The sequence below is a fragment of the Weizmannia sp. FSL W8-0676 genome, assembly GCF_038593015.1.
Lineage (GTDB): Bacteria > Bacillota > Bacilli > Bacillales > Bacillaceae_C > Weizmannia > Weizmannia coagulans.
Genome location: NZ_CP151954.1, coordinates 576,713 through 634,383 on the forward strand (window position 1 = coordinate 576,713; position 57,671 = coordinate 634,383).

Annotated in this window: 54 protein-coding genes and 1 riboswitch (1 of these 55 cut by a window edge); of the genes, 35 read left to right on the plus strand and 19 right to left on the minus strand. The window is 47.5% G+C overall.

Annotation, left to right across the window (positions count from 1 at the left end):
* Positions 1-68: 68 nt before the first annotated feature.
* The 3 genes from NST20_RS02745 to NST20_RS02755 all read right to left on the minus strand — a co-directional run bounded on the left by NST20_RS02745 (position 69) and on the right by NST20_RS02755 (position 3,553).
* A complete protein-coding gene (locus tag NST20_RS02745; protein WP_013858456.1) occupies positions 69-896 on the minus strand; it encodes a carbohydrate ABC transporter permease in 828 nt (275 codons plus the stop codon).
* Positions 897-908: 12 nt separating this feature from the next.
* Positions 909-2,123: a sugar ABC transporter permease gene (locus tag NST20_RS02750; RefSeq protein WP_026685029.1), complete on the minus strand. Its 1,215-nt coding sequence runs from the start codon at positions 2,121-2,123 to the stop codon at positions 909-911.
* Between the two features lie 185 nt (positions 2,124-2,308).
* Entirely contained in the window at positions 2,309-3,553 is a 1,245-nt protein-coding gene (locus NST20_RS02755; protein ID WP_342400015.1) for an extracellular solute-binding protein, read from the minus strand.
* A gap of 115 nt (positions 3,554-3,668) precedes the next feature.
* Between NST20_RS02755 and NST20_RS02760 the strand changes: the two genes are divergently transcribed.
* From NST20_RS02760 to NST20_RS02790, 7 genes are all read left to right on the plus strand, one after another.
* Entirely contained in the window at positions 3,669-4,415 is a 747-nt protein-coding gene (locus NST20_RS02760) for an AraC family transcriptional regulator (RefSeq protein ID WP_342400016.1), read from the plus strand.
* A 387-nt stretch (positions 4,416-4,802) separates the two neighbouring features.
* Positions 4,803-5,153, plus strand: a complete 351-nt coding sequence (locus NST20_RS02765) for a hypothetical protein (protein ID WP_342400017.1) — start codon at positions 4,803-4,805, stop codon at positions 5,151-5,153.
* Positions 5,154-5,196: 43 nt separating this feature from the next.
* Entirely contained in the window at positions 5,197-5,532 is a 336-nt protein-coding gene (locus NST20_RS02770) for a hypothetical protein (RefSeq protein ID WP_342400018.1), read from the plus strand.
* A 25-nt stretch (positions 5,533-5,557) separates the two neighbouring features.
* Positions 5,558-5,821 carry a hypothetical protein gene (locus tag NST20_RS02775; protein ID WP_152598494.1) on the plus strand — a complete coding sequence of 88 codons (264 nt, stop codon included), beginning with the start codon at positions 5,558-5,560 and terminating at the stop codon, positions 5,819-5,821.
* Between the two features lie 514 nt (positions 5,822-6,335).
* On the plus strand, positions 6,336-7,061 hold the full coding sequence (locus NST20_RS02780; RefSeq protein ID WP_328194247.1) for a WecB/TagA/CpsF family glycosyltransferase: 726 nt from the start codon (positions 6,336-6,338) through the stop codon (positions 7,059-7,061).
* A 179-nt stretch (positions 7,062-7,240) separates the two neighbouring features.
* Positions 7,241-7,555 carry an iron-sulfur cluster biosynthesis family protein gene (locus NST20_RS02785; protein ID WP_342400019.1) on the plus strand — a complete coding sequence of 105 codons (315 nt, stop codon included), beginning with the start codon at positions 7,241-7,243 and terminating at the stop codon, positions 7,553-7,555.
* Between the two features lie 16 nt (positions 7,556-7,571).
* On the plus strand, positions 7,572-8,558 hold the full coding sequence (locus tag NST20_RS02790; protein WP_342400020.1) for an acryloyl-CoA reductase: 987 nt from the start codon (positions 7,572-7,574) through the stop codon (positions 8,556-8,558).
* A 162-nt stretch (positions 8,559-8,720) separates the two neighbouring features.
* Here the strand turns inward: NST20_RS02790 and NST20_RS02795 are convergent, their stop codons facing one another.
* A complete protein-coding gene (locus NST20_RS02795; protein ID WP_342400021.1) occupies positions 8,721-9,611 on the minus strand; it encodes a cation diffusion facilitator family transporter in 891 nt (296 codons plus the stop codon).
* 173 nt (positions 9,612-9,784) lie between these two features.
* Here NST20_RS02795 and NST20_RS02800 point away from each other — a divergent pair, with 173 nt between their 5' ends.
* The 5 genes from NST20_RS02800 (at position 9,785) to NST20_RS02820 (ending at position 14,459) form a co-directional block, all read left to right on the plus strand.
* Positions 9,785-11,527: a phospho-sugar mutase gene (locus NST20_RS02800; protein WP_061566517.1), complete on the plus strand. Its 1,743-nt coding sequence runs from the start codon at positions 9,785-9,787 to the stop codon at positions 11,525-11,527.
* A 345-nt stretch (positions 11,528-11,872) separates the two neighbouring features.
* Positions 11,873-12,367 (plus strand): Ig-like domain-containing protein, encoded by a 495-nt coding sequence (locus NST20_RS02805; protein WP_029141969.1) that lies wholly within the window; start codon positions 11,873-11,875, stop codon positions 12,365-12,367.
* Between the two features lie 256 nt (positions 12,368-12,623).
* Positions 12,624-13,109 (plus strand): VanZ family protein, encoded by a 486-nt coding sequence (locus NST20_RS02810; RefSeq protein ID WP_029713783.1) that lies wholly within the window; start codon positions 12,624-12,626, stop codon positions 13,107-13,109.
* Between the two features lie 67 nt (positions 13,110-13,176).
* Positions 13,177-13,989, plus strand: a complete 813-nt coding sequence (tagH, locus tag NST20_RS02815) for a teichoic acids export ABC transporter ATP-binding subunit TagH (protein ID WP_014096036.1) — start codon at positions 13,177-13,179, stop codon at positions 13,987-13,989.
* A 209-nt stretch (positions 13,990-14,198) separates the two neighbouring features.
* Positions 14,199-14,459, plus strand: coding sequence for an SDR family NAD(P)-dependent oxidoreductase (locus NST20_RS02820; protein ID WP_342400022.1), 261 nt, complete (start codon positions 14,199-14,201; stop codon positions 14,457-14,459).
* 221 nt (positions 14,460-14,680) lie between these two features.
* Here the strand turns inward: NST20_RS02820 and qoxD are convergent, their stop codons facing one another.
* From qoxD to qoxA, 4 genes are read right to left on the minus strand one after another with little or no spacing between them, the layout of a single operon-like run.
* A complete protein-coding gene (qoxD, locus tag NST20_RS02825) occupies positions 14,681-14,965 on the minus strand; it encodes a cytochrome aa3 quinol oxidase subunit IV (protein WP_029141973.1) in 285 nt (94 codons plus the stop codon).
* Positions 14,965-15,573: a cytochrome aa3 quinol oxidase subunit III gene (qoxC, locus tag NST20_RS02830; protein ID WP_017553873.1), complete on the minus strand. Its 609-nt coding sequence runs from the start codon at positions 15,571-15,573 to the stop codon at positions 14,965-14,967. Before qoxC ends, qoxD begins: the two co-directional genes overlap by 1 nt.
* Positions 15,570-17,519: a cytochrome aa3 quinol oxidase subunit I gene (gene qoxB / locus NST20_RS02835; RefSeq protein ID WP_342400023.1), complete on the minus strand. Its 1,950-nt coding sequence runs from the start codon at positions 17,517-17,519 to the stop codon at positions 15,570-15,572. The genes qoxC and qoxB overlap by 4 nt, the downstream gene beginning before the upstream one ends.
* Positions 17,520-17,543: 24 nt before the next feature.
* Positions 17,544-18,470: a cytochrome aa3 quinol oxidase subunit II gene (gene qoxA / locus NST20_RS02840; protein ID WP_342400024.1), complete on the minus strand. Its 927-nt coding sequence runs from the start codon at positions 18,468-18,470 to the stop codon at positions 17,544-17,546.
* 345 nt (positions 18,471-18,815) lie between these two features.
* On the opposite strand from qoxA, the gene NST20_RS02845 reads away from it, so the two are divergent.
* Complete coding sequence (locus NST20_RS02845) at positions 18,816-19,475, plus strand: HAD family hydrolase (RefSeq protein ID WP_061566512.1); 660 nt, start codon at positions 18,816-18,818, stop codon at positions 19,473-19,475.
* Positions 19,476-19,529: 54 nt separating this feature from the next.
* Here the strand turns inward: NST20_RS02845 and NST20_RS02850 are convergent, their stop codons facing one another.
* The 3 genes from NST20_RS02850 to ppc form a co-directional block, all read right to left on the minus strand.
* A complete protein-coding gene (locus NST20_RS02850; protein ID WP_342400025.1) occupies positions 19,530-20,441 on the minus strand; it encodes an LCP family protein in 912 nt (303 codons plus the stop codon).
* Between the two features lie 454 nt (positions 20,442-20,895).
* Positions 20,896-21,138: a hypothetical protein gene (locus NST20_RS02855; protein WP_035189433.1), complete on the minus strand. Its 243-nt coding sequence runs from the start codon at positions 21,136-21,138 to the stop codon at positions 20,896-20,898.
* 201 nt (positions 21,139-21,339) lie between these two features.
* Complete coding sequence (gene ppc, locus NST20_RS02860; RefSeq protein WP_342400026.1) at positions 21,340-24,099, minus strand: phosphoenolpyruvate carboxylase; 2,760 nt, start codon at positions 24,097-24,099, stop codon at positions 21,340-21,342.
* Positions 24,100-24,553: 454 nt separating this feature from the next.
* Between ppc and NST20_RS02865 the strand changes: the two genes are divergently transcribed.
* Together NST20_RS02865 and NST20_RS02870 are read left to right on the plus strand one after the other, a co-directional pair.
* Positions 24,554-24,925: a hypothetical protein gene (locus tag NST20_RS02865; RefSeq protein WP_019722187.1), complete on the plus strand. Its 372-nt coding sequence runs from the start codon at positions 24,554-24,556 to the stop codon at positions 24,923-24,925.
* A gap of 424 nt (positions 24,926-25,349) precedes the next feature.
* Positions 25,350-26,288, plus strand: coding sequence for an L-lactate dehydrogenase (locus NST20_RS02870; protein WP_342400027.1), 939 nt, complete (start codon positions 25,350-25,352; stop codon positions 26,286-26,288).
* A 210-nt stretch (positions 26,289-26,498) separates the two neighbouring features.
* Here the strand turns inward: NST20_RS02870 and NST20_RS02875 are convergent, their stop codons facing one another.
* Positions 26,499-27,713, minus strand: a complete 1,215-nt coding sequence (locus NST20_RS02875; RefSeq protein WP_342400028.1) for a 3D domain-containing protein — start codon at positions 27,711-27,713, stop codon at positions 26,499-26,501.
* A 230-nt stretch (positions 27,714-27,943) separates the two neighbouring features.
* On the opposite strand from NST20_RS02875, the gene NST20_RS02880 reads away from it, so the two are divergent.
* The 4 genes from NST20_RS02880 (at position 27,944) to NST20_RS02895 (ending at position 31,118) form a co-directional block, all read left to right on the plus strand.
* Positions 27,944-28,132 (plus strand): hypothetical protein, encoded by a 189-nt coding sequence (locus NST20_RS02880; RefSeq protein ID WP_026685048.1) that lies wholly within the window; start codon positions 27,944-27,946, stop codon positions 28,130-28,132.
* Positions 28,133-28,179: 47 nt separating this feature from the next.
* Positions 28,180-28,392: a hypothetical protein gene (locus NST20_RS02885; RefSeq protein WP_342400029.1), complete on the plus strand. Its 213-nt coding sequence runs from the start codon at positions 28,180-28,182 to the stop codon at positions 28,390-28,392.
* 195 nt (positions 28,393-28,587) lie between these two features.
* On the plus strand, positions 28,588-30,717 hold the full coding sequence (locus NST20_RS02890) for a YhgE/Pip domain-containing protein (RefSeq protein WP_328004787.1): 2,130 nt from the start codon (positions 28,588-28,590) through the stop codon (positions 30,715-30,717).
* A 92-nt stretch (positions 30,718-30,809) separates the two neighbouring features.
* Entirely contained in the window at positions 30,810-31,118 is a 309-nt protein-coding gene (locus NST20_RS02895; protein ID WP_013858492.1) for an MTH1187 family thiamine-binding protein, read from the plus strand.
* 211 nt (positions 31,119-31,329) lie between these two features.
* On the opposite strand, the gene NST20_RS02900 is transcribed toward NST20_RS02895, so the two are convergent.
* Entirely contained in the window at positions 31,330-32,382 is a 1,053-nt protein-coding gene (locus tag NST20_RS02900; RefSeq protein ID WP_342400030.1) for a lactonase family protein, read from the minus strand.
* Between the two features lie 309 nt (positions 32,383-32,691).
* On the opposite strand from NST20_RS02900, the gene NST20_RS02905 reads away from it, so the two are divergent.
* The 10 genes from NST20_RS02905 to prpB all read left to right on the plus strand — a co-directional run bounded on the left by NST20_RS02905 (position 32,692) and on the right by prpB (position 46,973).
* Positions 32,692-35,415 carry a GTP-binding protein gene (locus NST20_RS02905; protein WP_342400031.1) on the plus strand — a complete coding sequence of 908 codons (2,724 nt, stop codon included), beginning with the start codon at positions 32,692-32,694 and terminating at the stop codon, positions 35,413-35,415.
* Between the two features lie 454 nt (positions 35,416-35,869).
* The gene (locus tag NST20_RS02910) at positions 35,870-38,731 is read left to right on the plus strand and encodes a sigma 54-interacting transcriptional regulator (RefSeq protein ID WP_342400032.1); all 2,862 of its coding nucleotides are present in this window, start codon (positions 35,870-35,872) and stop codon (positions 38,729-38,731) included.
* 337 nt (positions 38,732-39,068) lie between these two features.
* Positions 39,069-39,572, plus strand: coding sequence for a PTS sugar transporter subunit IIB (locus NST20_RS02915; protein WP_019722201.1), 504 nt, complete (start codon positions 39,069-39,071; stop codon positions 39,570-39,572).
* A 73-nt stretch (positions 39,573-39,645) separates the two neighbouring features.
* Positions 39,646-40,614 (plus strand): mannose/fructose/sorbose PTS transporter subunit IIA, encoded by a 969-nt coding sequence (locus NST20_RS02920; RefSeq protein ID WP_342400033.1) that lies wholly within the window; start codon positions 39,646-39,648, stop codon positions 40,612-40,614.
* 36 nt (positions 40,615-40,650) lie between these two features.
* Positions 40,651-41,460, plus strand: a complete 810-nt coding sequence (locus NST20_RS02925) for a PTS mannose/fructose/sorbose transporter subunit IIC (protein WP_046721214.1) — start codon at positions 40,651-40,653, stop codon at positions 41,458-41,460.
* Positions 41,461-41,479: 19 nt separating this feature from the next.
* Positions 41,480-42,391, plus strand: coding sequence for a PTS system mannose/fructose/sorbose family transporter subunit IID (locus NST20_RS02930; RefSeq protein ID WP_342400034.1), 912 nt, complete (start codon positions 41,480-41,482; stop codon positions 42,389-42,391).
* A 312-nt stretch (positions 42,392-42,703) separates the two neighbouring features.
* Positions 42,704-43,078, plus strand: coding sequence for a DUF956 family protein (locus tag NST20_RS02935; RefSeq protein ID WP_258921914.1), 375 nt, complete (start codon positions 42,704-42,706; stop codon positions 43,076-43,078).
* 264 nt (positions 43,079-43,342) lie between these two features.
* A complete protein-coding gene (gene mmgD / locus NST20_RS02940; RefSeq protein ID WP_342400035.1) occupies positions 43,343-44,464 on the plus strand; it encodes a citrate synthase in 1,122 nt (373 codons plus the stop codon).
* A 109-nt stretch (positions 44,465-44,573) separates the two neighbouring features.
* The gene (gene prpD, locus NST20_RS02945; protein WP_328004790.1) at positions 44,574-46,031 is read left to right on the plus strand and encodes a 2-methylcitrate dehydratase; all 1,458 of its coding nucleotides are present in this window, start codon (positions 44,574-44,576) and stop codon (positions 46,029-46,031) included.
* A gap of 15 nt (positions 46,032-46,046) precedes the next feature.
* Positions 46,047-46,973: a methylisocitrate lyase gene (prpB, locus tag NST20_RS02950; protein ID WP_061574969.1), complete on the plus strand. Its 927-nt coding sequence runs from the start codon at positions 46,047-46,049 to the stop codon at positions 46,971-46,973.
* A gap of 48 nt (positions 46,974-47,021) precedes the next feature.
* On the opposite strand, the gene NST20_RS02955 is transcribed toward prpB, so the two are convergent.
* On the minus strand, positions 47,022-47,513 hold the full coding sequence (locus tag NST20_RS02955) for a general stress protein (RefSeq protein WP_061574970.1): 492 nt from the start codon (positions 47,511-47,513) through the stop codon (positions 47,022-47,024).
* Between the two features lie 123 nt (positions 47,514-47,636).
* Here NST20_RS02955 and NST20_RS02960 point away from each other — a divergent pair, with 123 nt between their 5' ends.
* The 5 genes from NST20_RS02960 to NST20_RS02980 all read left to right on the plus strand — a co-directional run bounded on the left by NST20_RS02960 (position 47,637) and on the right by NST20_RS02980 (position 52,226).
* The gene (locus NST20_RS02960) at positions 47,637-49,124 is read left to right on the plus strand and encodes an amidase (protein WP_342400036.1); all 1,488 of its coding nucleotides are present in this window, start codon (positions 47,637-47,639) and stop codon (positions 49,122-49,124) included.
* A 104-nt stretch (positions 49,125-49,228) separates the two neighbouring features.
* Positions 49,229-49,332, plus strand: a riboswitch (TPP riboswitch).
* 81 nt (positions 49,333-49,413) lie between these two features.
* Positions 49,414-49,737: an MTH1187 family thiamine-binding protein gene (locus NST20_RS02965; protein WP_029141401.1), complete on the plus strand. Its 324-nt coding sequence runs from the start codon at positions 49,414-49,416 to the stop codon at positions 49,735-49,737.
* Entirely contained in the window at positions 49,688-50,485 is a 798-nt protein-coding gene (locus NST20_RS02970) for an ABC transporter permease (protein ID WP_342400037.1), read from the plus strand. Before NST20_RS02965 ends, NST20_RS02970 begins: the two co-directional genes overlap by 50 nt.
* Positions 50,482-51,480, plus strand: coding sequence for an ABC transporter substrate-binding protein (locus NST20_RS02975; RefSeq protein WP_342400038.1), 999 nt, complete (start codon positions 50,482-50,484; stop codon positions 51,478-51,480). Before NST20_RS02970 ends, NST20_RS02975 begins: the two co-directional genes overlap by 4 nt.
* Positions 51,477-52,226 (plus strand): ABC transporter ATP-binding protein, encoded by a 750-nt coding sequence (locus NST20_RS02980; RefSeq protein ID WP_342400039.1) that lies wholly within the window; start codon positions 51,477-51,479, stop codon positions 52,224-52,226. Before NST20_RS02975 ends, NST20_RS02980 begins: the two co-directional genes overlap by 4 nt.
* A 29-nt stretch (positions 52,227-52,255) precedes the next feature.
* Here NST20_RS02980 and thrB read toward each other — a convergent pair whose 3' ends face one another.
* The 5 genes from thrB to NST20_RS03005 form a co-directional block, all read right to left on the minus strand.
* On the minus strand, positions 52,256-53,176 hold the full coding sequence (gene thrB, locus NST20_RS02985; protein WP_342400040.1) for a homoserine kinase: 921 nt from the start codon (positions 53,174-53,176) through the stop codon (positions 52,256-52,258).
* Positions 53,173-54,237 (minus strand): threonine synthase, encoded by a 1,065-nt coding sequence (thrC, locus tag NST20_RS02990; RefSeq protein ID WP_013858514.1) that lies wholly within the window; start codon positions 54,235-54,237, stop codon positions 53,173-53,175. Before thrC ends, thrB begins: the two co-directional genes overlap by 4 nt.
* A gap of 4 nt (positions 54,238-54,241) precedes the next feature.
* Complete coding sequence (locus NST20_RS02995) at positions 54,242-55,537, minus strand: homoserine dehydrogenase (RefSeq protein ID WP_342400041.1); 1,296 nt, start codon at positions 55,535-55,537, stop codon at positions 54,242-54,244.
* 116 nt (positions 55,538-55,653) lie between these two features.
* The gene (locus NST20_RS03000) at positions 55,654-56,433 is read right to left on the minus strand and encodes an arginase family protein (protein WP_207368517.1); all 780 of its coding nucleotides are present in this window, start codon (positions 56,431-56,433) and stop codon (positions 55,654-55,656) included.
* Between the two features lie 327 nt (positions 56,434-56,760).
* Positions 56,761-57,177, minus strand: a complete 417-nt coding sequence (locus NST20_RS03005) for a DUF4064 domain-containing protein (protein ID WP_342400042.1) — start codon at positions 57,175-57,177, stop codon at positions 56,761-56,763.
* A 149-nt stretch (positions 57,178-57,326) separates the two neighbouring features.
* Between NST20_RS03005 and NST20_RS03010 the strand changes: the two genes are divergently transcribed.
* Positions 57,327-57,671, plus strand: partial view of an NAD(P)H-hydrate dehydratase gene (locus tag NST20_RS03010; protein WP_342400043.1) — the start only. The gene runs 1,140 nt beyond the window's last position; only the first 345 of its 1,485 coding nucleotides appear in the window; its start codon is at positions 57,327-57,329; the stop codon falls past the right edge of the window.

Consider the following 57,671-nt stretch of genomic DNA (forward strand, 5'->3'; position numbering starts at 1 on the left):
TTGACAGGGATCCGGAAAATGCCGCGCGGTTGCGATACCGGGGAAAACGCCTCCGCTGCCGGGCACTTTTATTCTTTCACCCCGCCCGTTGTAAGGCCGGAGACGATTTGCTTCTGGAACAGAAGGACGATGATCAGGGTCGGGACCGTGACGACTGTGGTAGCGGCAGCGACCTGTCCCCAAAGTATTTCGAACTGGGTGCGGAGGAAAGAAATCGCGACCGGCACAGTATGATAATTAGCGTCCGAATTTAAGGTAATCGTCAGCAAAAATTCGTTCCACGCGGCAATGAATGTAATAATCGCAGTTGTAAAAACACCTGGCGCGGCAAGCGGGAAGACAATCCGGAACAGCGTCTGGACCGGCGTCGCACCGTCAATTTTTGCCGATTCTTCAAGTGCGAGCGGAATCTGGTTGAAATGCGTCACCAGGATCCATACCGCAGTCGGCAGGGTGATCGTCGAATACGGCAGGACAATCGCATACGAGTTCGTTAAATGCAAATGCAGGAACAAATTATAAATCGGCCCGGTGACAATCATTTGCGGGAACATCGAAACCGCCAGAATCAGCCCGAGCAACAGGTTTTTCCCTTTGAAATCAAAGCGTGAAATCGCGTAAGCCGTAAACGTGGCAATTAAAATAATGTAAACCGTTGTCGTTGTCGCAACGATAAAACTGTTTTTCACCGATGTCAGGATCCCTTTTTGGAAAATCTGCGTGTAATTTTCCCATGTCGGATGATGGGCAAAGACCCGAAAAGCCCCGTCGCCAAAAATTTCCCCGGAAGGTTTAAAGGAGGTGATAAAAATCCAGAAAAACGGAAATATCATCCCAAATAAAAATACGGCAATCAGGGCGATGATGAGCACATTCCATTTGCGGTTCGTTTTCATGGCCATCCCTCCTTAGTTTTTATCCATCAGATTGGCGCCGAGCACTTTAATGTAAATGGTTGCGATGATGGCGACGCAAATAAACATGATGATGACAATGACGGAGCCGTAGCCGAAGTTGGTTTGCCCGAACATCGTTTTGTAACCGTAGACAGACATGGTTTCTGTTGCCCCGCCCGGACCGCCGCCTGTCAGAACGTAAATCAGGTCGAAAACGCGAAAAGCGTCAAGTGTCCTGAACAGCAGTGCGACTAAAATAGAAGGCTTCAGCATTGGTAGCGTAATTTTGAAAAATTGCTGGATTTTTGTTGCGCCGTCAATGGATGCGGCTTCATACAACCCTTTGGAAATGTTTTGCAGGCCGGCAAGCAGCAAAAGGGCCATATAAGGTGTTGTTTTCCAAACGTCGGCTAAGATCGTGGATACCATCGCGCCGGATCCCGTTAATAGCAGAATGCGCGAATCGCTGATTAGCCCTATGGATTGGAAAAAATGCGCGACAACACCGCTTGTGCCGTCATACAAATAACTCCACATGAGCGCGGCAACCGCGGTCGGAATTGCCCACGGGATCAGCGAAGTTGTCCTTACAATGCCTTGCCCTCTGAACGCTTTGTTCATAATCATGGCGAGGCCGAGGCCGAGGACGAACTCAAGGAAAACCGAAACGACGGTAAAGAGCACGGTATTCCATAAGGCATGCCCGAGTCGTTTGTCATGCAATGCTTCTTTATAAGACTTGAAGCCGATGAAGTTGGAGGGTACAAAGCTGCTTTTAAAATCTTTTACAATTTTTGATAAATTTTTTCCGTTTTGCGTATTGTATTTGGCGTTGATTTCCTTTACCAGTTTGGATGAGTCGGTATAAAGGCCCATCAGCTTTTTCTGGTCGGCCTGGCTGATTTTTTGGACGCCTTTTCTGCCTTTATACTGCTTGGCAACATCGGCAACGCGATGGACCAGCTTGTCGACTTTTTGCCGGTCGGCCGGGTCGGTGATTTTTTCCCGGTCTTCTGTTAGAAACAGCCTGACATACGTTTGCGTTTCGTCAAATAAATCGAAATTATAGCGCGGGCTCATGTACAGCCCCGATTTTTGCTGGTTATTCAGCTGATAATCAAAAAAGGTATAGCGGAGTGACTGAAAAATCGGCCACAGCGAGAATACGCCGATAAACAGCAGGGCTGGAAGGATAAATAAAAAAGCCTGCAAGCGGTTCTTCTTCATGATGCTGGCACCTCTTTTCACTGTAATGTTTCTTCCCGTACGGAGGATGCACAGTTTATGCAGCGCCCCCTCATTTCTTTTTAAAAAAGGCTCTATGGAATAGAGCCTTTCGCCGATATCAAACCATTATGAAAAGCAGGCGCCCGGGGACGGAAAGGGAGTAAAACGCGTTCCCGGACGGTTGCTTATTCGCCTGTTGCGTCCTGGATCGTTTTGACTGCATCATCCAGATTTTGGCCTGTGCTTAAATATTTGTGGGCCGCAATTTGGATCGTGTCGGATACTTTGCTGTACTTCGCGGATACCGGGCGGGCAATCGTCGTTTTTAACGCTTTTTGGAAGCCCGGCATGGTCAGCATTTTGTTTTGTTTTTGGACATCAGGATCATTCAGCAAATCATTATATCCCGGCAGGTAACCGCCTTTTGTGGACATAATCTTCTGCCCTTTTTTGCCGGCTACGAATTTTACAAACTCCCATGCGCCTTCTACATGTTTTGAGTTTTTGTTGATGCCGAGAAGCCAGCCGCCGACAGCGCCGCCGTTTGGAAGCGGGGCAATGCCAACATTTTTGATGTCTACTTTTACGCCTTCTCCGCCTGTTTTAATGGTGCCATACTGGTACGGCCAGTTCCGCGCGAAGACAGATTTTCCTTGTGCAAAGCTGTCCAGCGTTTGTTGTTCCATATAGTTCAGCAAATCTTTTGGCGCCCATGATGCTTTTGTAAATTGATACATCGCCTCAAGGCCGCCTTTGATATCTTTGTAATGATTCGTGAATTCTGTCACATTGACGGTTAAGCCTTCATATTGTTTGGACTGATAAACAAAGCCGTTTGTCGTTCCGTTTTTGCCGGCATATTTTGCAGCCATATCCCCGAGTTCTTTATAGGTGTAGTCCCCGCTTTCGAGTTTCGCTGCATCTTCCTTGCTGACAATATCGGAACGGTAATACAGAATGCCGAGGTCCGGGAAGAATGGAAGTGTGTATTGTTTCCCTTCATAGTTTCCGGAAGCCATTGAGCCGGCATTGAACTGGTCTTTCGTCAAATTGGCATCCATCATTTTCTTGTCAATCGGGACAAGGTATCCGGCACCGGCAAATTCGCCGCCCCACACAACGTCCATGGACATGATGTCATATTCACTTGATCCACTGGAGAGCGATGTCAGCAATTGGTCGTGCATTTGTGCCGAGTCATTCGTCATTTGTACCCACTTCACCTGGTACTTTTTCGATTGTTTGTTAAAAGCCGCAATGACTGCTTTTGTCGCAGGTGTACTGTCATTTTGTGCCGCGAATTTTAACACAATCTTTTTCGAGGAACTGCCGCTTTTGCTTGATTTCGAGTTTGAATTGCTGCCGCATCCGGCCAGCACGCCGATAACAAGCGTAAGCGCTACCAAAATAACGCCCGCTTTTTTCCACATATGAAAGCCCCCTTTAGTTTTGATGATTACACTTGAATATTACCCTGTATGCGCATACAATGATATTAGAATCTTTAGATCTATAATAAAATTTTTAGGTATTGGGGCGGCTCCGATGAAACAGTCTGCCATCAGCAAATCCATTATAGAACGCTACCTTTCATACCGCGTTGAACACCAACGTGAATATTTTCTCCATCCGCCTTATATGATGGAAAAGCAGTTGTTGAATGCTGTAAAAGAAGGTAGAGTGGAAGCAGCCGAATCCGTTTTGAAAACTATCAATACGCTGGAGCGGGCTAAACTTGCGGAAGAACCGATCCGCTCGCTCCGTAATTCACTCATCTGTATTTGCACGCTGTTTACAAGGGCGGCGATCGAAGCGGGCGTGCCGCCGGAAACCGCTTTTAACATCAGCGATGCGCATATTCTGGAGATTGAAAGGTTAAAGACGCAGGAAAAGCTGTTTGAACTCGAGTACAGCATGCTGCGCAATTTTACGGAAGCCGTGCAACAGGCAAGGAAACAAGAACATCGCTACAGCCATGCGATTCATATGGCTGTGGCATATATTCATGAAAATATTTTACAGGTGATCACGCTTGAATCGCTGGCGAAACATGTTTACCTGAATCCGAGCTACTTGTCCCACTTGTTTAAAAAAGAGACCGGCGTATCGGTGACGGATTATATTAATAAAAAGCGGATTGAAGAATCGATTTATTTTTTGTTCCATACAAATATTACCATTTCTGAAATTGCGCTTCTGTTCCATTTTTGCAACCAAAGCTACTATACTTCGCTTTTTAAAAAATATATGGGGCTCACCCCAAAAGAATTCAGGGAGCAGAACCAGCACTAGCTTTGCCGGCATGTATCCGTTTTTTAACGGCCGGCCGGCGCATCCTTGTGATTTTCCAATGTTTAACAAAACAACAGCACCTTTCACGTCCGGATTTCCATCAAGTTCCTTTCCTTGGCCCGTCTACCGCACTCGAACAAAACCGTATCTCGCCCTTGCTGCAAAGGACACTATAAAGGGCAGCCGGTGTAAACTTTCTGGTTACCTGCCTACTTCACATTTTAATCAAAACTTTGGCTTGCTTCGAAACATAACATCAATCTCTGGGCTTGATGTAAAAATTTAATTTCATTTTACAATGGGAAAAAAGAAAAAACTCTAAGATCTTATTTTGTGTTAAAATATTTTTATATAGAAATAAATGATGGGCACTGGGGAGATCGGTAAATGTTACCTTTCGGGGAAATGTGGGTAAAGATTAAAGAAATCTTTGAACAAAGCCCCTTGTTTTCAGGGAATATAAGGGTATATGGGTTTAATGAGGAAGTCTATCAGCAGTTAGTCAAAGACAGTGATGATTTTAAAATGAGCACCCTTCCTATGTCTCAGGAAATCATCAATATGTTTTCTGAGATACCAGGTGTGGACCTCACGTATAGATATAAAGAAGCCTCATCAATAAAAATAAAATTAGAACGACTCACTTTAAAAAAGAAACTTTTTAAAGTGGCCAATGATATTTTAGGCTTCCGCTTTATTTTTAAAACTGACACAGAAAGACTGAAAAAAAATTGTTGAGGAGTTCGTTTCTTGCAGTTCTTTTCGAGATCATTGCAATGTTGTGGACCAAACTGAAGGAAAACGGATCGATGATGGGTACAGGGGGATACACGTCAATATTTATATAAGCAAGGCTTACCCTATTGAAATCCAATTCTGGACAAGAACTCACGCATTGTTAAATGAATATCTACATGCTAATATATACAAAATAGACAATATGGTATTGAATCAGTATGCCGTTGATTTGAGCAATTGGTTTAAAGAAGTGCCACTGTTTCCTGAAAGTGACGGTTTAGAAGTTCAGTCATATATTGATTTCATATACGAAAAAGTATTTTATAGCGATGATGATGAAACAGTTAATGGCCAATTGGATGAAGAATGTGATTTTTAACGATGGGAAAAGTTGAGTGAGGTGAATGATGATGGAACAGAGCAAGGTTTACATTTCTTTAAAAGCAGGTACTGCCTCGTTGATTTTAGAAACCCCAACAGCAACGGATGGGCAGGAAGCATATCAACAAATCAAATCTAAAATTCCTTCTGCAAATCTTGGCATATATGGGGCCCGTGATATTCAAACGCTTCTTCGTTCACACAGAGAGTTCAAGGCCCCGCGAGTCTTCACTGATATAGAGAAATTCATTTCGTCAGCAACTGTAATAAAGAAAGTGCTGGTTTAAGATGTGCTTGCTGAACAAATTTGTTCAGCAAGTCAGGCCCAATCATAACGTTAATACTGGAGCTAAAAAATATTCTGCTTTTCTGTATAGTAAAGCAGATTTAAAGCGCAAAGTTTTCCCGCGTTTTCTATTAATTTTTCCCTTTAAATCCTACAAAATCTTTGCCAAGTGTGTATCCCTTCCCCGTTAACGAAGGTCTAAACTTTTTTCCTATTCCTGCCAGAGCACCGTTCCTATTATTACTCCTTATTCACCCATTTTTTAACACCGGCCGGCGCTTCCTTGTGATTTTCCAATGTTTAACAAAACAACAGCACCGTTTCACGTCCGGATTTCCATCACGTTCCTTTCCTTGGCCCGTCTACCATGCTTGAACAAAACCGTATATCGCCCATGCTGCGGTTCTTCCCTTTTTGCCCAGGCATTGGCGGACCGGGATTTTACATTGCCGGCGGTGCACAGAACGTATATACTAAACATGGAAACATTTCAACATGCTAAGGAGAAAACTGTTTTGAAAAAGGCATTTGGCAATATTGATTTGACCGTGATTACAGAAGAACAATTTTTGGGCGAATTTGAGAGCCGGGTACACGAAGGAATTAAAACCAATGTGTTTTTTTTAAATGCGCACTGTTACAATATCGCCCAAACCGACCGCGACTACTACCGGATTATCAATGAAGCCGACTACCTGCTCAACGACGGGGTCGGGATTGAAATCGGCGCAAAACTGTTTGATATTCCGCTTGCCGGCAATTTAAACGGTACCGACTTGACGCCGAAAATATTAAAGCGCTGTGAAAAAAACGGCTTTTCCGTATTTGTGCTCGGCGCTACCGAAACGAATTTGAAAAGTGCAATCCAACATTTCCGCAGGGACTATCCCGGTTTGAAAATTGCCGGCGCCCATCACGGTTATTTTCAATCAAACCATGAGATTGTAGAGGAGATTAACCGCTCGCATGCCGATGTGCTGATCGTCGGAATGGGCGTGCCGCTCCAGGAAAAATTCATTGCCGGCTTCGATCGGGAACTTTTCTGCACGGCACGGCTCGGTGTCGGCGCTTTTATTGATTTTGCATCCGGAAACGTACCGCGTGCCCCGTATCTGTTCCGGAAATTGCGGATCGAGTGGCTGTTCCGGCTGTTGCGCGAACCGAAACGGCTGTGGAAGCGGAATGTCGGCAGCCTCATCTTTTTATGCCGGATTTTGCTATATAAATGGAAACATTCTTAGCTTCCTTTTTCCGGCGCGGAAAGGAACGGGGCGTGCAGGGCGGGAATTCAGACACGTGCCCAAAAAAAGAAGGGAATGCCCGGCACTTGCCGAACGATAAAAGATGTTCCAATTTTTGTTTTACAAAAGGGAAAAGCGGGTACGATAATGTAATCATTTGTAAAAGAAAGGTGAGAAATATGGAAATTGATATCAAACCCGCTGCACTCTCCCAATTTAAACAAATTGAATTTCAAGAAGGCGAAGGCATCCGGATTGAGGCGGTCTTTGTCGGGAGCTGTACAATTGCCGCTGAACATTCTTTGAAAATTGACCATAAACGGGAAGATGACGATTTGTTTAATGTTTATGGCATTCCGCTCCTTGTATCGAGGGCAAGCCAAAAACAGCTCGGTGAGAAAGTCATCATCGATTACAATCCGAATAAAGGGTACAAACTTTCTTCAGATCAGGAAGTTTACCAATACAATCTTGACTTGACAAGAGCCGAGTAAAAAGAGGTGCTTTGCATTGAAAGAAACTTTTCGTGCGTTGGTCATGGAAAATGCATCACAGCCGGCACGCTCCGTACAGGAATGGGATACGGGCCGGCTGCCGGCAGCGGAAGTCACCGTAAAAGTCGCCTATTCAAGTGTCAATTACAAAGATGCGCTTGTTGGCGTGAAAGGGGACTTTGTCAAATCGTATCCATTTATACCGGGAATTGATTTGGCTGGGACGGTGCTTGCGTCCGCTGACAGCCGCTTTAAAGAAGGCGATGAAGTGATCGTCACAAGTTACAAGCTGGGCACCGGGCATTTCGGCGGATTCAGTGAAATGGCGCGCGTGCCGGCTGCCTGGGTGGTACCGCTTCCGAAAGGGCTGACATTAAGAGAATCCATGATTTTAGGGACAGCCGGCTTTACGGCAGCGCTGTCCGTGCAAAAACTGGAAGACCACGGGCTCAAACCGGGACAAGGGCCGGTGCTTGTTGCCGGAGCAAGCGGCGGTGTCGGCAGTGTTGCTGTCGATATTTTGGCAAAAAGGGGTTATGAGGTCACTGCTTCAACCGGGAAAAAAGAGGCACACGCTTATTTGAAACGGCTCGGTGCGGCCCGCATCCTTGACAGGGAAGCCGTTACGGACCATGAAGACCGGCCGATCCGCAAAACGGAATGGGCAGCGGCTGTCGATCCTGTCGGCGGGAAAACGACACAATACATCATCAGCTCCCTGCAGTACGGCGGGGCGGTGGCAACGAGCGGCCTCACCGGCGGAAGGGAAGTCACAACGACCGTAACGCCGTTTCTCGGGCGCGCTATCAGCTGGATCGGGATTGATTCTGTTTTTTGCCCGATGGATCTCCGCGTGAAAGTTTGGGAAAAACTTGCCGGCGAATTCAAACCGGAACATTTGACAAGTGAAATTGTCCGGGAAATCAGCCTTGAGCAAGTCCCGGCCGCACTTTCGGATATTTTGGAAGGCAAGCTCCAGGGCCGGACAATTGTAAAAATGTAACAAAAAAGGATGCGTGGCACTCGCGCATCCTTTTTTACCATCCAGAAAAAGCGCTGGTTAAATGGATAAAGGCACCGGCTGGCGTGCTTTTATCCATTCCGGGTTTTACCTTTCCTTCGAATGCACCTCCATTACCAGCTGGCATGCATGCAGAGTCGGGTTTCAGCTTTCCGCCGGCTCTATATGCACAATGACCTCATATACTTCACAATCGCGAATCAATGAATTCTCCACTTTTGTTGAAATGTCATGGGCATGGCGCAAATCAAGAGACGGTTCAACGCCGATGACAAGATCAATGACTGTATTATTTCCGTACTGCCGCGCTTTAATGTCTTTCACGCTTTGGACGCCGGCTACGCTTAATACTTTCGCTTTATAATTTTCCAGCTCCGACTCATCAAATCCGTCCGTTAAAAGATGGGAAGTATCGCGGAAAATTTCCCAGGCGGTTTTGCAAATCAATAAGCCGACAACAATCGCAGCCGCCGGGTCAAGCCACGGAAGATGGAACTGCGAACCGATGATGCCGATGCTCGCGCCGATACTCACCCAGGCATCGGACAAATTATCCATCGCGCTTGCCCGCACCGCCTGGCTGTTGATGCGTTTTGATAACCGTTTATTGTACAAATAGACAAAAAACATGACAACAGCACAAAGTATCCCGGTCCATGCCGCTGCCATATCCGGGGATTCGGATTTTCCATGCACAATCGAGAGAATGGCATCATAGAGCACCTGGATGCCGACCGCCACCATAATGAGAGAAGCAACCATGGAGGCGACGTTTTCCGCTTTCCAGTGCCCGTAAGGATGATCGCGGTCCGCCGGTTTCCGGGAGAGGCGGAGCCCGATCAGGACGGCGATCGAAGACAGGATGTCCGTAATATTGTTCAGCCCGTCTGCCTTCAGGGCGTTTGAATCCGTATAGAAGGCAATCACTAGTTTCAGCACCGACAGGCTTAAATAGGCCGCCATGCTGATCATAATGCCGTACTCGCCTAATTTTAAATTTTGGTATTTTTCTTCATTCATTGCTTTCACTTCCATTTGGTTTACTTCTCTATCATAACAATGAAGTGCAGGGTGGGTCTACAGCAACGTTTTTTCCGGCCGCTATAAAAGTTAGATGCGGGAAAATCCGCCTTCTCATGCATTAAGGTCTGGGATTTCAACAAATTTATGCTAATATAGAAATAGAAAATTTTTTACAGGAGGCCAACATGAGCACTGATTGGAAAACTTCTTATGAAAAATGGAACCGCTTTGCAGAGCTGGATGCCGCATTAAAAGCAGAACTATCCGGCGTAAGCGGGGATGAAAAAAATCTGGAAGACCGCTTTTATAAAAACCTTGAGTTCGGAACGGGCGGTATGCGCGGGGAACTGGGCGCCGGCACGAACCGCATGAATATTTATACAGTCCGGAAAGCATCAGAAGGGCTGGCAAACTTCATTCTCGACCAGGGGGAAGAAGCTATAAACCGTGGGGTCGCGATCGCCTACGATTCAAGGCGCAAATCGCCGGAGTTTGCCCTTGAAACCGCAAAAACGCTCGGCAAGCACGGGATCAAAGCCTATTTATTTGATTCCCTCCATCCGACGCCGCTTTTGTCATTTGCGGTCCGGTACTTGAACGCTTATGCCGGCGTTGTCATTACAGCGAGCCATAACCCGAAAGAATACAATGGTTACAAAGTTTACGGGCCGGATGGCGGGCAAATGCCGCCAAAAGAAGCGGACGAACTGACAGGCTATGTGAACCGTGTCGAAAATGAGCTGCTTGTCGAAGTCGGCGAAGAAAAGGATCTGATCGAAAAAGGCTTGCTCGTTTATATCGGCGAAAATGTAGACAAAGCTTACCAGGACCAGCTCATCAAACTCCGCCAAAACAAGGAAGTGATCAGCTCGGTTGCAGATTCTTTCAAAATCGTCTACACGCCGCTGCACGGGACAGGCAATCTCCCGGTCCGCCGCGGCCTTGAAAATTTCGGTTTTCAAAACGTCACCGTTGTAAAAGAACAGGAGCTGCCGGATTCCGAGTTCTCAACAGTAAAATCGCCAAATCCGGAAGAACATGCCGCTTTTGAACTTGCCATCCGCTACGGTGAAGAAATCGGCGCGGACATTTTGCTTGGCACGGATCCGGACACTGACCGCCTCGGCGTTGCCGTAAAAAACCATGAAGGAAAATACGAGGTTTTAACCGGCAACCAGACAGGCGCATTACTGCTCCATTATCTTTTAACACAAAAACAAAAGCAAGGGACATTGCCTGAAAACGGTATTGTCATCAAAACGATTGTAACGTCTGAAATCGGCCGCGATATTGCCCGGTCTTTCGGCATCCCGACGATCGACACTTTGACCGGTTTTAAATTCATCGGTGAAAAAATCAAAGAGTTTGAAAAAACCGGTGCCCATACTTTCTTATTTGGGTATGAAGAAAGCTACGGTTATTTAATCGGCGATTTTGTGCGCGATAAAGATGCGGTGCAGTCGGCAGTCCTTGCTGCTGAAGTGGCCGCTTACTATAAGTCGATGGGAAAAACATTGTATGAAGGCCTGCTCGACATTTTCGAACAGTACGGCTACTATAAGGAATCCTTAACATCGCTCACTTTGAAAGGAAAAGAAGGATCGGAAAAAATCGCCGGCATCCTTGCCAACTTCCGTGCCCATCCGTTAACAGAAGTGGCGGGCATCCCGGTATCCGCCCGCGAGGATTATCAATCACAACTGCGGACCAACGCGAAAACGGGAGAAACGTCAAAAATTGAACTGCCAAAGTCCAATGTGCTGAAATTTTTCCTTGAAGACGGTTCATGGTTCTGCATGCGCCCGTCCGGAACAGAACCGAAAGTGAAGTTCTACTTTGGTGTGAAAGCGGACAGTCTCGCGGAGAGCGAACAACGGAACAAACGCCTAAGCGATGAAGTGATGAATCTCGTAAACCGTATGCTTTAATTGTATTCATAGGGTGCCCCGGGCGGATCTGACGTCCGGGGCGTTTTTTCGCCGTGCGGCAGATTGATGCAGAACACCATAATCGGCTCCCTCACAACAAAGGACAAGGCTCATTTTCAGCGCCCCGGCCATCTCTCAGGAACCGCCTGTATTGGTGCCGCCCTGCCATGTACGCCGGATCTTCTTTCCCGCTTCTATGCAGGTTCAGTACGATTTTCCCTTTCTGCAAAAACAGGCATCATTTGCAGAAATTTTGCGAAAAAATGAGCCTGATTTTTCTTTACTTAAAAAATAAGGCATGGTATATTCTGGGCAGATGCACATTTTCGGCCGGGACGTATCTGTTTGATTCAACAGAGTCCGGCCAACCGGTCCGGTTTGCGGACTGTCACCAATTTTTCGAAAAAGGTAACCGGCACAGCAGAGCCATATGCGAAAATCACGGTGAAAGCCGGCAAAACAACGATCGGAACCGGCAAGGCCGGTAAAAACGGGGAATTTGCGGCCAAGATACAACCGCAATGCATCGGCAGAAAACTGTATGTCTATGTAACCGATGCAGCGCGCCATACAGGAAAGGCCGCAGCCACAACCGTAAAACCGCCGGCACCGTCCGCACAGGGCGTTAAAGCAGGCGCAACGAAAGTGACCGGAACTGCACTTAGCGGGTCCAAAGTCTATGTCAAAACCGGAAAAACGGCAATCGGCCATGCTGTTGCCGGAAAAAATGGCAGGTTCACCGTGAAAATCAAAAAGCAAAAGGCAGGCGCAAAATTGTCGTTGTATGCTGTTAAAAACGGCATTTGGAGCGACGCTAAAACGATTACGGTACAAAAATAGGAGAGCGGATCACTCCATTCAAAACGATATCGCTTTTCAAAAGGAGCATAACGTTTCAGGGCCAAAAAGGCCGGGAGCCGTCCCGGTTTTTTTGCTTATGATAAAGGGCAAATGCCATGCTTTTTTCTTCCGTGGAAACGGCTGAAAAGGGCGGCTTCTTTTTTTGTCCGTTGGAAGAAAAACGCCCAAAAAGGATGCAACATTTTTCTTACTCATGTAAAATGGAAAGAGCGAATAGGAGGCTTTGCCATTGCTCATGAAGAAAAAACAAAGCGCGCTGGTGCTTGCAGGTCTCTGTATCCTGTTTATGGCTGCCATGTTTCTTTTCTCCAACCAGCCCTATAAGGAACAGGATATGCGGCCGGAACTGGAAAAGCTGGTACGCCTCGATGCAAACACATTGCCGAAAATCGAATTCTATTACGGGGGTGCGCTTGTAACGTCAACGCTGCCGTATGATTTTATTGAATTCTGGATCCGGAAATTTTGCCATGTGGCGGAATATGCCGTCTGCACTTTGCTGATCCTTCTGACTTTGCGCACGGTTTTGGTTCCTGCCCGTTTTGCAGTTCCGGCCGGCTTTCTGGCAAGTTTTCTCTATGCCAATCTTGACGAATGGCATCAAAGTTTTGTCAGCGGCAGAACAGGGCATTTTATAGATGTCATCACTTTTGACAGCTTCGGAATCATGATTGGCGTCTGTCTGTTTTTATGGTTTACGCGAAGGAAAAAATCCCGATAATGCTTAACGAACGGCATTTGTTTCTTTATAATAATCGTATTGAATATACAACAGGGAGTTCTAATCTATGAGCATATCTGTCAGATTTAAAAACGTTTCGAAAAAGTATAAAATGTACCGGAGCAATTCGGAAAAAATTCTCGATATCATTTTGCCGGGCGGTTATGGCGATGATTTCTACGCCTTGCAGAACATCTCTTTTGAGGCAAGCAACGGGGATGTCATCGGTGTGGTCGGCGTTAATGGCGCCGGCAAATCAACCTTGTCCAATCTGATTACCGGCATTATTCCGCCCACAACCGGAACGATTGAATTAAACGGCGAAACATCGCTAATTGCCATTAACTCCGGCTTAAACAATGAATTGTCAGGCCTTGAAAATATTGAACTGAAATGTCTGATGCTTGGGTTTACCAAAAAGCAGATTAAGGAGCTAACCCCGCAAATTATTGAATTTGCGGATATCGGGCAGTTCATTGATCAGCCTGTTAAAAAATATTCAAGCGGGATGAAGTCACGGCTCGGATTTGCCATCTCGGTCAACGTTGACCCTGATATTCTTGTTATTGACGAGGCGTTATCGGTCGGCGACCAGACATTTGCCGATAAATGTTTTGAGAAGATGAACGAATTCAAGGATGCTGGCAAAACGATCTTTTTCATCAGCCACTCCATGGGCCAGGTAAAGAAATTTTGCGAGAAAGCGATGTGGCTGGAAGCAGGGGAAATTAAGCAATACGGCGCGATTGATGATGTCCTGCCAAATTATGAAAAATTCCTGAAAGAATTCAAATCGTGGCCGAAAGAAAAACAGAAAAACTTCAAACAGATGATTCTCGAAAAACGGAGCAAAGAAAGAAAAGAAAAAGTGGCAGAATAAGGAGGCGGCTGCCCGGAAGGCTTGTTGCGTGCCGGGCAGCCGCTTTTTGCTTACCGGGATTTTCGCTGGAAAACCGGGAGTGAACGGCTGAAGAACGATTCCAGCCAGGCAAACTGTTTTTCGCAAAAAATAGATATAAAAATTGATAGCGCTTACTTTTTAGCGGTATAGTGAAAATGTGTACATACTCACAATGGGAGGGAATTGTAATGGACAGCTTAGAAAATAAAATTGCAATTGTCACAGGCGGCGCTTCCGGAATCGGACTTGCAACCGCAAAAGCTTTTACGGAAAAAGGGGCGAAAGTGGTCATTTCCGATTACAACGAAGAAAGCGGCAAAGCGGTTGAAAAGGAACTTAAAGAAAAAGGAGCGGATGTATGCTTTATTCGCGCCGATGCATCTGATAAACAGTCCGTCGCCGGCCTTGCGACAAGGCCATCGTATTCCTCAGTGAAAATGAATTTGTAACCGGCATTGCCCTGCTCGTGGACAGCGGTTATACAGCGCAATAAGTGCGGCATAACCAGCGCCAAAAGGCATCCATCCGGTCCGGGTTGATACCGGTTGATGCGTTCAAGCCATAAACCGGCCCTCGGGAAGAATCGCCGATTTGGCCGTATTTGCAAATGCGTCTGTCCGGACAAGCCATAAAAAAACCTGCATCCGCTAAAAGGATGCAGGTTTTTTGGTTAAAAGTGCATAACCCAGATGGTTCCGTAAACAACGACGATCGCAATGATGATGCTGTAGATCATATTGCTGACATTGATCTTTCCGTTTTCGCCTTCTTTGACGTGCATGAACATAAATAATTGCACGCCAGCCTGGAGGAAGGCAAACAATCCGATTGTCCAGATGATCGCCGTTTTAGAAAGGTTGGTATACAAAGCAACATACAGTGCCACAAGGGTCAATACGATTGAAAGCAGAAAACCGATGACATGGCCGATCGGATATTTTGAATGATGCTCCATTATTTCATCAACCCTCCTAAATAAACGAAAGTGAAGATAAAGATCCAGACAACATCAAGGAAGTGCCAGTAAATACTTACAACGAAAAATTTGCGTGCCGTCATCGGCGTTAAACCGCGGCGGATCAGTTGTATAATAATCGATATTCCCCATAAAATCCCGAGGGAAACGTGGCATCCGTGCGTTCCGAGCAATACATAGAATGCGGAAAGGAATGCGCTTGTCGGCAGTGTTGCCCCATCATGAACGTACGTGACAAATTCATTGATTTCAAAGCCGACGAAAGTTAAACCGAGAAGAAGGGTAACGATAAACCAGCCGAGCATCGCGCCTTTATTCCGGTTGCGCATATTGAAGACGGCAATTCCGCATGTAAAACTGCTTGTCAAAAGGACAAAGGTTTCAATCAGGACACCTTTGAGCTCAAAGATGTCCTGCTGAACAGGCCCGCCTGCTGTTTGGTGCTGGAGTGTAAAATACGTTGCAAACAGCGTTGCAAACAAAGTGATTTCAGCCGCCAGGAAAACCCAGAAACCGAAAATGGTTAAACGGTCCTGATTGCGCTGGTATTCGAGGGGCAATGATGTATCCAAATGTTCGTCGCTCATCGTTTTACACCTCCTGCTCTTGTATTTTCTGTGCGAATGATTTCTTCTACACTGATATAGTGCCCTTTATCCGGGTCAAACGATCTCCACGCAAGGCAGCCGAGCATCATCAAACCGCCGAGAATGGCGAGCCACCACCAGGACCAGACAAGGCCGAAACCTGCAAGGCCCATCGATACAGCGGAGAAAAATGGCATTGCCGAGTTATTTGGCATATGGATCGGTTTGTACTCTTCATCCCGGTAAATCGGTGTGCCGTTTTCTTTGTATTCTGCGAACGCATCAAGTGTAGAGACAACCGGCTGTTTCGCAAAGTTATATTCCGGAACCGGTGTAGGGGTTGCCCATTCTAATGTGCGGCCATCCCAAGGATCACCGGTCGTGTCGCGAACGCCATGTTTAATGCTGTAAACAATGTTCCAAGCCAGGACGAGGAACCCAATCCCCATGATATAGGCACCTACTGTAGAGGCGAAGTTCCAACCTGTCCAGCCAAGTCCTGCTTCATAAGTGTACATCCGGCGCGCCATTCCGTCGAGGCCGACAAAGAATTGTGGCAGGAAGCAAAGGTTAAAGCCGACCATCCACAACCAGAACGTAATTTTGCCCAGTTTTTCATTCAGCATATAGCCGAACATTTTCGGATACCAGTAGTGGAGCCCTGCGAAACATGCATAGGCGACTGCCGGAATCAATGTATAGTGGAAGTGGGCAATCAGGAAATATGAATTGTGATATTGATAGTCTGCTGCTGCCATGGAAAGCATAACACCCGTAACCCCGCCGATCAAAAATGTCGGGATAAAGGCAAGCGACCAAAGCATAGGCGTTGTTGTTCTAATTTTCCCTTTATGCAATGTAAAGATTTCGTTAAATAATTTGACACCCGTTGGTATCGCGATAATCATCGTTGAGATCGAGAAGAACGAGTTTACGACTGCTGTGTTCCCCATTGTAAAGAAGTGGTGAACCCATGTGAAATAACTGAAGAATGCGATACCAGCCATCGCAACGACCATGGAGGCATATCCAAACAATCGTTTACCCGAGAATGTAGCGATAATTTCCGAGAAAATCCCAAGAGATGGCAGCAACACAATGTACACTTCCGGGTGGCCCCAGATCCAGAACAAGTTTGCCCATAACATCGGGCTGCCGCCTGAACCCATGGTAAAGAAGTGTGCGCCGAAAGTACGGTCAAACGTTACTTCTGCCAAAGCCACTGTCAAAACAGGGAAAGCAAAAAGCACGATGATAAAAGTAATCAAAGTAGACCATACGAACATCGGCATTTTCATTAATGTCATGCCCGGCGCCCTCATTTTCAGAATCGTGACAATGAAGTTCACGGCTGTTGCCAGTGTCCCGATCCCGGAAAGCTGCAGGCCCATTGCATAATAGTTGTTTCCGACACCTTTTGTAAATTCCGGGCCTGCAAGCGGGAAGTAGTTCGTCCAGCCGGCAGTAGGGGAACCCCCGATAATAAATGAAATATTAAAGAGGCACATCCCTGCAACCATTGCCCAGAAGCTGAATGCGTTCAAAAGCGGGAAGGCAACATCGCGCGCCCCGATTTGGAGCGGAACAGCAACGTTAATCAGGCCGAACAAAAACGGCATCGCCATAAATAAGATCATGACAACCCCGTGGGTCGTAAAGATCCCGTCATAATGGTTGGCATCAAGCAGATGCTGGTTCGGCAGTGCAAGCTGTGTTCTCATCATTAAAGCATCGACACCGCCGCGGAATAACATTAATACCGCAACAATAATGTACATAATCCCGATTTTTTTATGGTCAACGGTTGTCAGCCATTCTTTCCATAACCATTTCCATTTCTTGAAATAGGTTAGAGAAAAGATCACAGCGGCCGCGCCAAGTGCCATGCCAACTTCGGCGGCATATATGGCCGGTTCACCGGTGACGAAAAAATCACTAAGTTTCACACTGTTTTCCTCCTATTCCAATGATTATTTTCCGCCCATATCCATACCGGACATATCGTGGTGGTGATGGTGATTTTGTTTCTCACCTTTTTTCGATTCTTCATAATAGCTTTTTTGTTCATCCGGTTTATCCCATTTTAAATGGGTCCCTGTATAGGTATGCCTTCCTACGAGGCCTTCTTTTTTAATCAGGTTTTCATAATCCGATTTTTTCATTTGAGGCGCTCTGCTTTTGACTTCCTTCACCCATGCATTGAAATCTTCCGGCGTTTGGGCTAACACATCAAAGTCCATCTTTGCAAAGCCTTCCCCGTTGAAGTTTGCGTTTCTTCCTGTATATTCGCCAGGGTGGTCTGCAGCCAGAATCAGCCTCATCGTCATGTTCGGCATCGTATATTTCTGTCCGCCAAGTTCAGGGATCCAGAAAGATGCCATCGTACCGGATGATGTCAATTCGAAATTGATTGGCCGCCCAGCCGGGATGTTTACATAGTTAACGGTTTCAATGCCCTGTTCCGGATAACTGAAAATCCATTTCCATTCCGATGACGTGACATAAATCGTTAAAGGTTTTTCGCTTTGCATAGATTTTGGCGTTTCTTCAACCGAATAGTTTGCTTTAACGGTTGGAATGGCAATGGCGATAATAATCAGCACCGGGATGGCGGTCCACACCGTTTCCAGCACTTTATGGCCGTGAATTTGCGGCGGTTTATAATCAGCCGGCAGACGCGACGCCCTGTATTTGATCACCATATAAAGATACAACCCAAGGACAACGACGAATACAAAGGCCATCAAGATGGATGAGTAAACAATCAAATGATATTGTTCCCGCGCCATTGGACCTTGTGGGTCGAGCACTGCAATTTTGGTGTCACATCCGCCGAGCAAAAAGAGCGATGTGAGGGACAAAAGCAGCACCAGTTTCCAAGGTAGTTTCCTCAACACATTTTTTCTCTCCTTCCGGTTTGGTAAAATAGTGTACAAATAAAAGCAAATGAAAAAAAGGTGGTACTTTTATTTTTTCACCTTTATTATGGTGCTAACCTATTTTACAATAAAAAAATATAGATGTATTGTCTTTTACCCTTATTCCGCCGTGTTTCATAAAAATTTCATAAAAAGTTCATATATTTTTCATAGATTTGTCAAATACTGGCATTATCCAGAAATAATTTACAACTTTGTGAAGGAATACGGTATTTAATATTTTGGAAAAGATTTCAAAACCATTCTGGGAGGAAAAGTGTTTTTAACGTATAATGTTAAGGGAAACAGAAAGGGGTTTTACGGATGATAAAAGCTGTGATTTTTGATTTCGACGGGCTGATTATGGATACGGAATCGGAACACTATGAAGCGCTTTGTGAAATTTTTCGCGGCTACAATTGCGAGATGCCGCTTGAACTATGGGGAAAGGGGGTAGGCACGCATTCGGGTTTTAAGCCGTTTAAATATCTTGAAGAGCAGATCAAAAAGCCGCTTGATACAGAAAAACTGGACCACGAGCTGGAGGAAATGTTTTTAAAACGGCTCGAAAAAGGCGCGGCCCGCGAAGGCGTGGAAGATTATTTAAAGTCGGCCAAGAACCTCGGGCTTAAAGTCGGACTGGCTTCAAGCTCTGACAGGAAATGGCTGCACCGCTATTTGCGCCAGCTTGGCCTTCTCGCTTATTTTGACTGCATCAAATCTTCCGATGACGTTGAAAAAGTCAAACCGGACCCAGCTTTGTATTTGAAAGCGGCCGTCTGTCTCGGCGTGGAACCGGAACAATGCCTCGTCTTCGAAGATTCGCCAAACGGGTCGCTTGCGGCAAAACGCGCCGGTATGGCATGCGTAGTCGTCCCGAACCGGGTAACAAAAGACCTCAAGTTCGGCGAGATTGACCACCGCCTCGGGTCAATGGCAGAAACGCCGCTTGAAGAAGTAATCCGGTTTATTGAAAGCCGTTGACAGAACAACCCGCTTCCGGCATGCCGGAAGCGGGTTGTTTGTTTCCACTATTCCTTAGTCACCAGACAGATTTTCTTCCAGCATTTGCGTGACTTTTTCTTTTTCAGCATCTGACACCGCCAAATAATAGATCCCGTCAAAGTTGGCATCGGTGCCTTTTACTTCATACTCGGTAATGTTTTTGGCGGCATTCCGGTAATTTTTCTCAATCGTAAGCAAGTCATTAAACGTCATATTTGTTTTGACATTGTCGCCAAGCGTATCAAGGATACTGCTGTATTTTGCCACAGAAGAAATGCTGGTTGCTTTCCGGATCAGCGCCTCGATCACTTTCCGCTGCCGTTTATTGCGGCCAAAATCGCCTTCCGGATCAAGATGGCGCATTCTGACATAGCCGAGCGCCTGGGCTCCGTTCAGATGAATTTCCCCTTTTTTGTAATGGTACCCTTTTTTATAGTACCCTTCGTCATGCCAGTCAATTGTGTTGTTGACGGTAATGCCGCCAACCGCATTGACCAGTTTTTTCAGGGCCTGCATGTTGATTTTCACATAGTAATCCATTTGGATACCGGTAAAGTCCTCAACGGTCTGCAGTGCCATACTGGTTCCGCCATATGCATACGCAGCATTGATTTTGTCATATGTGCCGCGTCCGGCGATCAGCGTCCTTGTATCCCGCGGGATGCTGACCAGCTGTGTCGTGCCTTTTTTCGGATTAATGGTCATCACAATGATGGCATCGGAACGGCCGCTGTCATTTGCACGTTCATCCACACCAAGCAGCAAAACGGAAATCGGCTGCCCGTTCTGGCTTGAGATGCTTTCATTTGAAGTGCCTGCCAGCGACTCATGCATTTTATTAGCCGCGGCTTTTGCCGAGTGATAAACATAATAGGCGTAGCCGCCACAGGCGATGACCAGGATCCCAATTAGGCTTAAAAAGGACATCAGGATTTTTTTCTTCATCGGTGGCCCTCTCTTTTTTCGTCATATAATTGGTTATTATAGCATGATTCGCTACGCTTGAATATCCTTTTTTGTCGATTCCCATCATATCCCGTCAGTATCGGGCTGACGGTGCGGCCTGTTTTTCAATCATCGCATTTTGCAACGAAAACATTAAGAAAAATTTAAGTTTGCCCCATCATAATGAAGCCAGAAAGTAGAACAGATGGTTCCCGTAAAAATTGGAAAACAGGAAAGGAGAACATAAAGATGAAGAAGTGGATCATTGTAGTGATTTTGATTGTTGTGGTCATCGGGGGAGGGTCGCTTTTCTATGTAAAGAGCAGGGAAAACAGTGCAGACGCAAGCACAAAGACGGTCCAGACGGCCACAGTGGAGAAAGGCGCTTTCCGGCGGCCAGCAGCAGGTGAAAAAGAGCGGCAAATGAGCAGCCGCTCTTTTAGCTGTTTTACATTTACCGGTCCCGGCTTATTACCCACTCATCCTTGGGCCCGTCCAGCTCCATTTTTTGCAATTCCAGCCTCATTTTTTCTGTTTCCAGCAGGAAGTTTTCGTTTTTTAACTTTTCGAGCTCCAGTTCTTTCTCCAAAACTTGTACTCTTATTTTTTCACGCGACTTAAAAAAATTCGTTACAATTGCGACAATCGGCACAGAAAAAATTAAAATGACTGAAATCAATCCGATAAAGTCATCCATTGGCCCACCCCCGGCATATTCTTAAACCCATTATACAATAAGTGCTGCATTCTTTTTACCATTTCCGTCAAAAAAGGGGGCTCCCGCCAGCCTTTTCGGGGCAGCCCTTCAGAAAAACATCCGGAAAATGAGAAAAACCGCCGGGAAAAAATGATTTTCCCAACGGTTTTTTTGTTTTAAAAAGAGCTTTTGGGATTGCTATCAGCCTGTATTCCGGAGCCCTGCGGCGATGCCGTTGATCGTAAGCAGGACCTCCATCAGCAGGTGCCGGGCTTTTTCATCTTTGTTTTCGCGTTCACGCAGTTGCGAAATAAGATAGACCTGGAACAGGTTCAGCGGGTCGACATACGGGTTGCGGAGGCGCACTGATTCTTTAATGTTCGGCGTGTAATCCAGCAACTCTTTTTGGTCCGCAATCTTTAAAACCATTTCCTTCGTCAGTTCATATTCCGCTTTGATCAGGCCGAAAATCCGGCCGGCAACTTCAGGATCTTTCACCAGCCTTGTATATTCTTCAGCCGTGGAAAGCTCCGCCTTGATCAATGCCATTTGCAGGTTATTGATCGTTGCATGGAAGAACGGCCATGATGCATACATTTCCCGAAGCAACTTGAAATTGCCGGTTTCTTCCACATATTTGCTCAGGCCTGTCCCGGCTGCGTACCAGGCGGGAAGGAGCTGGCGGCTTTGCGTCCAGGAAAATACCCACGGAATGGCGCGCAAGTCTTCGAAACGGGCGCTCCCTTTCCGGCTCATCGGGCGGGAGCCGATGTTGAGTTCACCGATCTCATTTAAAGGCGTTGCCTGTTTGAAATAAGACAGGAAGTCAGGGTCGCGGAAGACGAGTTCCTGATATTTTTCAAGCGCATATTCGGAAATTTTATCCATTGCCCTGACAGCTTCTTCGTTTGGCGTTTTGCCATTTTTCTCGTTCTGTTTTTGTTCTGTGATGGCACACATCATCGTGGATGTCGCCTGCTCAAGGCTCCGGTAGGCAATGTCGCGCAGCAAATAGCGCGATGACAGCACTTCACCCTGCTCGGTGATTTTCACGCCGTCGCCAAGTGTAACCGGCGGCTGGGACAAAAGGCTTGAATAAAGCGGGCCGCCGCCGCGTCCGAGTGAACCGCCGCGCCCGTGGAAAAACTTCAGCTTAATGCCGTATTTGGCACCCATTTCGTGGATCTCTTTCTGTGCTTTGTACAGCTGCCAGTTCGCCGTCATCGTGCCGCCGTCTTTGCTGCCGTCGGAATAGCCGAGCATGACTTCCTGCAGATTGCCGCGCACCTTTAAATGGTTGCGGTAAATGGGCATTTGGAAAAGGGTTTCGAGCATTTTCGCGCCGTTCCGCAAGTCTTCGATCGTTTCAAGAAGCGGGGCGATATGGATCTCACTTAAAATTTCGCCGTTCGGGTAGACGCGGTACAGGCCGGCTTCTTTCGCGAGCACGAGCACTTCCAGCACGTCGCTGACCGAATGTGCCATGCTGATCAAATACACCTGGATGGACCGTTCGCCGAATGTTTGGTGGGCGCGTTTGATCATCCGGAATGTGTTGATGACTTCCTGCGTTTCCGGCGTAAACGTATCATAGATTGAAATCATCGGCCGCGGGTCGTTTAAAGCCTTCAGGAGCACCGCGACTTTTTCATTTTCGGGCAGATTTTTATAGTCTTTCGCGATATTGACGTTATAAAGCACCTCGGCAAGTGCCGATTCATGTTCGCCGCTATGGTTGCGGATATCGAGTGATGCTAGGTGGAACCCGAACAATTCGACCTGGCGGATAACTTTGCGGAGCAATTTAATCGGATGCCCGGCCGGATGGTGCTGGTTCACGCTGTCCCGGATCATATACAGATCGGCAAGGAGCTCCTCTGCGGACTGGTAGCCGCCATTGCTTTTTCCCACACATTCCAGTTTATGGATCATAATCGCCAGCTTTCTGCGGTAAATTTCATCTTTTGTCGGCCATAATTTTGCAGCCGGCATTGTATTTTCTTCGCTTTCCACAGACGCAAGCAGGGCATGGCTGGCGCTTACTTTTTTGGCAGAATGGCTGAGCAGCTCCCGGAGTGTGGTAAGCGACTTTTTATATTTTTCCAATACGAGTTCACGCTGCATCTCGAGCGTTTTCCAGGTGATGTCCGCGGTCACGTTCGGGTTCCCGTCCCGGTCGCCGCCGATCCACGATCCGAAATGAAGATAAGAAGGGACTTTAAAACGCTGTCCGTACGATTCGTACAGATAGTCTTCTAGGTCTTCGTGTATGCGCGGCAGCACGTCGAACAGGACATTGTCGAAATAATAAAGCCCGTTTTTCACCTCGTCTAGAACGGACGGTTTCTTCTCGCGGATTTCGGAACTTTGCCATAAAATGGTAATCTCATTCAAAATCGTTTCTTCAATAACTTTTTTCTCATAACGGGTGCTTGCAAATTCGAGCGTTTTTAAAAGGTCTGCAATGCGTTTATGGATTTGCAGAATGGTCCGCCTCGTTGCTTCTGTCGGGTGTGCCGTTATAATCAGCTCAAGCGATAAACTGTTCAGCAGTTCTGCAACCACTTCAGCCGGCACTTTTTCTTTCCGCAGCGTTTCGATGCCATCTTCAAGTGAACGCGGTTGGACCTGGTCTGTATCTTCCGACTGGTACTCCCGCCGGCGCTTAATTCTGAAATTTTGCTCGGTAATATTAAATAATTGCAGATAGGTAGAGAAAGCGCGGATGACTTCCTGCCGTTCTGGCGGATTCAGATCTGTAATTTCTTTTTTTAATTGAAGGTAGAAAGCCTCATCGCCGGTTTCCCTCGCTTTTTGTGCCAGGGAGCGAATATTTTGGATTGTTTTAAGCAATGCTTCGCCGCCTTCAAATAGGATCACTTTATCCAGCAGCCCGGCGAGAAAATCCATGTCTGCCTGCAGGGCCATCCGGGGGGCTTTCTTTTCATCAATTTGATGCAAGGATAATCGCTCCTTTCATTTGGTCAGAAAAATGCACAAAGAAAATGATACTTATTATTATACTTGTAAAATGAAAAAAGTCTAATACTTTATAAAATTAAAAACCAGTAAAGGAACATTTCCCGCATAAAGAGATAAATTAGGGCTTGCTGAATAAGCAAAAGTCCTAGACTTGGTAAGGATACTGACAGCTTTGGCCGAACTTTAAATGCAAGGGTTTTATAAAAAATGCAGGAAAAACTTTGCACTCTAAAGCTGATTCAACATACAGAGAGGACAGAATAAAGCATTTTCGCAGATGCATTCTCCTATGATATTGAGGTAGAGCTTGCTGACAAATCAGATACAAGCCATAATCGGATTCGTTCAGCAAGCCCTAAATTAAGGATAAAACACGAACAATTGAAAGTCAACTGCGAATATCATTCGTGTTTTTACATGGAAAGTACCAGGAATGGAAAGAAAAGAATTGGCATTGAAACCGTTCTCTTCTTCTTTGATAATAAATGAAAGCAGCCGGTATGGAGAGAAAAAAGTGCACTTATATGAAGTTGATTTTATGGTCGGCTTTATTTTGCCCGTCGTACTGGCTGTCCACACGATGTTCATTTTTGGTGCACAATTGAATGGCTGTACAGTTGCGTTTTTGTCGATGTCTGGCGGGCACGCCTCCATGCATGTGAAGCAGATTCTTTTAAGCGGGCAGCACCCGCTTTTTTGGAGGGCAGGCATTCAGGAGCAAAAATGGCAGAGATCAGTTGGGCGGGATCAGCCATTTATTCCTCCATCCGGGGCACTTTGTGAAAATCAGCACAAGAATGAATAACGCTTACATATCTGGCTCTTTCAAATAAAACCATTTGTGAAAAATGTAAACGGATGATTTTGAAAAACCGTCATTTTCCTTTAAAACCGGGCATTTGGGCAGATAAATTTTCAAATTTTCGCCATAAAATATGTGAATCTAATCACAAAAATAGTGGTATACTTACCCATGTGGAATGAAGGAAAATGAACGGAACGATCCATTTCAGCCATAAAAGGGCATGCCGTCCATCTTTTTCACAAACCGCATGGCAGCATTTGCTGCAAAAGTTTAATCGTCCTGCTTTAAAGGAAAAGCAGTATGGAATCCATTAGGAGTTGGCACAATATCCATAGACTGGATAGGGGCCCGCCATGCCGGGCTTGCAAAACTGCTTTCATACAGTGGAAATATTTTTTACTTTTGATGGGGAGGAAGATTATACATGAAAAAAGTCAATCGTATTGCAGTGGTTGGAACGGGTGCAGTTGGTACAAGTTACTGCTACGCCATGATTAATCAGGGTGTTGCAGAAGAGCTTGTTTTAATCGATATTAACGAAGCAAAAGCAGAAGGGGAAGCCATGGACCTGAACCACGGCCTGCCATTTGCGCCTACGCCGACCCGCGTTTGGAAAGGCGATTATTCCGATTGCGGCACTGCCGACCTTGTTGTCATTACGGCAGGTTCCCCGCAAAAACCGGGCGAAACAAGGCTTGATCTTGTTTCCAAAAACGCAAAAATTTTTAAAGGCATGATTAAGAGCATCATGGACAGCGGCTTTAACGGGATTTTTCTTGTTGCCAGCAACCCGGTTGACATTTTGACATATGTAACTTGGAAAGAGTCCGGCCTGCCGAAAGAACATGTTATCGGTTCGGGCACAGTGCTTGACTCCGCGCGTCTCCGCAACTCTTTGAGCGCCCAATTTGGAATTGACCCGCGCAATGTGCATGCTGCGATTATCGGCGAACACGGCGATACGGAACTTCCGGTATGGAGCCATACAAATATCGGTTACGATACGATTGAAAGCTATCTACAAAAAGGAATTATTGACGAAAAGACGTTAGATGACATTTTTGTCAATACGAGAGATGCGGCTTATCATATTATTGAACGAAAAGGGGCCACATTTTACGGCATCGGGATGTCCCTGACCCGGATTACAAGGGCAATCCTGAACAATGAAAACAGCGTATTGACGGTCTCTGCATTTCTTGAAGGCCAATACGGAAACAGCGATGTGTACATTGGCGTTCCGGCCATCATCAATCGCCACGGCATCCGTGAAGTGGTTGAAATCAAACTGAACGAAAAAGAACAGGAACAGTTCAATCATTCTGTAAAAGTGCTAAAAAAAACAATGGCACCGATATTGTAAGCATTTGTGCCGGCCGGGCTTTATGGGAGGCCCGGCTTTTTCTTTGAAAAAAATCCCGGCGCCTGCTTAAGGCGGACTGCCGAAAAAAGTGCCCATGCTTGCCCCGCTTTCCGGGAAAAGCATGGGCCTGTTTTTTGCCGGGGTTAGGAGCGGGCCTGCCATAGGCGGATATAAAAAAGCAGCCTTGAATCGATTCAAGGCTGCTTTTTCTTAATTCAATATGATCACTTTGACCGTACGGCGCCCCCATGCGATGGAAGCTTTTTTGTTCGGCATCAGGACATCGATGATATGGCCCTTAATGGCACCGCCGGTATCGGCTGCGATGGCAACCCCGTATCCTTCAACCCAGACTTTGCTGCCGAGCGGAATGACCGACGGATCGACAGCGATCAATTTCATGTTCGGGTTTTTCTTAATGTTATATCCCAAAGCGGTAATATCCAGCTTCGTATCTTCATGGTTATAAGATGTCGCCGTCACATAAAAGGATTTGCCTTGTGGCGTGCTGTGGCCGGAAGATGCGGTGGATTTGGTTCCGGCCGTTTTCCCGGCACCGGCTTCCGCTGGTTTTTTCGCTTGTGTTTCTGCTGTTTTTTCAGCTTGCGCTTCCGCTGCCTTTTCGGCTTCAGCTTCTCTCGCTTGTTTTGCGAGGGCTTCTTCCCTGGCTTTTGCGGCCGCCTGCTGTGCCTTTATTTCTTTTTGCAGGTTGCTGATTTTCGTATTCAAGTCGGTTTGTTTTTGTTCCGCTTTTGACAGCTCATTTTGAATGCTGTCATACTTCGATTTTAATCCCGACAATGCTTTTTCCTTTTCTTTTAAATTTGTTTGCAGTTTTGCCTGGCTGCTTTTCAAGTTTGCCTGCTCCTGTTCGAGCACTTTTTCCTGGTCTGCAATGGCTTTTTTATCGGCTTCAATTTTCGCAAGGTCCGCTTTTTGCTGATCCAAAAGGCTTGTATCAGCGTTCAGCAGTGTCGCGACTGCACTGACCCGGTTGATCAGGTCGCCAATGCTTTCCGCGTTTAAAATCGTTTCAATCACATAGTCGTATTGGTTGTTTTTTTGCATGGCAACGAGGCGTTTTTTAATCACGCCTTCCCGTGCAGAAACTTGGTCCTCCAGCTTTACGATTTCCTCTTTTTTCTTTTCAATCAAATCTTTTGCTGACTGGATTTTCGCTTCAATTGCTGCGATATTTTCTTTATTTTTCTGAATGGATGATTGCAATGCGTTCCAGTCTTTTTGCAAATTTTCCATTTTGCTTTCGACGGCTTTTTTCTCCGATTCTTTCTTTTGAATGGTTTGCGTATTTTCATCCAATTTTTTCTGTAAGGAACCTTGATCTGTTTCTGCATAGGCATTTAGTTGTGCCGTGCCAACGAATATGGCAAACGCCATAACTGCAATTCGCCTTTTTAAGTGCATAAGACAACTCCCTTCTCCGTACTCTTGTTATAACACAAATAGGCAGAAAGGAAGATTACAATACGATTAAATTCATATTACGAGAATGAAAACGGATTCAATCTATGTGAAAAAGGGAAAAGATAGATTTGGGTGCTTTTTCGGCTAATGATGGGCAGTTATAAGACTTTTGCCTCCAGGCGTATGAAAAGCAGCAAAAAGAAATAAAGCGGGTACAGCGGCAAATCACTGTGCTCAAGCAATGGTCGGATAAAGCATATCGAGAAGTGGGAAAAAGTGATAACATAAAAGAATTCGCGGGGGTAAAGGCAAAGAAAATAGATAAAAAGAAGCAAGGATCAGCTTCTTTTTCAATTCAGACAGGATGGGAAGGAATATTCTGTGCCTTTGTGCCGGTCAAGGATTCTTTTGATGTTTAAGAAGTCCAAAAGTAGTGCTGAGCTTTTCGATAGAAGAGGAAATTTGTATGCTCATATGCGCAGATAAACTCCATAACTTGAAAACGATACACGAAGAATTGCGAAAAAGCGGGGAAAGCGTGTGGAATGCGTTTAGCCGTGGGAAAGAAAAGCAGGAATGGTACTATAGAAAGATTGCAGAAACTATTGCGTTGCACCATTCTTTTCCTTTACTGGAGCAGCTGCAGGCGGAAATAAAGCAGGTTTTTGGACATGAATAAGGTGCAGGGGAAACGGACATTGCCTGTGAAATAACGGACTTGCTGCTTGTAAAACCGCAAAGTGAGGGCACCGGCCTTCATTCATCATATTAACATTACCTGTGCGAAAACGGAGACGCACAGGCTTTTTTGCGTGTGCATGACAGCTCAAGCGGTTGGAAAACATAAAGATACAACAACACTTGGAGGCTGCCAATGAAAAAGGTATGGAGGATTTATGCAACTGATTTGAAAAAAATGACAACAAACTGGGCAGCAAGCCTGATCATTGCCGCCTTGATCATTCTTCCATCATTGTATGCCTGGTTTAACATCAAGGCATCCTGGGACCCATACGGCCACACAAAAGGAATTGCGGTAGCCGTTGTGAATTTGGACCGGGGGACAGCGATCAACGGAAAAAAAGTACACGCCGGGAATGAAGTTATAAAAAAGTTGAAACAAAATAAAGCGCTCGGCTGGAGGTTTGTGCAGGAGAAGGAAGCCGCACGCGGCGTAAAGACCGGAGAATATTATGCGAGCCTGACCATCCCGGAAAATTTTTCGGAAAAACTGGCTTCCATCCTGGGTGATAAGCCGGAGAAACCGGTCATTACTTATACCGTTAATGAAAAAATCAATGCGATTGCGCCTAGAATAACAGGGTCGGGTGCGTCTGCCATTACACAGCAAATTAGTGCGCAATTTGTAAAAACCGTTAGCAAAGCGATTTTTACAATGTTTAATCAAATCGGCATTGAACTTGAAAGGGATTTGCCGGATATTGAAAATTTTAAAGCATGGGTTTTTAGATTGGAGGGAGACATTCCGGAGATTAACCGGATCATCAGGACGGCAGATCGGGATATTACGAAAGCAGACGCAGTAAGAAAACAGGCAGAAAGCGCGATGCCCGATGTCCTGCTGCTTGCAAAACACGGCAAAACCGTCTCAGGGGACATGTCCCGCTTTTTTGGAAACACTGGAAGTTTGCTTGAGCAGACGGATACCGTGATCAAAACCGGACTGGAAGCACTGAATGCCGCCCCTGCAGTCTCGAACCAGGTGAGTATGCTGGCAGACAAAACGAAAATTGCAGAAACAGCGCCAAAAAATACGATAATTTTGCAAAATAGCAAGCAAATCTCTGACGCGTTCAGTGATTTGCTCCGAACCGTTGCTGAAGAAACCGGTTCGGAACATCTTAAGCGTATGGCAGCCCGGTTTATTGCACTCAGCCAATCCTTTCAAAAACAGCAGGACCTAAACGGGAAAATTCTCCAACAGGTCAATAACGGGTTGCTGCCGGAAACATTGCAGGCAGATCTAAAGCAGGAAGCCGGCCGTGCCGGGGCCATCGCCGGCAGCCTGCTTGAAAACGATGGTGCAGCCATCGCCGCGGATTTAAAAACATTTGTGGCACAAGCCGGGCAGGACAGTGCAAAAGCAAACAAGCTGTTTCAAAAATTGGAAGGCAGTCTGCCGGATATCCAGGCGATTCTCCACGATACGAAAACCGGGCTTGCAATCGGGAAAGCAAAATTGAAAACGGCTGAAACGGAACTGCCAGCTGCTGAGAGAAAAATCAGGGAACTGGCTGGTAAAATCCGGGCGTTTGAAAAACAGGGAAATATAGACCGGTGGATTCAACTGCTGAAGAACGATGCACAAGAAGAAAGCGAGTTTTTAAAACAGCCGGTATCGCTGAAGGAAGAAGTTCTATATCCAATCAAAAATTACGGTGCGGGCATGGCTCCGTTTTATACAGTCCTGTCTTTTTGGGTGGGGGCAATGCTATTGGTATCCCTGCTGTCGGTTGAACACCACCATGGCGGCGCATATGCCAGCTGGCAAGTCTATTTCGGCAAGCTGCTCCTGTTTTTAACGATTGCGTTTTTCCAGTCGGCGATAACGGCGGCGGGTGACCTTTTTATTTTACATGTGGATGTGCAGGAAAAAGCCTGGTTTATTTTATTCGGTATCGGGATTGGTGCTGTTTTTACCGTGATGGTCTATACACTCGTTTCTGTTTTTGGCAATGTGGGAAAAGCACTTGGGATTGTCCTGCTTGTCCTGCAAATTTCCGGTTCGGGCGGCACTTTTCCAATCCAGATGGAACCGTCTTTCTTTCAACATATTCATCCGCTCCTGCCATTTACTTACGGAATTGGCTTAATGCGTGAAGCTGTTGGCGGGATGCTGATGGAGGCTGTGATCACAGATATCATTTATCTGGCAGGATTTCTGGCAATTGCGCTTATTTTCGGGACCGCAGCCAAAAAACTGTTCAGCCGTATGACCGAACGTTTTACAAGAAAAGGGAAAGAAAGCGGGCTATTCGAATGAAAAAAGCGGAATAGACAAGAAAAATGAGAAGGAAGACATGAAAAATAAAGTTGGATTATAATAAGAAAGAAGAATATTAGGAGGGGATTGCATTGGCGATTGCCGATATTACCATATTTCCGGTCGGAACGGATTCAACAAGCATCAGCAAATATGTGGCGGAGATTGAGAAGGCGCTGGGAAAAGAACAGGGAAGGGTGAAAATCAAGCTGACCCCGATGAGCACTTTAATAGAAGGGGACATCCATGACCTGTTTGAAATCATTGAAAAACTGCATGAAATCCCTTTTTCAAATGGCGTAAAGCGTGTTGAAACGAATATCCGCATCGACGACCGCAGGGACAAACAGCTCACGATGGAAGGAAAACTGGCCTCCGTCGCCGAAAAACTCGGCCAATAAAAAACCGGCACAAGGCCGGTATGATAAAAGGAGGTTTGGCCAGGCTCTGGGGGAAGCCCGGCCAAATATGGTTTGCTGCAATTCCTTGCCGCTGTCCTAAATGTAAAACATGAAAAAGAAAAACTTGTGAAATGAAAATGATAAAATGATGAGAATTTCCCCGGAAAAAGCAAAAAGCGGACCGGGACCCGCCTTTTGAATCGCTAAAATTTTACCCGTGCAAAAATTTTACACAAACCGCTTCCGGAACCGGGACGTCTTTTTGCAGCAAAGTGAGGATCCCGGTTTCCGGATCGCGGGCGTATAAAACGAGCGTGCCCGATTCTTGGTTTGCGGCAACGACAAATTTTTCGGTCGGGTCAAGCACAAAGTCGCGCGGCCAGCTTCCTTCGGTTGAAGTGTATTCAACAAGGGACAGTTTGCCGTCCGGGCCGGCTGCAAACACGGCAATGCTGTCATGGCCGCGGTTTCCGGCATAAACAAAACGGCCGTCGGAAGAGAGATGGATTGCGCTTCCCTGGCTGTTTTCCGTAAAATCTTCCGGAATCGTTTTGATATACTGGACATCTTTAAACGTGCCGGAAGCTTCGTCAAATTCGAGCACAATCACTTCATTGCTCAATTCTGTCATGCAGTAGGCCAATTTCCGGCCCGGATGAAAGGCAAGATGGCGCGGGCCGCTTCCCGGGCGGACGGAAAGGACGGCTTTTTCCGTTAATATGCCGCCATCATGCGCGTACGTTGTAATCGTATCATTGCCGAGGTCCACCGCGACGACATATTTTTTATCCGGGGTAAAGTCTGCGAAATGGACGTGCGGTTTTTCCTGGCGTTCAGGGTTCGGGCCGGAGCCGGTATGTTCGATAACACTTACTGCCGGCTGCAGGCTGCCGTCTTTGTTTGTCAGATAGGCGCTGACCGTCCCGTTATGGTAGTTGGCGGAGACGACCGTTTTCTTGGCTGAATCCACGCTGACATGGCACGGGGAGGCGCCGCCGGATAACTGGCGGTTCAACTCTGTTAGAGCACCGGTTTCCGCATCAATTGAAAAAGCCGCAACCCCGCCCTGGCTGCCTTCTTTGACAACGGCATACAGATTGCGGTTGTCTGCCGTGATATTAAGATAAGTTGGATTGCCCAGTCTGGCGGCAACTTTCACATCTTCAATTTGCTTTTTTTCTGTATCAAGGGTAAAGGTGTAAATCCCTTCGCTGGCGCCTTTTGTATAGGTGCCGGCATACCCTGTCCATTTTGTCTTTCCCATGGCTGATGCTCCTTCCAATCTGTAATGTGAATATTATAACATAGAAAACGTTTCCCGTTCATTCCGGCGCTTTTCCGTGTATGATGCCATGAGCGGAAACGGCGTGATAAACGGGAAGCATGTTCAAAATTGCCGGCATGCAAGCGAAAATATGGCAAATGTTTCATTTTTGTATCAAAATTGAAAGCGAACTGAAACTTTTTGCCGGAGATGTTTTGATAAAATAAAGTAATCGACAAAATTCTACACATCGCTGCATCCCGGATGCCATATGATAGAGATATAAAAGGCCGTGTGAGGAGGAAAATCATGAAGCCGGAAGACCAGTTTGTCCAAAAATCTTATTATGAAACGTTTATCAAAGAAGGGGAAGAGCGCCATCCGCTTGAAGTGCTCGGGGAAGCGTTCGAAAAAGAAAACGCCCTTGAAAATGCCGATCTTTCCTATATCCGCTTTGCACAAGGGGAAATTTATTTTCATTATAAAGATTACGAAGCGGCCGTTTTTAAATGGGAAAGCATACATAACGACTTTGAACCGTGGGCGCAAAAAAACATGGGGGATGCTTATTTTGAACTCGGCCTCACCAGCATGGCCGAAGAAATTTACAAGTCGGTCCAGACAGACTCCATGGTATTAAAGACGGAGATTGCGCTTCAGCTTATCTCGCTTTATATGGAGGAGCAAAAGCATGAACAGGCTGTCCAGACGATCAAACAAGCGGTCGCCATGAACCCGGACTATCCGAATGTGACGAAAATCGCCCGTGCCTACTTTGAAAAAAACGAAGACTGGATGAATGCGGTTGAACTGGCTGTCAATGAAGCCATCCGTACTGAATCGCTGTTCTGGTTTCAAAATTTAAAGTCGTATATTGAAAATGGGCATACCAAAACGATTGCGCCGGATTATTTTCGGGATGCGCTGTCCGTTTTATACAAGGTGGATCAAATTCAGTTTGAACAACTGGCGGTTGCGTTTTGGCGGTCTTACGAAACGGAGGACGTGTATCTTGGCTGGCTCCGTGAATTTAACGGCCTTTTTGCCGGACTTGAACTCCATTCGCTTGAAACGTGGCACGAGCTGTCTGCCATTTACGAGGAAACCTATCTTTCTTTAATCAGCGGCAGCTATCTGTTAAAACAACTGGCACCGGTGATGCCGGGCATTTTAACGAACTGGCTGCGGATCACGGACCAGGCGCACGCCCTTCAAGCATCCACTGCGGTTCTCGCATGGGGCGATCTTTTTCCGGGCAGCATCGGGCCGCAGCAAATTGCCGATGCGGAAACGATTTTGCATCATGCGGAGCAAACATTGGACCAGCTTGAATATGCGCTCCGGCTCTTTGATTCCATTATGCAATGGGCAAAAAGGAACGGGCTATCTGTCAGCACCCGTTTGAAATGGATGGCGAGGGAGCTGATTGACTTTGATGTCCAGCATATTCTCGTTGCCGGCATGAACGGCAGCGGCAAGACGGCCTTTATCCAGTCGGTGTTGGCCGACCCGCTGCCCGAATGGCCGACACAGTTTGTGATGGCGGTGCGCCATGATGATGAACATGCACTTTCTGTGATCTCGGACAAAGGCATTTCGCCTGTAACGGAAGAGGACAATGCGGCGCCGGAGCCCGGGGACATGCTTGAATGGCGGGGCCCGAGCCGGTTCCTGGAAGAAAATGCGCTTATTTTCATCGATACACCCGGGCTGAACGGGCCGGGGCGGGGAAAAGCATACGAGTATTTGCGTTTTGTTGACGGCGTTTTATTCGTTTTAAATGCAAATGATCCCCTTACAGACAAAGAAGCGGATATGCTGTTGAAAATGAAGGAACAAGTGCCCGGGCTTGCGATTCACTTTTTGCTGTCCAAAATGGATATGATATACAGCAAGCAGGAAGCGGCAGATTTAGTGGAAGAAACAGTACAAAAGGTAAAAACAATTTTTCCGCAGGCAAACTTGCACCCTTATACGTCCAATTATGCATCCCGGGAAGCAGGGCTGGATCTTGCCCGCTTTTTCCGGCAAAATTTCAAGCCGGAAAACCTGGAAGAAAGCCGGATTGACAAACTTTCGCACTGCATCCGGGAATCGATTGCCGATTTGCTGAAACAAAGGTTGCAAAATGAACAGCATCTGGCAGAGTCAATCAACCGGCATGAAGATCTGTACGCAAAATTAAACGGGGCGGCAAACCAGCTTCAGGATGTCATCCATGAACAAACCGAACTGGTACGCTCGTCCTACCACAGTATGACCCAGAAAATCCGCGATGAACTGCAAAACCGGATTCCGGAAATTTTACGGAAAAGCGCCGATTTTATTAAGCCGGACAGTGATTTCCGGAAAATTCATCTTGAATTGAATGAAGAAATGAACAAACGGATCCGGCACTTTTTGCAGACGACCATTTCCCCGAAATACGAGGAACTGGTGGCGGAGTGGATAGAAGCGTCAGAAGGGGAATTGCAGCAAAGCCAGGATTATCTTGATGAAATGGCGGAAGGGTTTAATAAGTTGTACGGGGAAGAGATTCTTGTGCTTGCCTGTGATTTTAAAATTATGGAGGACTGGCGGCGTGATGCGGACCGGATGGCAAACGGAATTCCTTTTGAACCGGTCAATATATTGTTGCGCCATACGCCGCAGCAGGTCCTGTTAAAGAGCGCGGGCAAATTGTTTGGCGTGCTTTCGCAAAACAAAACGATGCTGTATAACCGCTATAAAAAATTTATCGAAAGCAAAGATTATACGGAAATTGCAAACCTTGTCACGAATAAAGTGATGCTGCAATTCGAGCTGTTTGAACAAGGGCTTGAGCGCGATGTCCGCCTGTTCTTTAAAAATCCGGAAACAGTTCTCCGCGAAACCATTGCGGAAACAGAGGCGGCCATTGCCGAAACAAAAGAGATGCTGGAGAATATGAAAGAAAATCCGGAAGTGTATCAGGATCCGCTGAAATTGTTCGAGCTGAAACTCCGCCAGTTTGAATGGATGCAACTCGGGCAGAAAACAGGCGGGAAAGTGTAAGCTTTTCGCAAGGCGGGTGGACGGGGCAGGTACAAGACTTAAGGGGTAAACGGGGCTTGCTGAACGCATGGCTAAAGTGCTGAAAATGGGGTCTGAGTGCTGATTTAGCAAGCCCTCAATAATATAAGATCATAAATGAACCGCCTGGATTCCGCCGGAAATACATGCATGGACCGGTTCCGGAACAAAAAAATTAACCGGCCGGATGTTGCGGAAAGCAGAAGGATGGAAACGGCTTGAAACGGCCGGAAATTGTTGGATGAACAGCGCCCATATGCGGCGCTGTTTTTTCCTGCCCTGTTTTCCCGGAAGCACCGCGGAGCCTGAAGTGTATTAAAAATAAGCCCCCTTCCGGCAAAAACTTGACACATGTTCGCAAATATTCATGCTATTATGTATGATACATTCGTGATACTATTAAGATACAGTTTATACTTAGAAATGGGGTGGCAATTTGAAACGCATTGACCGCATTTACGCGTATCTTGTTGAACAGTCGCAAGGCAAAACGCTTGATGAATGGATCCGTATAGAAGGATTTACGGCTTCGGATATCGCAAAAGACCTTGGCATTTTAAGAAACAATGTCAGTGCCGAGCTGAACAAGCTGCTGCGGCAGAAACGGATTATCAAAATAAAAGGCCGCCCGGTTCATTACTTGGTCAAACAAATCATGGAAGACCTTCTGGGAACGAAATTGCCGGAAGATCAATATGAATATGAAAATATACTTGAAGTGACGGGCCGTTGCCCGGATCCGGGCAACGGCCCGTCTGCGAATCATGATACCGCTTGGGAAACGAATCCCTTTGATGACCTGATCGGTTCGAAAACAAGCCTGAAAGTGCAGGTCGAACAGGCAAAGGCGGCCGTCCTCTATCCCCCGCATGGCCTTCATACGCTCATCGTCGGCCAGACCGGTGTCGGGAAAACGCTGTTTGCCAATTTGATGTTCAATTATGCAAAACTGGCAGCACCGTTTATGGACGAAGACGCCCAGTTTATTGTCTTTAACTGCGCGGACTATGCAAATAACCCGCAGCTGCTCATTTCCCACATTTTCGGGCATATCAAAGGCGCCTTTACGGGTGCGGACAGCGAAAAAGACGGTCTTGTTTCCAAAGCGGACGGCGGCATGCTGTTTCTCGATGAAATCCACCGGCTCCCGCCTGAAGGCCAGGAAATGCTCTTTTACTTTATGGATACGGGGACGTATGCAAAGCTCGGGGAAACCGAACGGAATCGCAACGCCAATGTCCTGATCGTCGGGGCGACAACGGAAGACCCGGAATCTTCTTTGCTGAAAACGTTTGTCCGCCGTATTCCGATTCTGATCCGGATTCCGTCTTTTGAAGAACGACCGGCAATTGACAAGATAGAGATTTTGAAATTTCTGCTTGCCATTGAAGCAAACCGCGTCCAAAAACCGATTAAAATTGATGCGGAATCGATGAAGGCATTAATTGGCAATACGTCATACGGCAACGTCGGGCAGTTGAAATCCAACATACAGCTTGTCTGCGCCAACGGTTTTCTGCACTGCCTGCGCGATGATGTCATCACCATCCATTTTAAAGATCTGCCTTCCGAACTGAAAAACGGTTTCTTCTATTTTAGTAGAAAACGCCAGGAAATCCAGGAGCTTTCTGATTTAATTGATTCATATTTGACGGTTTATCCGGAAGGGGAAAACAAGGCGCTCTTTGAAGAAGACCCATACGAACCGGATTTTAACCTGTACAACATCATCGAGGACAAAGTCAGTTTTATGATGGAACAGGACGTGTCGGATGAAGACATTAACCGGTTTCTGAAGCTGGATATCGATATCCATTTAAACAAGTTTTACAATAAGTTTTCAAGCTATGCGCTGAACCGTGAGAAAATCTTAAAAATTGTCAGTGAAGATATCCTTAATTTCAGCGAAGAAGTGCAGGATATCGTGGAAAAGCGGCTGAAGTGCAAAGTAAATGAACGTTTTTTGCTGGCATTCAGCCTGCATTTGACTTCCTTCCTGAAGCGGGTAAAAAACCAGCAGGTAGCCAATTATACGAATATCGAAAATGTCATCAATGACCGGCCGCAGGAGTATCAGCTGTCACTTGACATCTGCAAAATGATCGGGGAAAAATACCGCGTGCATGTGCCGGTAAAAGAAGCCATGTATTTAACGATTCTACTCACATCCCTTATAGACGAACAAAAGGCCGAGCAGGTGGCGATCCTTGTTGCCGCACACGGGTTCAGCACGGCAAGCAGCATGGTAAGTGTTGTGAAAAGCCTCCTAGGCGAATCGAATGTGGACTGCATCGATATGCCGCTCGATATGGACCCGAAATATGTTTTGGAGGAAATGAAGAGGCGGGTAAAAGAAATTGATATGGGAAAAGGTGTCCTGCTGCTTGTCGATATGGGCTCGCTGACCGGGTTCGGCGATATTATTACACAGGAAACGGGCATCAAAACGCGGACCATCGATATGGTGACAACGGCGCTCGTCATTGAAGCGATCCGCAAAGCGACGATTATGGAGATGGACCTCGACGATATTTATGAGTCGTTAAAGGAATTCCGCGGCTACGGATCTTACCAGATGGAAAGCAAACCGCGGGAAACAGGGAAGCCTGTCAAACCGCAGGCCATTCTTTCCGTCTGTTCAACAGGGGAAGGGACGGCGGAAAAATTAAAGCAGCTGATTACAAGACTGCTCAAAAACATCGGCAAAAACAATATTGCCGTTATCCCGCTGCCGATCAACGAAGTAGAAGAAAAGAAAGAAACGCTGATGCAGAAATATGACATTTTGCTCGCTGTCGGGATTGCCGATCCGAAAGTCCAGGCCCCGTTTGTTCCGCTTGAAGCTTTGTTTATGGGTGACGGGGAAACGCAAGTCACCCATCTCATTCAAAACCACCAGCTGCTGAAACAACCGCCAAGGTCTCCGGCAATGGTGCGGGAAATGACGGAAGAAAGCCTGAATGAATTTTTAACCTTTTTAAACCCAAAGAAAGTGATCGCAGCGATTACGGCGTTTGTCACTTCCCTTGAAAAAATAGCGGAAAGGCCGTTTAACAACGCTTCAAAAATCAATATGAATATTCATATCGGTTGCGCGCTCGAAAGAATGGTCACCCAGTCCGGCCTCATTTACAAAAACGACATCACGCTGGAAAAAGCGGCTAAAATCGAAAAATATAAAAAGGCGGCGCAAATTTTTGAAGACCAGCTGAAATTGAGGCTGTCGGATGATGAACTCTATTATATTGCAGATATGATCGACCATTTATCCGCCGAGCAAACTGCAGCCGTGCAGTAATTCTCACCTGCAAATCGCAGTTTCGCTATTTGCAGGCTTTTTTTTATGCTGGGGAAAAAGACGGAGGGATATCACAGATACAGAATGCACATGCAGGCCAAAAGTATCAAAATGATACGGATATTGCAGAACTTTTTAATACAGTAGTGAAATGAAAAATAAAACCCTTTTTCAATGTGTATTAAATAAACGGTTTGTGTATCATAAACATAAAAGGGATACTGAAAACGCTTATTTAACAAGGGCTGTTTTTTGATACTCAAAAGTTGGCACACATCTTGCATTATAAAAGGCGGAAAGGCAATTTTTTTACGATTGATTATCAGGAGGTGGTCGGATGGCATTGGATATACGGCTTGCGCGCATTGATGATCGTTTGATTCATGGCCAGGTTGCCACAGTTTGGTCGAGGGCAGTTGGGATTGACCGGATTTTAGTGGTCAATGATGAAGCCGCCAATGACGAGCTTCGAAAGCTTTTGTTGAGGCAAGCGACACCACCGAGCATCAAATCACATGTCATCACGAAGCAAAAACTGCTTGAACTTTACCAAAACCGGCTGTTTGACGAAATGAAAGCGATGCTGCTGTTTGTTTCGCCACAGGATGTACTGGAGGTTGTCCGGGCAGGGGTTGGTTTGAAATCGATCAATATCGGCGGCATGCGTTTTACGGAAGGCAAGAAGATGATCACCAATTTTATTTCAGTCAATGAGGATGATGTCCAGGCCTTTGCGAAGCTGGCTGCACTCGGCATCGAATTGGAAATCCGCCAAGTGCCTGCCGACCGGAAAATCGATTTGATGCAGCTGATCAAAAAGGAGAAACTGCTTCATCCATGAATTTTGGTTACAGGTTCTTTAGAACTTATTTATAAGATTGATACTGTAACAATACGAATAGGGAGGTAAGAAGATGGTAGGAATTATCATTGCCAGTCACGGCGATTTCGCCAATGGTGTCTTGCAATCCGGAGAGATGATCTTCGGAAAGCAGGAAAATGTAAAAGCTGTTACATTGATGCCGAGCGAAGGCCCTGATAATGTAAAGGCAAAAATGAAAGAAGCAGTCGCCTCTTTCGACAACCAGGATGAAGTCCTTTTCTTAGTCGATCTTTGGGGCGGAACACCTTTCAACCAGGCCAACAGCTTGTTTGAAGAACACAAAGACAAGTGGGCCATCGTCTCAGGCATGAACTTGCCAATGCTCATTGAAGCATTTGCAGCGCGCGCCACGATGAACAAAGCCCATGACATTGCCGCGCATATTTTAGGCGCAGCGAAAGAAGGCGTGAAAGTAAGGCCTGAAGCATTACAGCCGGCCGCACCTTCCAAGGCTGCCGGGAAACCGTTAACGGTGGGGGCTCCTGGCAAATTTGAATACGTGCTGGCACGGATCGACTCCCGCCTGCTTCACGGGCAAGTCGCAACTGCTTGGACAAAAGCGACACGGCCTACGCGCATTATCGTTGTATCGGATGCGGTAGCGAAGGACGACCTTCGAAAGAAACTGATTCAACAGGCTGCGCCTCCGGGTGTAAAAGCACACGTTGTTCCGATCCGTAAAATGATTGAACTTGCAAAGGATGACCAGCATTTCGGCGGCCAGCGCGCCATGCTCCTTTTTGAAAACCCGCAGGACGTGCTCCGGGCGGTTGAAGGCGGCGTTCCATTGAAAACAATCAACGTCGGTTCCATGGCACACTCGCCGGGCAAAGTCCAGCCAAACAAGGTACTGGCCTTCAGCCAGGACGATGTCGATACTTTCAAGAAACTGAAACAACTTGGTTTGAAATTTGATGTGCGCAAAGTTCCGGGCGATGCAAAAGGCGACATGGACGAAATTCTCAAAAGGGCTCAGGAAGAGCTGAACAAACAAAAATAATCCTGCCCATCAGGAGAAAAGGGAGGACGACTCGTTATGGATTTAAATATTGTCCAAATGATACTAGTCTTTATCGTAGCATTTTTAGCTGGTATGGAAGGGATTTTGGACCAATTCCAGTTCCATCAGCCACTCGTTGCTTGTACGTTAATTGGCCTCGTTACAGGTAACTTGGTGCCATGTATTATCTTAGGCGGTACCCTGCAAATGATCGCTTTGGGCTGGGCAAACATCGGGGCTGCCGTAGCGCCTGATGCTGCGCTTGCATCTGTTGCGTCTGCCATTATCTTAGTTTTAAGCGGCGCAGGCAAAGCCGGTGTATCTTCTGCAATCGCGATTGCCGTCCCGCTTGCGGTTGCCGGCCTTTTATTGACCATCATCGTTCGTACAATTGCAACAGGGATTGTCCACTTAATGGATGCCGCAGCACGGGAAGGAAACATTAGAAAAGTTGAATTTTGGCATATTGTTGCGATTTGCTTGCAAGGGCTGCGTATTGCGATTCCGGCTGTCCTGGTTTTAGCCATTGGCGCAGGGCCAGTGCGTGACTTGTTATCCGCCATGCCAGCTTGGTTGACAGATGGCCTTGCAATCGGCGGGGGAATGGTCGTTGCTGTTGGTTATGCAATGGTCATTAACATGATGGCGACAAGAGAAGTTTGGCCGTTCTTCGCCATTGGGTTCGTTTTGGCAACTGTTTCGCAAATTACCCTTATCGGCCTTGGCGGTATCGGTGTGTCACTTGCACTGATTTATTTGGCGCTCTCCAAACAAGGCGGCTCCGGTAAAGGCGGCGGAAATGCAAACACCGGCGATCCGTTAGGCGATATTATTGACAATTACTAAGAAGGAGGCGGACAGAAAAATGGCACAAGCACTAAAATTATCTAAAAAAGATCGTATTTCTGTATGGTGGCGTTCAACTTTCCTTCAAGGTTCCTGGAACTATGAACGGATGCAAAACGGCGGCTGGGCATATACCATGATTCCGGCCATCAAAAAATTATATAAAACGAAAGAAGACCGTTCTGCTGCCCTGCAGCGCCACTTGGAATTTTTTAACACTCACCCTTATGTCGCTGCACCGATTGTTGGTGTAACTTTAGCGCTTGAAGAAGAACGTGCAAACGGCGCCCCCGTTGACGACACAGCCATTCAAGGTGTGAAAGTCGGGATGATGGGGCCTCTGGCAGGGATCGGGGATCCGGTATTCTGGTTCACGGTCAGGCCAATCCTTGGTGCGTTAGGTGCTTCTCTTGCAATGGACGGCAACATTCTCGGGCCAATTATTTTCTTCGTTGCATGGAACCTCATCCGGATGGGATTCCTGTGGTATACGCAAGAATTCGGCTACAGAGCCGGTTCAAGAATTACGGAGGACTTATCGGGCGGCATTCTTCAGGATATTACAAAAGGCGCATCGATCCTTGGGATGTTTATCCTTGGCGCACTGGTTAACCGGTGGGTATCGATTAAATTTACACCGGTTGTATCAGAAGTAAAACTTTCTAAAGGCGCTTATATTGACTGGGATCATTTGCCTGCCGGAGCGCAAGGGATTAAAACGGCGCTCGAACAGCAAGCTGCCGGCCTCTCACTGGAACCGGTCAAAGTCACGACATTGCAAGACAACCTGGACAGCTTAATTCCGGGCCTTGCCCCATTGCTTTTGACGCTGTTCTGCATGTGGCTCTTGAAAAAGAAAGTGTCTCCGATCGTTATGATTCTTGGATTGTTTGTTGTTGGTATCGTATTCCATTTAATTCACTTAATGTAAGAGAAAAGGCACATGCCCGGGCTTTCTGGCCTGGGCTTTTTTCAAAGAAACCGAAAGCCCCCGGGTTGTATACGGGTTCTGGGTATGTTTTGCTTCAGGCGGTAAAACTTCGTATAATAAGGGAGAGGCCTTCCCTATTATAAAAGCCGCTTTCGGCATTTTGCCTTGGGAGCCGGCCCCGGTTTAGACGGGACGTACAGCCGTTTCACCGGCCAACCAGGCCCCTTTTTGGAAGCGAAGATCCGGAAATCAAGATCAGCTGTATAGATATCAATTTTTGGAACACAAAAAGAAAAGAACGGGGTGGATCAAATGGTCCAATCAATCAATACAAAAGTGGATTTGGTGACAAAGGCAGCCGCACATATGGGATTGACAGATTACGGCAAGATCATGATCGGCGATAAAGGATTTGAATTTTTCAATGAGCGCGATGTGCGCAAATTCATTCAAATTCCTTGGGAAGAAGTCGATTACGTGATCGCTTCCGTCATGTTCAAGGGAAAATGGATCCCGCGTTATGCAATTAAAACGAAGCGAAACGGGACATACACCTTTTCTTCCAAAGATCCGAAAAGAGTGTTGCGGGCGGTCCGCCAATATGTTGACCCGAACCGGATGGTCCAGTCGCTGAGCTTCTTTGATGTTGTGAAGCGCAGTTTTAAGAAAAAACCGAAAAAGCAATAGTTTAAAAGACAAGGCAGGTTAAACTTGTCTTTTTTTGTTGGCCGTTCCGGGAAATGGCAGGAAGCGTACGGAAAATTTCCCTGAAGCCGGCCTTTTTGCACAGGGCCATCCGCAGCGCCATCCGGAGCCTGTGGGCGTTGTCATTTTGTAAATATTATGATATGTTTTTTTATGAAAGCATCAGGGGTATTGGCAGCTTTGTCTTACATAAAACTGTAAGTGCTTACAGTTTTGGCAAAATACAGAAACGGAGGATGGATGGAGATGGGAAACACGACACAGTTTGTGCCGGGGCTTGAAGGGGTTGTCGCTGTTGAAACGGAGCTTTCTTTTCTTGATACAGCCCAGGGTGAGATCGTTTTAAAGGGGTATGACTTGATCGAGTTGTCGAAAACGAAAAGCTATCTGGACATCGTGCATTTGCTTCTTGAAGGAACGCTCCCGAATGATGCCGAGAAAAAAGCGTTGGAAGAAACGTTAAAGAAAAACTACCGGATTCCGGAAGCTGTGCTGGACATTTTGAGGCTACTGCCGGCATCCACCCACCCGATGGATGCGCTCCGTACGGGGGTTTCGGCGCTTTCGGGGTATGATGAAAACCTGCAGGACCGTTCCCGCAAAGCCAATTTAAACCGTGCATACCATTTGCTCGGGAATGTGCCGAACATTGTCGCGAACAGCTACCATCTTTTAAACGGCGAAGACCCGGTTGAACCGCGGCAGGATTTGCCGTACAGCGCCAATTTCCTGTACATGATCACCGGCAAAGTCCCTTCGGAAAGGGAGGAACGCATTTTCGACCGTTCTCTCGTCCTGTACAGCGAACATGAACTGCCGAATTCGACTTTTACGGCAAGGGTCATTGCTTCCACACTGTCCGACTTATACGGGGCGTTAACGGGCGCGGTGGCATCGCTCAAGGGCCATCTGCACGGGGGCGCCAATGAAGCGGTGATGGAAATGCTGAAAGAAGCCGGCACGGTGGAAAAATTCGAAGAAATGCTTTATACGAAACTGAAAAATAAAGAAAAAGTAATGGGGTTCGGCCACCGCGTCTACATGAAAAAGATGGATCCGCGCGCCCTGATGATGAAAGAAGCGCTGAAGGAACTTTGTGAGGAAAAAGGGGATCATTCGCTGCTTGAAATGTGCGAAGCCGGGGAAAAAATTATGGCGCAGGAAAAAGGGCTCTATCCGAACCTCGATTATTATGCAGCCCCAGTTTACTGGATGCTCGGCATTCCGATTCCGCTTTATACGCCGATCTTTTTCAGCTCAAGAACGGTCGGGCTGTGCGCACACGTGATAGAGCAGCATGAAAACAACCGCCTGTTCCGTCCGCGCGTCCAATACAAAGGCCCGCGCGGTTTGCATCCGAAAGATTAAGTTTTAAAAAGGCTGGACCATTAAGAGATAAAGTGAACAAAAAGCCGGGATTGAAACGCTGTCTCAAATGATCCGGGCTTTGACCTGCAGATAAAGTTTGGAAAGGGGAATGTTTAAATTGGCCGGTACAACCGCTGTAAATGAAAAAACAGGGGAGCGGGACGCCCTGATAGAAGAAATTGCCCGTTATGTGGCAGACAAAGAGATTACGAGTTCCGAAGCTTTTGAGACTGCACGTTACGGGCTTTTGGATACGCTCGGATGCGGCATTCTCGCCCTCCGTTTTCCGGAGTGTGTAAAAATGCTCGGGCCGGTCGTCCCGGGTACGGCCGTGCCGAACGGGACGCATGTGCCAGGCACTTCCTATGTGCTCGATCCGGTTGCGGGGGCGTTTAATATTGGCTGCATGATCCGCTGGCTCGATTACAACGATACGTGGCTCGCGGCGGAGTGGGGGCACCCTTCTGACAATCTCGGCGGCATCCTTGCTGTTGCGGATTTTTTGAGCCGGACGCGCGTTGCCAATGGGAAAGCACCGCTAAGAGTGCGCGATGTGCTCGAGGCCATGATCAAAGCCCATGAAATTCAAGGTGTGCTTGCTTTGGAAAACAGTTTGAACCGCGTGGGGCTTGACCATGTTTTATTTGTCAAAGTGGCGACGACTGCTGTTGCGACAAAAATGCTCGGCGGAGGGAAAAATGAAATTATGAACGCCGTTTCCCACGCCTGGATTGATAACGGCCCGTTGCGCACATACCGGCACGCGCCGAATACCGGTTCGCGCAAATCATGGGCGGCCGGCGATGCAACCAGCAGGGGCGTGGCGCTTGCGCTTGTTGCGATGAAAGGGGAAATGGGCTATCAAACGCCGCTTTCCGCACCCGGGTGGGGATTCCAGGACGTGATGTTCAAAGGGAAAGAACTGAAACTGGCCCGCCCGCTCGGCTCCTATGTGATGGAAAATGTTTTATTTAAAGTATCGTATCCGGCAGAATTCCATGCACAGACGGCAGCGGAAGCCGCAGTCAAACTCCATCCGGTTGTAGCTGGGAAACTGGATCAAATCAGCCGGATTACAATTACGACGCATGAGTCCGCCATCCGCATCATTGACAAAAAAGGGCCGCTTCATAACCCTGCTGACCGCGACCATTGCATCCAGTATGTGACGGCAATCGGCCTGATCAAAGGCAATATTACAGCGGACGATTATGAAGATGCAGCCGCCGCTGACCCGCGCATTGATGCATTGAGGGAAAAAATGACGGTTGTTGAAAACAAACAATACAGCATCGATTACCTTGATCCGGATAAACGTTCCATCGCGAATGCCGTACAAGTCTTTTTTGAAGACGGCACATCAACTGAAAATGTGGAAGTCGAGTATCCGCTTGGCCACCGCTTCAGAAGGGAAGAAGCGATCCCGAAAATTATCACCAAGTTTTCGGATAATATCGCCACCCACTATTCCGCGAAGCAGCAGGAAAGGATCAAAGAAGCCTGCCTTGCGGGAGAAGCGCTTGAAAAAATGGCCGTTCATGAATTCGTCAATTTATTCACCTTGTAGAAAGGATGTTGCACCATGGTTTGGATTGTCAATCAGCCGTCCTCACAGGAGGCGCTTGCCAAACGGTTTAAGGAACGCATGCAGTCGCCAGGCATTTTGCAAATCCCCGGCGCGCATGATGCAATGGCGGCACTCATTGCAAAAAACACAGGGTTTGAGGCGCTTTATTTATCAGGGGCTGCCTATACCGCGAGCAAAGGGATCCCGGATCTTGGCATGATCACATCGACGGAGATGGCGGAGCGTGCACGCGATCTCGTGCGTGCCACCGATTTGCCGGTTCTTGTTGACATTGACACCGGATTCGGCGGCGTGCTGAACGTTGCCCGCACCGCCCGCGAAATGGCCGAAGCAGGTGTTGCGGCTGTTCAGATTGAAGACCAGCAGCTGCCGAAAAAATGCGGGCATTTAAATGGCAAACAGCTCGTTACCGCATCTGAAATGTGCGAGAAAATCAGGGCGTTGAAAAGTGTGACGCCGTCGCTTGTCGTTGTAGCCCGTACGGATGCGAGAGGCGTGGAAGGCGTGGAAGCGGCGCTGAAGCGGGCCAACGCCTATGTGGAGGCAGGTGCGGACGCCATTTTTCCGGAAGCTCTCGAGTCCCGTGAGGAGTTCCGTTTATTTGCGGAAAAAATAAAAGCGCCGCTCCTTGCCAACATGACCGAATTCGGCAAAACCCCTTATTATACGGCGGAAGAATTCGAAGAAATGGGTTATGCCATGGTTATTTATCCTGTCACTTCGCTGCGCGTTGCCGCAAAGGCTTATGAACGGGTATTTGAAAAGATTAAGAACGAAGGGACGCAAAAAAATGCCCTCTCCGACATGCAGACGAGGAAAGAGCTGTACAGCACGATTTCTTTAGAGGAATTTGAAGCGCTCGACCAGTCGATCGCTAAAACGATTCTTCCTGTTACGCCTGATCCTTCATCATCAACGTAAAGAAAAAGGGCAAACCCGCCTTTTCCGCGCGGATTTGCCCTTTTCAACTTAGCGGCCGGCCTGTTTAGATTTCTCCTGCGTCGTGGAGTAGTTTTCGCCAAATTCGTTTTTCAATCCGGATCCTGTTGTTTGGCCGGAAACTTCTGCGGCAGGATCGGCTGTTCCTGGAGCGGCCCTTTCATTGTGGGCAGAAGCATCATTGTCTGCGAGCACAAGATAGTGTCCGGCATCAATTTCGGCCGAATAGCGGTCCAGTTCGTCCTGCGGGAGATCGAGATTGGTCAGTTTTCTTGTCGTTTCGTCATAATAGCCCGGCTTGAAGAACCCTTTGATTTTCTCCCAGAGAGAGCTGTTTTGTTCATCCTGGGCAGAAGAGGTGTGGTCCACATTTGCGCCGGTCTGGTTTTTCAATAAAGTCCCATCATTCCCGTTTGAAATAATGGAAATATCGGAAGTGCTGTAGCCTTCTGCGGTCAACCGGTCTACTGCGTCAATCGTTTCCTGCAATGTTGTGTAAATGCCAACTACTTCTTTTGCCATCTCTATCTGCCTCCTAACGGTGATAGTGCACTTTTACCCGGTAGAAAAAGGGTTAAACGGTTTTCGCAGGTTTTGACATCTCCATAAAATTCAGTCAATATAAGATTGAATGGAGGGATTGAGATGGAACAATCTGCATATCTATCGTATGATGCAACAGAACTGGCCAGGCTCATAAAGCGAAAAGAAGTGAGTGTGGAAGAAGTGTTGGAGGCGGCAATGGCCCGGATTGAAAAAACAAACAGGCGTTTAAATGCCGTCATCCGGACACGGTTTGAGAAAGCAAAGAAGGAAGCGGCCGCGCTCCGTACAGATGAGCAGCCATTTGCTGGCGTGCCGGTTTTGCTCAAAGACATTTCCCAGGCGGTAAAGGGCGAGCTGCTCACATCCGGATCAAAACTGCTGCAGCAAAACCGCGCCAGAGAAGATGCTTTTTTTACGGCAAAATTGAGGGAAGCAGGATTTATCATCCTCGGGCAGACAAACGTGCCGGAATTTGGATTAAAAAATATTACGGAACCTGAACTTTACGGTCCGGCGCGAAATCCGTGGAATCCCCATTTTTCACCCGGCGGCTCAAGTGGCGGTTCCGCGGCTGCGGTGGCTTCCGGGATGGTACCGGTTGCCGGTGCAAGCGACGGCGGCGGATCGATCCGCATCCCTGCTTCTTTTACAAGTTTAACAGGATTAAAGCCGACAAGGGGAAGGACACCGGTCGGTCCGGGCCGCGGACGGCAATGGCAAGGGGCGGCTATTGACTTCGTGCTGGCAAAAACAGTCAGAGACAGTGCAGCGCTCCTCGATGTGCTGCAAACTGTGGAACCCGCTGCTGCTTTTCAAACGCCGCTTTTTCCGGGATATGTACAGGAACTAAAACAGAGCGGAACGAAAAAATACCGGATCGCATTTTCGGTTGCATCGCCAGTCGGGACGCCTGTCAGCCGCGACGCAAAACAGGCTGTCTATCAAACAGCAAAATGGCTGGAGCAGGAGGGCCATCTTGTGGAAGAAGCCGAAAATGGCGTTGACGGCAGGCGGCTGATGGAAAACTATTATTTAATGAACTGCGGGGAAATGGTTGCGGAACTTTCGGATTTGGAAAGCGCACTTGGACGCCCGCTTACGGAAAAAGATATGGAGCCGGTTTCGTGGGTCTTGTATGCTGCCGGGAAAAATGTCACGGCGGCGGAATACGCAAAGAGCCTTGCGGAGTGGGATAAAGCCGCAGCACAAATGGCTGCTTTCCATGAGACTTATGACCTGTATCTCACGCCTTCAACCGCGTTTCCGGCACCGAAAATCGGGGAACTTACCCAGACAGGGAAAGAGCGGGATCGATTGTTTGGCGTCACCGGGCTCCCGAAAGAAAAGCAGCAGGCGCTTGTCTATGAAATGTTTGAGCCGAGCTTAACGTTTTCCCCGTTTACGCAGCTCGCTAATTTAACCGGGCAGCCGGCGATCAGCCTGCCGGTCCATATAACGGCGGCCGGGCTTCCTTTCGGAATACAGCTGGTGGCGCCGAAAGGAAATGAACATTGGCTGCTGGATGTCGCATATGCGCTTGAACAGTCGGAACTTTGGGTTGGCATGCAGGGGAATCCCTGCCTTTAAAGCATAAATGAGGGGCTTTGTGCAGGCCCGGACGTTCTAAGGAATTGAAGGATTGAAAAGTGTTTGCCAAAAAGGATGGTTTTCATGTTACAATAAAATTACAAGAAAAAAAGCAGGGGAGCCGGTTTTGGCTGAGAGGATGCCGTTTTGCATCGACCCTTCACCTGATCTGGATAATGCCAGCGTAGGGAGTCTCATATTGAAGCATGTTTCGGCATGTTTTGGATGGACAGGCTTTCTTGCGCATGCAATGAAAGCTTTTTTATTTGAAAAAAAGGAGGAAAATTTGATGGAAAAATCGAATCAAGTAACGGTTTCTTTTTCAGTTGTTCCGCATATTAAAAGTGATGACTTATACGGTGTCGTAGACCGCGCGATCGAAGTTGTTCAAAACGCCGGCGTACGTTATGAAGTCGGGGCAATGGAAACGACGATGGAAGGCGATCTTGACGAACTGCTTGGGATCATCAAAAAAGCGCAGGATGCTTGCGTCCAAGCCGGTGCGATTGATGTCATCACATCGATCAAAATCCATTACAGGCCAAGCACCGGGGTGACAATGGATGAAAAAATTGCAAAATATCGCGAACAAGCGCCGCAGCCGGTTCGTTAACACGGCGCTCACGGCTGCCTGGCTCATTTTTTTGCTCTTCGTCTGGCAAGGGGCAACGGCCGGCTTTCATATCAGTGAATGGATGCTGCCAAAACCGACGGAAGTATGGCAGGAATTGAAAAATCTACAATGGATGGTTTGGCCCAATATTTGGCAAACTGCAAAAGAAGTATTGATCGGGCTTGCCTTTTCCATTATGATTGGCGCAGCGATTGCCGTTTTTATGGATATGGTTCCCGTTTTCCGGATGCTGGTCCGGCCGCTACTGGTCGTTTCGCAAACAATTCCGATTGTGGCGATTGCGCCGCTTTTCATCGTCTGGTTCGGATTCGGGCTCCAGTCAAAAGTTATTGTGGTCATTTTAATCTGCTTTTTCCCGCTGGCATTGAGCATCCTGGAAGGGTTTCAAACGGTGGATGATGACTTGGTGAAACTGTTAAAGACCATGCATGCATCAAAATGGCAAGTTTACAGGAAAGTCAAATTTCCGGCTGTGCTCCCTTACTTTTTTTCCGGTTTAAAAATTGCCGTTACATATAGTGTGATGGGTGCCATTATCGGTGAGTGGCTCGGCGCAAGCGAAGGGCTCGGCGTCATGCTGACAAGGGCGACAAAATCTTTTATGACTGCCCGCTTGTTTGCCATCTCCGCTGTCATCATTGGGCTCACATTTCTTTTATACGGCGCTGTTGAATGTTTGCAAAGGCTATCCGCACCATGGGTATATCGAAAGGAAGATCATCAATGAAGAAAATTTTAATCATGTTGCAGGCGGCCGTGTTGCTGCTTGCTGCCGGATGTGCCGGCAGCGGGCAGAAGGACAGCAGCAAAAAAGCGTTGCAAAAGGTGACGGTTGTGCTGGACTGGTTTCCGAACACCAATCATACCGGCCTGTATGTGGCTAAAACAAAACATTATTTTCAAAAGCAGGGCCTAGATGTGAAAATTATCCAGCCGGGAGACAATATCACGGCTGAACAGATGGTGGCCTCCGGGAAAGCGGATTTCGGGATCAGCTATCAGGAAAATGTCACCACGGCAAGGACGGAAGGAATCCCGATTGTATCCATTGCCGCGATCATCCAGCACAATACTTCCGGCTTTGCTTCTTTGAAAAAAGACAACATCACTTCTCCGAAAGATTTTGAAGGTAAACGTTACGGCGGCTGGGGTTCGCCGTCTGAAGAAGCCGTCATCAAAACGGTCATGGAAAAATACGGCGCCGACTACAGCAAAGTAAAAAATATCGTGCTCGGCCAGACGGATTTTTTCAAATCAATCGGACGTGAAGCGGATTTTGAATGGATTTATTACGGCTGGGACGGCATCCAGGCAGAGCGGAACGGGAAAAAACTGAATCTTATCATGGTCAAAGATCTCGACCCTGCGCTTGATTATTACAGCCCGGTCATCATTACAAGCGAAAAACTGGCCAAGGGGGATAAAACCCTTGTCAAATCATTTATGAAGGCTGCGGCGCAAGGTTATACATTTGCGATCAAGCACCCGGAACAGGCTGCCGATATCCTGATTCAGGACGTGCCGGATACAAATAAAGGGCTTGTCCGCGCCAGCCAGAAGTGGCTGAGCACGAAGTACCAGGACGATGCCGCGGAATGGGGGGTACAGAAGGAAGAAGTGTGGCGCCGTTATATGGACTTCCTTTATGACCATAAAGTCATTAAGAAAAAAATCAACATCAAGGCAGCCTACACAAACGAATTTCTTCCAAACCGGCCATGACGTATTTGCAATTGGAAGGCATTACGAAAACATTTGGAGGGAAAAAAGTGCTCGATGGCATTTCCGCAACGATCCAAAAAGGTGAGTTCTGCGCTTTTATCGGGCCGAGCGGGTGCGGAAAAAGCACGCTGTTAAATATCATTGCCGGGATTGAAAAGGCGGATGGCGGCAAAGTGATGCTTGGCGGCAAACCGGACGGGGTTCAGGATGCCGCCGGTTTCATGCCGCAGCAGGATTTGCTTCTGCCCTGGCGGACGGCACTGCAAAACATTGTCCTACCGCTTGAAATAAAAGGGGTGCGGAAACGGGAACGAATTTTGCGGGGGATGGAGGTACTCCGGCAGTTTGGCCTTGAAGATTACGCCGGCCACTATCCCGCCTCGCTCTCGGGCGGCATGCGGCAGCGGATCAGCTTTTTGCGCACGTATTTATGCGAAAAACCGGTTATGCTGCTAGACGAACCGTTCGGGAAGCTCGATGCCTTTACTAAAATGGATGTCCACCGCTGGCTGCTCGAATCATGGGAGAAAGGAAACCAGACGATTCTTATGGTTACCCATGATCTTGATGAAGCCGTGCTGCTATCGGACCGTGTTTTTGTCATGTCGCAGCAGCCGTCCGCCATCATCCACGAATTGAAGGTGCATTTGCCGCGCCCGCGGAAATGGGAGATGCTCTCTTTGGATGCGTTGAAAAAAGACAAAGATGAACTGTTAAGAGAACTTGCCTCATTTTTGGGGAAATAAAAAAAGGTTTGGAGATGCTCCAAACCTTTTTATAAGTTCAGCATATTGGATGCCGCATATTTTTCGACGGAAAGGCCGGTCCGGTCAATTTTGGCCGGTTCAACCAGCACATGCGGAAAATGGGCGTGGATCGTTTCTGCCATGGCCTCTGCCTGCCCGGACGGCACAAGCGAAATAACCGTCGGGCCGGCGCCGCTAATGACCGTCCCGTACGCGCCGAGTGATTTGGCCAGCCGGCGGATCTCCAAAAATTCGGGGATCAATTTTGTCCGGTACGGCTCGTGAAAACGGTCCTGTTCCATCATTTTTCCGGCCAGTTCGTACTGGCCGCTTATGAGCGCCGCAATAAAAAGGTTGCTGGCCGCACTTCCTTTTACTGCCTCTTTCCGTGCATAAAAATCAGGAAGCACTTTGCGCGCATCTTCCGTTTTTAACTCATAACCGGGAATAAACAGGAGCAAATCCGCCATGATGTCAAAAAACGGCACGACTTCGACTCGTCCGTCCCCTTGCTCGGCTGAAACAACGAGCCCGCCGAACAGGGATGCCGCGACATTATCCGGATGCCCCTCGATCCGCGAGGCAATGTCCAGCTTTTCCGCAAGCGAAAGCCCGAGATTTCCGGCAAAGTTGGCAAGTTCAATGCCGGCCACAACGGCTGAGGCGCTGCTGCCAAGCCCGCGGGCAAGCGGAATTTCACTGTCAACAATGACTTTGCACGGGGCCAGCCGGCTGCCATATAAATCCGCAACCTGCCGCGCAATTTTTAAGATAAAAGGGTCGCTGTCTTCCGGAAGCGGCGGCAAAAGGGGCGATACTTGTTCAAAAACCCATTCCTTGCTGCCGCACACTTCAAGCGTTAAGAAACGGTTGAGCGCCATGCCGACTGAATCAAATCCGGGCCCGAGATTTGCCGTGCTTGCGGGTACACGGATAACCAGCCTGTTCATACATGGATCACATTCGAAAGATAATCTGTCACGGCTTCTTCCGTTGCCGGCAGCACGGCAGGCCGGACTTCGACTTGGGACATGGCGGTTTGCGGGTCTTTAAGCCCGTTTCCGGTCAGGACAGCAACCACTTTGCTCCCTTTTTTGATCTGTCCCGTTTTGACCTGCTTGATGACACCGGCGATGGACGCACATGAACCCGGCTCGGCGAACGTCCCTTCATTGCGGGCGAGCAGCCGGAACGCATCAAGAATTTCTGGGTCTGACACCGAGTCGATCACGCCGCCTGATTCATCGCGGGCATTGACGGCCAGTTTCCAGCTTGCCGGGTTGCCGATCCGGATCGCGGTGGCGACCGTTTCCGGGTTTTCGATCACCCGGTCCCGGACGATGGCAGCCGCGCCTTCCGCTTCAAAGCCGTGCATTTCCGGCAGGCCGGTTTCAAATTTCTCATTGAACTCTTTGAATCCTTTCCAATACGCGCTGATGTTTCCGGCATTGCCGACCGGGATGGCAAGGACATCGGGTGCTGAACCCAGCTGCTCACAAATCTCGAAAGCTGCCGTTTTTTGGCCTTCCAGCCGGTAAGGGTTAACTGAGTTTACAAGTGTGACAGGCGAAGTTTCGCTTACTTTCCTGACGATTTTAAGCGCCTGGTCAAAATTGCCGTCAATTTCCACGATTTCAGCGCCGTACATAACGGCCTGCGCCAGTTTGCCAAGCGCGATTTTTCCGCTCGGAATCACGATGATCGCCCGGATCCCGGCTTTTGCAGCATAGGCGGCCGCAGAAGCGGATGTGTTGCCGGTGGAGGCGCAGATAACGGACCTGCTGCCGCTTTCGATCGCTTTCGCAACCGCCATCACCATGCCGCGGTCTTTAAAAGAGCCGGTCGGGTTCAACCCTTCAAATTTTCCGTACAATTCCACGCCGAGTTTTTCCGATAAGCGGGCAAACGGGATAAGCGGCGTATTGCCTTCAAATAATGTCAATTCTGGTGTTTTGTCTGTGACGGGTAAAAATGATTTGTACTGCTTGAGTAATCCTGGCCATTGATTCATGTCTTTACGCCTCTCCTTCAACACGGTAGTAGCTGTTCACTTCTTTGACAACAGGCATGTCATTTAACTGCTCGAGCGCCTTTTGGAAACGGTCGAGCGACACTTTGTGGGTGACAATGATGATTTCTGCAAGCTCATCGCGTTTATCAGGCGTCTGCAAAATCCGTTTAAAGCTGATGTTGAGCGCGCTGAAGGCGGCTGTAATTTTCGAAAATGCGCCGACCTGGTCTTTTAAATGCATACGGATATAAAATTGCCCGTAGCGCTGCTCAGACGGCATGAGTTTCCGTTCAAAGCGCGGGCCCCTGAGGTTCCGGCCGTTCACGCCGAGCTGCATGTTTTTAATCGCGGCAATACAATCGCTTACGACCGCTGTCGCAGTCGGCATGCTTCCGGCGCCGGGCCCGTAAAACATCGCCTCGCCGATTGCTTCCCCGTTAATATAAACGGCATTGAATTCATTTTTCACGGAAGCAAGCGGGTGTTTTTGGGCGATAAACGCCGGCTGCACGCTCACTTCAATATGTTCATCCTGGCATTCCGCCATGCCGATCAGCTTCATCGTATACCCAAGCGTTTTCCCGTAATGCAAATCTGCGGATGAAAGATGGGTAATGCCTTCCACTTCCACATCTTCAAGTTTCACATTTGTATAGAATGCGAGCCGTGCCAAAATCGCCATTTTTCTTGCCGCATCCAGGCCTTCCACATCTGACGTCGGGTCGGCTTCGGCAAAACCAAGTTCCTGTGCCTCTTTCAGCGCCTCGTCATAAGAAACGCCTTCATCCATCATTTTGGTCAGAATAAAATTGGTTGTCCCGTTGACGATCCCCATCACTTTTTGGATCCGGTCGGAAACAAGGCCGTCTGTAAGCCCCCTGATAATCGGGATGCCGCCGCCGACGCTTGCCTCATACAGCAAGTCACACTGGTTTTTCCAGGCCAGTTCCTGAAGCTCCGGGCCGTAGAGGGCAATTAAATCTTTGTTCGCGGTCACGACATGTTTTTTATTTTCAATCGCCTTGACAATGTACCGGCGGGCTTCATCAATTCCGCCTATCACTTCGACGACGACATCGATTTCCGGGTCATTTAATATCTCATCGGGATTTGTAGTGACAGAGGCGGGATCAATGTCTACACCGCGGTCTTTTTCGATGTTGCGCACGAGAATGCGTTTCACCTTTACTTCACGCCCAAGCTGGTGGACGAGTTCCTCCTGATGCTGCCGGATCAGTCTGACAACGCCGCAGCCAACGGTTCCGAGTCCAAGCAGTCCGATTGAAACGTCCGATTTCATTTGATCACACCTCTTTATGTATTTTTACAGAAAACAAATGTCTTTGTATAATAGACATTAAAGCATGATTACAGAGGAAGATCAAGTCTTTCTTTTTTAAAAAGTAAGAAAAAGAATCAGACGTGCAGTGCTGGTTGCGGGCGCCGCTCCAGGCAAACTTCGAGGATTTCAGCATTCATGGCGTCGTTTTTTTGGCTTATTTCAATCGCATGCGGGAGAAAGCGTTCAGCCGGCGAGACTGCGGTTTCCCCACATACATCGATGCCGAATACTTGTTTTTGATCGAGAATGGCCGAAATACAGGACAGCAATTCCTGCTTGCCCATCCTCCCCTGATCCCAGTTTGTCTCGGCAAAAGCCGGGGAAAGGACGTCTTTGTCAATGCTGATATAGACGGTATCTGTTGGAATGGCGGATAAAATCCGTTGCCGGTTTTCAAGATTCCGGCTGTTAAAAGGAAAGATTTGGACGGTTTGCGGCGGGCGGCGATGTGTTATGAAAGAAGTCGGGCCGATGATGGCAACTCTTTTCAGCAGCGGGTTCATTTTTAAGGCGTAGGAAACCCATGACCCGCATGACAGCAGTGTTTGTTCAAAGCTGTCGTCCATGTCCGGATGGTTGTCGAACAGCACAAGGGTGAACGGTTCCGGCGCTTCTTTTAAAAGCAGGGAGGTTACATAATGGTAATTGCCGCTTCCAAGAAAGGTGATGCCTTTTTGCTTGCGGCGGCCCAGTGCCGTTTCAATTTGGAAAAGCGCCTCTTTTTCACAAAAAAGATTGGTATGGCGGATATGTTTCAGGTTGATTGTTTCATGGGGAAAAGACTGGACCCTTTTTTGTTCATCATACGTTTCGTCAAAAGCCAATATCGTGACACCTTTATGCAATAAACCCATCTCTTTCATCTCCTTTAAGAAATCACAGAACGGGTTGAACAAGGTTCCTTTGAATGGCGGAATATTGAAACGATTTATGATTTATTTTATCACACTTTTTTAAAGCGTGCACCGTTTCCGGCTCAACAGGAAGGGGGCGGGAAAGATTACACACGTAAATTCTTGAAATGGCAACCGGCAAACGCCGCGCTCCCGCGTCCTTTTGGGGGGGATTTTCATCCGAATTTTTCATTGCGAGATTGCGGCATGAAAAGCGGAATCGCGCCGGCCGTATTATTTTTTCGCATCAAAATAAGCCTCCCTCATGCAGGAAGGCTTTATGCTCTATTAAACGATGACCGGCGGTTTGCGCACGAGGCTCATAATGCCTGCAATCAGGTAAAGCAGCGCCGGGAGCACCCCGAATCCGACGGTGAAAAAGAACACAAGCAATGCATCGATAATAAGCAAAATGCCTGACAGCTTCGGCCTTTTGTTATTCCTCAGTTGAACAGCGGCGACAATGCCGATCACCGTTCCGATGATAAGCACCACAGCAATTCCCCAGCCGAGCGCTTGGATCGTATGAAGGACTGTTTGAAAGTCGGCTTCCCGGATGGTGGCGCCACTTTTCATTTGGGCTTCCATTTCGTCGATAAAACTTTGGCTTTTCATGGTCATAGTCATGAAGATAACGAGAATTGCGGCAAGTCCGTTTAGCACCGCGCCAATGACGCTCAGTATAATTTCAGCAGTTCGTTTCATTTATACCCCCCCTTTCTTTCTTGTCTATAAAACCCATTCCCTTCCATAAATACGAAAAAAAACAAAAAAAGGATTCGGAAATTAGAAATTTTATGTTGCCGCATTCAAGCAGTGTTACAATAAAACTATGAGAACGGGGGTGTTTGGCAATGCAAATTTATACAAGCAAAGAAATTAAGGAAGCCGATGCAACGGCAGCTTCTTTCGGCATGGATACGTTTACGCTGATGGAAAATGCCGGAAGCGGCCTGTACCGGGCACTTGCGCCGCTCCTTTCCAAACGCGACACAATTGCGGTGCTATCCGGCAAGGGGAATAACGGCGGGGACGGAATCGTGCTTGCCCGCTATTTAAAACTGAACGGATACAAAGCGGATTTGATCTTTCCTTTAGGTCCGCCGCAAACGAAAGAGGCCGCGCAACATTTTTCCTATTTTCAATCGTGCGGCTTTGAAGCAGCCCCTTTTGACCGTGAGAAACAGTATGACTGGATC

Coding starts and splice junctions, on each gene's coding strand:
- NST20_RS02745 (WP_013858456.1), bottom strand. CDS start 896: ATGAAAACGAACCGCAAATGGAATGTGCTCATCATCGCCCTGATTGCC.
- NST20_RS02750 (WP_026685029.1), bottom strand. CDS start 2,123: ATGAAGAAGAACCGCTTGCAGGCTTTTTTATTTATCCTTCCAGCCCTG.
- NST20_RS02755 (WP_342400015.1), bottom strand. CDS start 3,553: ATGTGGAAAAAAGCGGGCGTTATTTTGGTAGCGCTTACGCTTGTTATC.
- NST20_RS02760 (WP_342400016.1), top strand. CDS start 3,669: ATGAAACAGTCTGCCATCAGCAAATCCATTATAGAACGCTACCTTTCA.
- NST20_RS02765 (WP_342400017.1), top strand. CDS start 4,803: ATGTTACCTTTCGGGGAAATGTGGGTAAAGATTAAAGAAATCTTTGAA.
- NST20_RS02775 (WP_152598494.1), top strand. CDS start 5,558: ATGATGATGGAACAGAGCAAGGTTTACATTTCTTTAAAAGCAGGTACT.
- NST20_RS02785 (WP_342400019.1), top strand. CDS start 7,241: ATGGAAATTGATATCAAACCCGCTGCACTCTCCCAATTTAAACAAATT.
- NST20_RS02795 (WP_342400021.1), bottom strand. CDS start 9,611: ATGGAAGTGAAAGCAATGAATGAAGAAAAATACCAAAATTTAAAATTA.
- NST20_RS02800 (WP_061566517.1), top strand. CDS start 9,785: ATGAGCACTGATTGGAAAACTTCTTATGAAAAATGGAACCGCTTTGCA.
- NST20_RS02810 (WP_029713783.1), top strand. CDS start 12,624: ATGAAGAAAAAACAAAGCGCGCTGGTGCTTGCAGGTCTCTGTATCCTG.
- tagH (WP_014096036.1), top strand. CDS start 13,177: ATGAGCATATCTGTCAGATTTAAAAACGTTTCGAAAAAGTATAAAATG.
- NST20_RS02820 (WP_342400022.1), top strand. CDS start 14,199: ATGGACAGCTTAGAAAATAAAATTGCAATTGTCACAGGCGGCGCTTCC.
- qoxD (WP_029141973.1), bottom strand. CDS start 14,965: ATGGAGCATCATTCAAAATATCCGATCGGCCATGTCATCGGTTTTCTG.
- qoxC (WP_017553873.1), bottom strand. CDS start 15,573: ATGAGCGACGAACATTTGGATACATCATTGCCCCTCGAATACCAGCGC.
- NST20_RS02845 (WP_061566512.1), top strand. CDS start 18,816: ATGATAAAAGCTGTGATTTTTGATTTCGACGGGCTGATTATGGATACG.
- NST20_RS02850 (WP_342400025.1), bottom strand. CDS start 20,441: ATGAAGAAAAAAATCCTGATGTCCTTTTTAAGCCTAATTGGGATCCTG.
- NST20_RS02855 (WP_035189433.1), bottom strand. CDS start 21,138: ATGGATGACTTTATCGGATTGATTTCAGTCATTTTAATTTTTTCTGTG.
- NST20_RS02865 (WP_019722187.1), top strand. CDS start 24,554: ATGGAAAGAAAAGAATTGGCATTGAAACCGTTCTCTTCTTCTTTGATA.
- NST20_RS02870 (WP_342400027.1), top strand. CDS start 25,350: ATGAAAAAAGTCAATCGTATTGCAGTGGTTGGAACGGGTGCAGTTGGT.
- NST20_RS02875 (WP_342400028.1), bottom strand. CDS start 27,713: ATGCACTTAAAAAGGCGAATTGCAGTTATGGCGTTTGCCATATTCGTT.
- NST20_RS02885 (WP_342400029.1), top strand. CDS start 28,180: ATGCTCATATGCGCAGATAAACTCCATAACTTGAAAACGATACACGAA.
- NST20_RS02890 (WP_328004787.1), top strand. CDS start 28,588: ATGAAAAAGGTATGGAGGATTTATGCAACTGATTTGAAAAAAATGACA.
- NST20_RS02900 (WP_342400030.1), bottom strand. CDS start 32,382: ATGGGAAAGACAAAATGGACAGGGTATGCCGGCACCTATACAAAAGGC.
- NST20_RS02905 (WP_342400031.1), top strand. CDS start 32,692: ATGAAGCCGGAAGACCAGTTTGTCCAAAAATCTTATTATGAAACGTTT.
- NST20_RS02915 (WP_019722201.1), top strand. CDS start 39,069: ATGGCATTGGATATACGGCTTGCGCGCATTGATGATCGTTTGATTCAT.
- NST20_RS02920 (WP_342400033.1), top strand. CDS start 39,646: ATGGTAGGAATTATCATTGCCAGTCACGGCGATTTCGCCAATGGTGTC.
- NST20_RS02925 (WP_046721214.1), top strand. CDS start 40,651: ATGGATTTAAATATTGTCCAAATGATACTAGTCTTTATCGTAGCATTT.
- NST20_RS02930 (WP_342400034.1), top strand. CDS start 41,480: ATGGCACAAGCACTAAAATTATCTAAAAAAGATCGTATTTCTGTATGG.
- NST20_RS02935 (WP_258921914.1), top strand. CDS start 42,704: ATGGTCCAATCAATCAATACAAAAGTGGATTTGGTGACAAAGGCAGCC.
- mmgD (WP_342400035.1), top strand. CDS start 43,343: ATGGGAAACACGACACAGTTTGTGCCGGGGCTTGAAGGGGTTGTCGCT.
- prpD (WP_328004790.1), top strand. CDS start 44,574: ATGTTTAAATTGGCCGGTACAACCGCTGTAAATGAAAAAACAGGGGAG.
- prpB (WP_061574969.1), top strand. CDS start 46,047: ATGGTTTGGATTGTCAATCAGCCGTCCTCACAGGAGGCGCTTGCCAAA.
- NST20_RS02955 (WP_061574970.1), bottom strand. CDS start 47,513: ATGGCAAAAGAAGTAGTTGGCATTTACACAACATTGCAGGAAACGATT.
- NST20_RS02960 (WP_342400036.1), top strand. CDS start 47,637: ATGGAACAATCTGCATATCTATCGTATGATGCAACAGAACTGGCCAGG.
- NST20_RS02965 (WP_029141401.1), top strand. CDS start 49,414: ATGGAAAAATCGAATCAAGTAACGGTTTCTTTTTCAGTTGTTCCGCAT.
- NST20_RS02970 (WP_342400037.1), top strand. CDS start 49,688: ATGAAAAAATTGCAAAATATCGCGAACAAGCGCCGCAGCCGGTTCGTT.
- NST20_RS02975 (WP_342400038.1), top strand. CDS start 50,482: ATGAAGAAAATTTTAATCATGTTGCAGGCGGCCGTGTTGCTGCTTGCT.
- NST20_RS02980 (WP_342400039.1), top strand. CDS start 51,477: ATGACGTATTTGCAATTGGAAGGCATTACGAAAACATTTGGAGGGAAA.
- thrB (WP_342400040.1), bottom strand. CDS start 53,176: ATGAACAGGCTGGTTATCCGTGTACCCGCAAGCACGGCAAATCTCGGG.
- thrC (WP_013858514.1), bottom strand. CDS start 54,237: ATGAATCAATGGCCAGGATTACTCAAGCAGTACAAATCATTTTTACCC.
- NST20_RS02995 (WP_342400041.1), bottom strand. CDS start 55,537: ATGAAATCGGACGTTTCAATCGGACTGCTTGGACTCGGAACCGTTGGC.
- NST20_RS03000 (WP_207368517.1), bottom strand. CDS start 56,433: ATGGGTTTATTGCATAAAGGTGTCACGATATTGGCTTTTGACGAAACG.
- NST20_RS03005 (WP_342400042.1), bottom strand. CDS start 57,177: ATGAAACGAACTGCTGAAATTATACTGAGCGTCATTGGCGCGGTGCTA.